Source organism: Streptomyces sp. NPDC086147 (assembly GCF_040702165.1).
Taxonomy (GTDB): Bacteria; Actinomycetota; Actinomycetes; order Streptomycetales; family Streptomycetaceae; genus Streptomyces.
The window spans coordinates 57,240-107,527 of the sequence record NZ_JBFBJO010000020.1; the positions used below are offsets into that span (position 1 = coordinate 57,240).

Sequence of the window (50,288 nt, forward strand, 5' to 3'; positions counted from 1 at the left end):
CACCGCAACGGCGCCGTCATCGCCCTCATCTGGGCCGGCCTCGCCCGCTACATGGCCGAGACCGGCCACAACTGGATCGCCGGCTGCTGCTCGGTCCCGCTCGACGACGGCGGCGCCCTCGCCGCCGCCACCTGGGACACCGTCCGCACCAAGCACCTCGCCCCGGAGGAGTACCGGGTCACCCCGCACCGCCTCTGGAGCCCCGAGGGCGTCGCCCGCCCCGAGGGCCGCACCGAGCTGCCCCCGCTGCTGCGCGGCTACCTCCGGCTCGGCGCCCAGGTCTGCGGCGCCCCCGCGCACGACCCCGACTTCGGCGTCGCCGACCTCTACGTCCTGCTCTCGCTGCGCCGCACCAACCCGCGCTACCTCAACCACTTCCTGTCGCTCGTCCCGGCCCGGTGAACGGACCCGCGACCCTCCCGCCGTGGCTCCCCGCGGCGCCCTGCACCCCGGGTCGCTGCGCCGCCCACCCGGACGGCACCGGCCCCGACCCCGGAGCCGGCCTCCCGCGGGCCCTGGCCCGGCTCGCCGCCGGCACCGTCACCGTCCTCCTCGGCGTCCTCCTCGCCCCGGCCGCCGCCCCACTCCCGCCCGCCGCCCGGCTCGCCCTCGTCCGCCTCTGGACCCGGACGGTGGTCCGCGCCTTCGGCGTCCGCGTCCGCTACGAGGGGACCCCCGCCGCCACCGGCCCCCTCCTCGTCGTCGCCAACCACGTCTCCTGGCTGGACATCCCGCTCCTCGCGGCCGTCCTGCCCGCCCGCACGGTCGCCAAGGCCGAGGTGCGCCACTGGCCGGTCCTCGGCCTCGTCGCCGCCCTCGGCGGCACCCTCTTCATCGACCGGGACCGGCTCAGGGCCCTGCCCGGCACCGTCCGCGCGACGGCCGGGATCCTCGCGGCCGGCGGCCGGGTGGCCGTCTTCCCCGAGGGCTCCACCTGGTGCGGCCGGGAGCGGGGGCGGTTCCGGCCCGCCGTCTTCCAGGCCGCCCTGGACGCCGGCTGCGCCGTGCAGCCCGTACGGATTGACTACCGGCCCGCCGACGCCGCCGCGTACGTCGGGGACGACCCGCTCGCCGCCTCCCTGTGGCGGGTCGTCACCACCCGGCGCCCCACCGCCGAGGTCCGCCTCGCGGACCCCCTGCCGAGCGGCCGGTACCCGGACCGGCGCGCCCTCGCGGCCGCCGCCCAGCGGGCCGTGGCCCTGCGCGGAACCACCCGGCAGGGCCCGGCCCGATGGGTTCCGGCTCAGCGGGCCGTCGCCAGCGACAGCGCGAACCTGTCCCCGTCGTCCGTCCACCAGCGGGCCAGTTCGAGGCCCGCCGCCGCCAGTTCCTTCCGTACGCCCTCCTGACGGAACTTCGCCGACACCTCCGTCCGCAGCTCCTCGCCCGCCGCGAACGGCACCACGAGGTCCAGCTCCGGGATCTTCACGGTGAGCGCGCGGCGGGCGCGCAGCCGCATCTCGATCCACTCCCGCTCGGCGTCCCACACCGCCACGTGCTCGAAGTCCGCCGGATCGGCGTCCGCGCCCAGCTCGCGGTCGATCACGGCCAGCACGTTCTTGTTGAACTCACCGGTCACCCCGGCCGCGTCGTCGTAGGCGGCCACCAGCGTCGCCTCGTCCTTCACCAGGTCCGTGCCGAGCAGCAGGGAGTCGCCCGGCGCGAGCATCGAGCGGACCGAGCGCAGGAAGGTCCGCCGCTCCTCGGGGAGCAGATTGCCGATCGTGCCGCCGAGGAAGGCCACCAGGCGCGGCCCCGGCGTCCCGGGCAGCGCGAGGCCCCGGGTGAAGTCCGCGACCAGGGCGTGCACCCGCAGCTCCGGCCGCTCCGCGAGCAGCGACTCCGCCGCCCCGGTCAGCGCCGACTCGCTCACGTCCACGGGCACGTAGCTGTCCAGACCGGGCAGCAGCGCGTCGATCAGGAACCGGGTCTTCTCGGAGGACCCCGAGCCCAGTTCCACCAGGGTCCGGGCCTTCGTCTCCGCCGCGATCTCCGGCGCCCGCGCGGCCAGGATCTCCCGCTCCGCCCGCGTCGGGTAGTACTCGGGCAGCCGGGTGATCTCCTCGAACAGCTCGCTGCCCCGGGCGTCGTAGAACCACTTGGGCGGCAGCTCCTTGGGGGAGCGGGTCAGACCGTGGACGACGTCGGTGCGCAGATCGGCGCCGGCGGCGTCCGGGTCGAGGGTGCGGGTCAGCTGGTACGGGCTCACGCGGGCGGCTCCTTGAGCGGGGTGAGGGCGACGTCGGTGCGGTCGGCGGTCACGAGCGTCCGCTCGGGCACCTCCCGCCAGTGGGGATCGTCGTCGTACGGTTCGGAGGCCACGACCGCCCGGCCGGGACCCGTCAGGTACCAGAGGCTGTTGCCCCAGGCGGTCGCGGCGATCCGGTCGCCGTCGGTGAGCAGCAGGTTCAGCCGGGACCCGGGGGCCGCCTGCGCGACCTCCCGCACGGTGGCGGCGAGCGCCTCGCCCGGCGCGTCCCCGGCCCGCAGCCGGTGCAGGACGAGCGCCCACACGAGCGCCGAGTCGGTACGGGCCTCCAGCCGCAGCAGCTCCCCGGCGGACAGCGTCGCGGCGAGCGGGGTCAGGGTGTCCGGCCAGCCCGGTACCGCGCCGTTGTGGCTGAACAGCCAGCGCCCGGAGGAGAACGGCGTGGCCGCCGCCTCCCCGTCCGCACCGGGCAGCGTGGCCCCCCGGACCGCCGCGAGCAGCGCCCCGGAGCGCACCACCCGGGCGAGGTCGGCGAAGGAGAGGTCGCCCCAGATCGGCCCGGCGCGCCGGTACCGCGCGGGCACCGGGTCCCCCTCGGCGTACCAGCCGACCCCGAACCCGTCGGCGTTCACCACCCCGCTGGTCTGCGTGCGGGGCTCCCAGGACTGGCGCAGAAGGCCGTGCTCCGGCCGCACGACCAGCTCGCCGAGCGCCACCGGACCGCCCACGTAGGCGATGTGGCGGCACATCAGTCGAGCTCCGCGGAGCGGGCCGTGCGGAAGCCGGAGAAGATCTGGCGCCGCACCGGCAGGTCCCAGTTGCGGAAGGTGCCCCGGCAGGCGACCGCGTCCACCGCGAACGAACCGCCCCGCAGCACCTTGTGCTCCGGACCGAAGAACACCTCCGAGTACTCCTTGTACGGGAAGGCGGTGAAGCCCGGGTACGGCAGGAAGTCGCTCGCCGTCCACTCCCACACGTCCCCGATCAACTGCCGCACGCCCAGCGGCGAGGCGCCCTCCGGATAGCTTCCGGCCGCCGCCGGGCCCAGGTGCCGCTGCCCGAGGTTCGCGTGCTCGGGACCGGGGTCCCCGTCGCCCCACGGATAGCGGCGGGAGCGGCCCGAGGCCGGGTCGTAGCGGGCCGCCTTCTCCCACTCGGCCTCCGTCGGCAGCCGGCGCCCCGCCCAGCGCGCGTAGGCGTCCGCCTCGTACCAGCTCACGTGCAGGACCGGCTCCTCCTCCGGTACGGGCCCGGTCGCCCCGAACCGGCGGCGCAGCCACTGCCCGCCGTCCCGGCGCCAGAACAGCGGTGCCCCGATGCCGTGCTCCCGGATCTGCGCCCACCCGGCGGGATGCCACCAGCGCCGGTCCTCGTAGCCGCCGTCCGCGAGGAAGGCCAGATAGGCGCCGTTGGTGACCGGAGTGGTGTCGATGTGGAAGGCGGGGACCTCCCGCCGGTGCGCCGGGCGCTCGTTGTCGAGGGCCCACGGCTCGTCCGAGGTCCCCATGGTGAACGGGCCGCCGGGGACCAGGACCTCGGCCGGCAGCGGGCCGGTCCGGCGGACCGGCGGCGGGGGAGCGGTCAGGACGGGCGGCCCCTTCCGCAGCTGATGGGTGATCAGCATCGTCTCGTCGTGCTGCTGCTCGTGCTGGGCGACCATGCCGAAGACGAACCCCGCGTCCAGCAGCTGCCGCCCCTCCAGGGGCGCCCGCTCCAGCACGTCGAGGACCCGGAGCCGTACGTCCGCCGCGTAGGCGCGGGCCTCGCCCGGCGGGAGCAGCGGCAGCGACGGGCGCTCGGCGCGCGGGTGCTCGAAGGCGTCGTAGAGCGGGTCGATCTCGGGCCGCAGCGCGTCGCGCCCCGCGACGGCCCGCCACAGCCACTGCTCCTCCTGGTTGCCGATGTGCGCCAGGTCCCAGACGAGCGGCGACATCAAGGGGGAGTGCTGGGCGGTGAGGTCGTCGTCCTCCACGCAGGAGGTGAGGCGCAGGGTGCGGTCCCGGGCCGCGACGAGGGCGTCCAGGGCCCGCGTCCGCAGCGCCTCGGTCCCGGTCTCCGTTCCCGCCGTGTCTCCGGTCATGACGTCACCGCCTCGGGGGTGTCGGCCGGGGAGCTCCCGGGCATCACGTACCGCTCCCGGAAGGCGGCGACCGCCCGCCGCACCTCCTCGCTCGCCCCGATCCGGGGCAGCGCCTCCAGGGCGGCGGAAAAGACCGTCCGCGCGGCGGCGTGCAGGTCCGGATCGGCCAGACCGTCACGGGCCGCCGCCACCCACAGCGGATTGCGCGGCGGGGGATCCTCGCCGGCCCGCTCCGCGAGCGGCTTCACCGCCCGGTAGACGGTCTCCGCCGCCTCCGGGTCGTCGAACACCGCCGTCGTCACGGCCGCCGGCACCATCCAGCCGTCGAGCCCCGGCTGCGCGTCGACCATCCGGAACTCCAGATGGCCGCGCGGCCGCACCGGAGGGAAGAGGGTCGTCATGTGGTAGCGCAGGTCGTCGGCGTCGGCCGGACGGGGGAGCCCCGTGCGCAGCCACTCCCGGAAGGTCAGCCCCTCCGGCACCGCCCACGGCCCCTCCTCGGTCCGCACGCACAGCACCGGGGTGTCGAGGACGTGCGCCGCCCACTCCGCCCGCGGGTCGCCGTCCGACGGGGGCGGGGGCGTCCGCCGCGGCGCGAGCGTCCGCACCGGGTCGAGCTCCGCCCACAGGGCCTGCCGCGTCGAGCGCCAGCCGGTGCGGCGCCCGCCGTGCACCGGGGAGTTGGCGAAGGCGGCCACGAGCACCGCGCCCAGGAGGTGGGCCAGTCGCCACCGCCGCCGGTAGTTCAGCGGGCCCGGCCCGTCGACCCCGGCGTCGAGGCAGATCTGCACCGACGCCGACTCGCACATCATCGCCCGCCCGGCCGGACCCGTCCGGTCGAGGGCGGCCTCCATCGCGTCGTACCGCGGCTCGTGGAGCACCCGGCCGCGCGGCGCCTGCCAGGGATCCACCCCGTAACCGCTGAGGGCGAGGCCGTGGGGCCCGAGCGCGCCCCGCACCGCCCGCAGGTCGGCGGCGAGCGAGTCGAGGCACTCCATGAGGGATCCGGCGGGCCGCGAGCTGAGCTCCAGCTGACCGCCGGGTTCGAACGTCAGGGCCGACACCAGGGGCAGGGCCCGTACGGCGTCGAGGGCCGCGGTGAGCCGTCGCGGCCGTACGGGCACCCGGGGGTCCCGCGACTCGTGCACCAGCCACTCCAGCTCCACCCCCACGGTGCGGGGCGGGCCGGTCTTGAAGCAGATACATCGCAGCAGTTCCTCCGCCTCCGCCTCGGTGAGAGGGGGGCCGCCACGCGGTATGCCGCTCGGCGACATCCGTACACCTCCTGGTCCTCCGGGGGACCGGTCCCGGGACGGTCCGTCCCGTGAGCGCGATCCCGGACGCACCGGAAACAGACTCCGGGAACGGAGCCCCCGGAACGCCACTGGTTCCACCTAAAGCCACGGTCGGGCGGCGTGCAAGAGCGCCCCGAACGGGCCGTACGCGCTCCCCGTGCCCCCGTCCGTCCGGATTTCCCCGTCGTCACGGAAACATTCACCCTCGTCACGGACCGGCGAAAACCCGTTGTCCCGAACGGGAGGAAACGATCATTCTGGCGTCCATGAGTGCACGACTGCGCAGCATCGCGGCCCGGACCGAGGAGATCGTCGCCGCCGGCCACTACCGCGCCCGGGACGGCCGGACCGTCTCCGTCGCCGACGACCTGGCCGCCGCCCTGGCCGGCACCCGGCTCCACGGCCCCGGCCCCGTGGCCGTCACCCCCGACACCGACCGCACGCCCACCCTGGAGGTCACCGGCGAGAGCAGCCTGGCCGCCGCCCGCCGGATGACCGCGGCCGACCCCGCCCGCCCGGTGGCCGTCCTGAACTTCGCCTCCGCCCGCAACCCCGGCGGCGGCTACCTCAACGGCGCCCAGGCCCAGGAGGAGGCGCTCTGCCGGTCCTCCGCCCTCCACGCCACCCTGCTGCGCGTCCCCGAGTACTACGCCCACCACCGCGCCGACCGGGACGTCTTCTACTCCGACCGCGTCATCCACTCGCCCCGGGTGCCGGTCTTCCGCGACGACCGGGGCGACCTGCTCGCCGAGCCCTTCACCGTCGGCTTCCTCACCTCGCCCGCCCCCAACGCGGGCGTCGTCCGCCGCACCGCCCCTGAGCGCGCCGACCGGCTGCCCGCGGCCCTCGCCGCCCGCGCCGAACGCGTCCTGGAGACGGCCGCCGCGGCCGGCTACCGACGGCTCGTCCTCGGCGCCTGGGGCTGTGGGGTCTTCCAGAACGACCCGGAACAGGTCGCCGGCGCGTTCACGGCGCTGCTCACCGGGGACGGCCGGTTCGCCGGCCACTTCGAGGAGGTCGTCTTCGCCGTCCTGGACCGCGCCTCCGGCGCGCCGACGCTCGCCGCCTTCGCCCGGGTCGTCGGCCGTACGGCCTGACGTGCGGCCCCCGCACGCGCGTGCCACGCTGAAGGGATGCGGACCGATGTCCGAAACCCGTCACGGGAGGCACGATCGTGGGCAAGAAACAGACCCGTGTGAACAAGGGGGCCCGCACCGGCGGCCACGAACACCGCACCGACGCGGCGGCTAAGGAGAAGGCCTCCCGGGTCACCGCGCCGGAGACGCCGATCTCGGCGGTGGAGCACGGCCACCGCAAAGAACGCAGGTTCGGCCACAACTGACACGGGTCCGACCGCGACCGTGACCACGCCGACGTCACGGCCGCGGTGGGACCGAAGGGCCCGACGCCACCACGGCGCCGGGCCCCGACTGTGCCCGGGGCGCGGGCACGGCCCGGCTCGTACGGCCCGTATCCGGAGCGTGGACCCGGCCCGTACCCCGTGGGCGCGGACCGGGTCCGCATCCGCAGTGCCGGACCCGGCCCGCCCGTGGAGACGCGGGCCCGGGTCGTCGTCGGGACCTACCCCTCCTCCTCCCGGACCGTGATCTCCACCCTCTCCGACACGCTTTCCGCCGTCCGGGGCGCCGGCGGCACCAGCCCGCCCAGCTGGTCCCGCGCCGCCGGGCTCATCGTGGCGAGGAGCTGCCGGGCCAGGCCGAGGCCGGTGCCGCCCATCGTCAGGGCCTTGGCGAAGACGTCCGCCATGCCGTCGGCGCCGTTCAGGAGCACCATCTGGTCGACGTTCCCGAAGGCGGACGCGCCCGCGGAGACGATCTCCGGCCACTTCTCGGCCAGTTGCTGGGCGACCACCGCCTCCTGGTTCTCCGCGAGCGCCGCCGCCCGCGCCTTGATCGCCTCGGCCTCCGCCAGACCCTTCGCGCGCGTGGCCTCCGCGACCGCGAGGCCCTTCGCGTGCTGGGCCGCCGCCTCCGCCTCGCCCGTGAGCCGGGTCGCCGTGGCCTTGGCCGCGCTCGCCAGCTCGGTCTCCTTCGCCTCGGCCTCGGCGGCCGAGATCCGGGCGTCGCGCTCGGCCTCCGCCAGCGTCCGGGTCTCGTACGCCATCGCGTCGGCCGGCTTGCGGACCTCCGCCTGGAGCTGCTGCTCCTTGCGGTGCCCCTCCAGCTCGGCGACGCGCGTCTCCTGCACGACGACCTCCTGGCGCGAGGCCGCCTCGGCCAGCGGACCGGCCTGCCGGGCCTTGGCCGAGGCCTGGTCCCGCTCGGCCTGGTAGCCCGCCTGGAGGATCTCGCTGTCCCTGGTCGCCTCCGACATGCGGGCCGCGGCCTGCTGCTCCGCCTCGGTCGCCCGCCGGTTCGCCTCCGCCTGTGCGATCCGCGCGTCCCGCTGGACGGCGGCGGCGTGCGGCGCGGCCAGGTTCTTGATGTACCCGGTCGGGTCCTCGATCTCGTGGATCTGGAGCGAGTCGACGATCAGCCCGAGCTTCTCCATCTCCGTGCCACAGGCCGACCGCGCCTGCCCGGTCAGCTTCTCCCGGTCGCGGATCATGTCCTCCACGGTCAACCCGCCGACGATGGCGCGGAGATGACCGGCGAAGACGATGTGCACCCGCTCGCTCATCAGCTTCTGCTGGTCGAGGAAGCGGCGGGCGGCGTTGGCGATCGACACGAAGTCGTCGCCGACCTTGAAGATCACCACGCCGCGCACCTTGAGCGGGATGCCCTGGTGGGTGACGCACTCGACGGACAGCTGCGTCTCGTTGAGGTCGAGCGAGAGCTTGCGCACCGCCTGCACCCCGGGCAGCACGAGGGTGCCGCGCCCGGTGACGATGCGGAACCCCATGCCCTCGCCGAGGCCCTCGTTCTTGTGGTTGGAACCGGAGATGATCAGCGCCTCGTTGGGTTCGGCGACGCGCCACATCATCTTGAAGACAGCGATCAGAACGGCGACGGCGCCGACGGCGGCGCCCGCGATGATCCCGATGCCCATGGGCAAGGTCCCCCTTCACCGGAGCCGAGCGGACCCGGTGAGGGGAGTGTGCGCCCGGGACGGGCGCCGCTCAACGCCTCCGTCAACCCTCGTACGCGGCTGTGACGTAGACGGTGCGCGGAGGGAGATGTTCCATGACGGTGACGACCGTTCCGACCTCGATCCGCTGCTTCGGCACGGCCGGATGGGCGAGGAAGTGCTCGGCGCCGCCCCGGATCCGGACGATCACCTCACCGACGAGCCCCGGCCCGACGGTGCCGGTCACCCGGCCGAGCAGTCCCACCATCGAGGTCTCCATCGACGCGTCGTCCATGACCGAACGGTACGTCAGATCCAGCCGTCGAGGGCGGACATGAACCCGTCGAAGTCGTCCCGGTGGACGGTGTGCCCGGTCCGCGCCACCGTACGGACCTCGAAGCCGCGCTCCGTCAGCATCCGGGCGTCGCCGGGCGCGACCAGCAGGCTCGGGTCGGCGAGGGCGACGAGCGAGGGGACGACGGGCCGGGCCGGCCACAGGTCGGCGCCCACGAACGGCGTCAGGCCGTGGGCCGTCCGCTCGTCCCACACCCGTACCGCCGCCGTCTCGTCCTCGACGTCCTCCTCCGACCAGGCCGGGTTGAGCCCCCGGACCATCTCGCGGGTCAACTCCTTTCCCCGGACGAAGAGTTCGGCCCGGTAGCCGAAGGGCCCCGACCGCAGGTGCCAGGCCGGGTCGGAGTACACCGCACGGGCGGGCTTCAGCCGCTCCACCGCGCGGGAGAGCACGAGCGCCCCCAGCGAGTGGCCGACGGCCAGGTCGACGCCGTCCGGCACGGTCTCCACGAGGTCGTCGGCGTAGTCCTCCGGCCGGTACTCCTCGGGGCCCGCGCCCCGCCCGCTCGCCCCGTGCCCCCGCAGGTCCACGGCGACCACCCGGTAGCCGCGCTCCGCGAGCGCGGGCCCGACCCGGCGCCAGGTGCGGTGGTCGGCCATGATGCCGTGGACCAGCAGGGCCGTCCGGTCCCCGGACCCCCACGTGGTGGTGTGCAGACGCACGGTGCCGCCCCTTCGTCCCTCTCCGCCGTCCGGAGCGCCTTGCCGGCGTCTCCGGTACCGGACACAGTACGGCGGCGGGGAGGGACGGAGGGGCGGTGCGGGGAGGGGCCGGCCGGTCTCGCGGGTCGTCCGGCGCGAGCCCCGCCGAGCGCTTAGCGTCGACGCATGAGCACAGTTCCGAAGCGATTCGAGATCCTGCTGGTGCCCGAGCACGTCGAGGACCGCCACGGCGCCTCCGTCGCGGACAGCGCCGTCCGCTCGGCCGTCGTGGAGGCCACCGGACGGCACGGCGAGACCGGCTACCCGATCTACGAGGGACACGGCATCCGGGCCGACATCGACCCCGAGACGCGTACGGTCGAGGCGCTGCTCGTCGACGGCCGGGAACTCGACTACGCCCTCACGCCCCTGGTCCGTCCCGCTCCCTGACCAGCCCTCCCGCCCGCCGAAGTGCCCCGCATCACCCGCGTACGTCCTGAAACGCTCCGTTGACAGGGCGGGCCGTCGGGCAGAGACTCTGCGCGCCCGGTGGGACGAAAAAGGTTCTACCGGCCGAACAGACGAACAGAGTCGTTCCGAAGGTCACGTGGGAGAGAACCGATGAGCATCCGCGACGTCTACATCGTCGACGCCGTCCGCACCCCGATCGGGAAGTTCGGGGGCGCCCTCGCCCCCGTGCGTCCCGACGACCTCGCGGCCCATGTCGTACGGTCGCTCGTCGACCGCTCGCCCGCGCTCGACCCGGCCCGCGTCGACGACGTCTACTTCGGCGACGCCAACGGCGCGGGCGAGGACAACCGCGACGTGGCGCGGATGGCCGTCCTGCTCGCCGGACTGCCCGTCACCGTCCCCGGCGTCACCCTCAACCGCCTCTGCGGCTCCGGCCTGGAGGCCGTGATCCAGGCGGCCCGCGCCATCGCGCTCGGGGACGCCTCCGTGGTGATCGCCGGCGGCGTCGAGTCGATGTCCCGCGCCCCCTGGGTCCTCCAGAAGCCCGAGCGGGCCTTCCCCGCCGGACACCAGCAGCTCCACTCCACGACGCTCGGCTGGCGCATGACGAACCCGCGGATGCCCGCCGAGTGGACGGTCTCCCTCGGCGAGGGCGCCGAGCTGGTCGCCGACCGGCACGGCATCACCCGCGAGCAGCAGGACGCCTTCGCCCTCGCCAGCCACCGCAAGGCCGCCGAGGCCTGGGCGAAGGGCCTGTACGACGACGAGGTCGTGCCCTACCCCGACGTGGACCTGACCCGCGACGAGTCGATCCGGGACACCACCTCCCCGGAGGCCCTCGCCCGGCTCAAGCCCTCCTTCCGGGCCGAGGGCGGCACCGTCACGGCGGGCAACTCCTCCCCGCTCAACGACGGCGCGGCCGCCCTGCTCCTGGTGGACGAGGAGGGGCTGCGCGAGACCGGCCGCGAACCGCTCGCCCGCATCCGCACCTCCGCCGTCACCGGCATCGAGCCCCAGCTCTTCGGCCTCGGCCCGGTCGAGGCGGTCCGCCGGGCCCTGGACAAGTCGGGACGCTCCTTCGCCGACCTGAGGACCTTCGAGCTCAACGAGGCCTTCGCGGCCCAGGCGCTCGGCTGCCTCGCCGAGTGGCCGGAGCTGGACCCGGAGCTCGTCAACCCGCGCGGCGGGGCCGTCGCGATCGGCCACCCGCTCGGCGCGTCCGGCGCCCGGCTCGCCGGATCCGTGGCGCACCAGCTCGCGGCGGCCGGCTCGGGCACGGGCCTCGCCGCCCTCTGCATCGGCGTCGGCCAGGGCCTGGCGCTGGTCCTGGAGCGCTGAGACCGCGCGGACACGCCGAAGAGGGGTACGGGAAGTCCTCCCGTACCCCTCTCGCGTTCGCTACTGCTGCGCGTTCCCCTGCGCCTGGGCGTTCTCGACGGACTTGCGCACCTCGTCCATGTCCAGCTTCCGCGCCTGGCCGATGAGGTCCTCCAGGGCGACCTCCGGCAGCGCGCCCGGCTGCGCGAACACGGCCACCTTGTCGCGCACGATCATCAGGGTCGGGATCGACTGGATCTCGAAGGCCGCCGCCAGCTCCTGCTGGGCCTCGGTGTCGACCTTGGCGAAGACGAGGTCCTGGTGGCGCTCGGACGCCGCCTCGAAGACCGGGCCGAACTGACGGCAGGGACCGCACCACGAAGCCCAGAAATCGATCAGAACGAACTCGTTGTCGCCCACGATCTCGTCGAAGTTGTCCTTGGTGAGCTCTACGGTGCTCATACCTGCCTGCCTTTCGGGGTCTCCTGGTGGTGTCCTCACGGTCCCCGGGGGACTCGCCGGGCACAACGGCGTATCGAGCCGCACTATTCCAGGCCCCTGCCCGCAGACTGGGATCATGACACATATGGTGGAAGACGAGCAGGTCTACGACGTGGTGGTACTGGGCGCGGGGCCGGTCGGCGAGAACGTCGTCGACCGGGTGCGGGCGGCCGGTCTGAGCGCGGCGATCGTCGAGAGCGAGCTGCTCGGCGGCGAGTGCTCGTACTGGGCCTGCATGCCCAGCAAGGCGCTTCTGCGGCCCGGGATCGCCCGCTCCGACGCCCGCGCGCTCCCCGGTCTGCGCGAGGCGGCCGGCGGCCCCCTGGAGGCGGCGGCGGTCCTCGCCCACCGGAACGAGGTCGTCGGCGACTGGAAGGACGACGGCCAGCTCGACTGGCTGGACTCGATCGGCGTCCGGGTCCTGCGCGGCCACGGCCGCCTCGCCGGACCGCGCAGGGTCGAGGTCGTGAGCCCCGAGGGCGAGCGCCACGTGCTCACCGCCCGGCACGCGGTCGCCGTCTGCACCGGCAGCCGCGCCGTCCTGCCGGAGCTGCCCGGGCTGCCCGGCGCGCGGCCCTGGACCAGCCGCGAGGCGACCTCCTCCCAGGAGGTGCCCGAGCGGCTCGTCGTGGTGGGCGGGGGAGTGGTGGGCGCGGAGATGGCCACCGCCTGGCAGGCCCTCGGCTCGAAGGTGACGATGCTCGTACGGGGCGGGGGCCTGCTCCCGCGCATGGAGCCCTTCGTCGGCGAGCACGTGGCCGAGGCGCTGAGGGAGCGCGGCGCGGACATCCGCGACGGCGCGTCCGTCACGGCGGTGGTGCGGGACGGGGGCACCGGCCCGGTCACCGTGGTCCTGGAGGGCGGCGACCACGTCGAGGCCGACGAGGTGCTCTTCGCGACCGGCCGGGCCCCGCGCACCGAGGACGTCGGCCTGGAGACGGTCGGCCTGGAGCCCGGTTCCTGGCTCGATGTCGACGACAGCCTCCGGGTGCTCGGCACCGACTGGCTCTACGCCGTCGGGGACGTCAACCACCGCGCGCTCCTGACCCACCAGGGCAAGTACCAGGCCCGGATCGCGGGCGCCGCCATCGCCGCCAGGGCGAAGGAGGGGGCCCTCCCGGACTCCGGGAGCTGGGGCGCGTACGCCGCCACGGCCGACCACGCCGCCGTGCCGCAGGTGGTCTTCACCGACCCCGAGGCGGCCGCCGTCGGCCTGTCGCTCGCGGAGGCGGAGCGGGCCGGGCTGCGGGTCAGGGCGGTGGACCTCGACATGACCGGGGTCGCCGGGGCCGGCCTCTACGCGCCGGGCTACCGGGGCCACGCGCGGATGGTCGTGGACCTGGACCGGGAGGTCGTCGTCGGCGCCACGTTCGTCGGCCCGGGGATCGGCGAGCTCCTCCACTCGGCGACGGTCGCGGTCGTCGGCGAGGTCCCGATCGCCCGCCTGTGGCACGCCGTTCCCTCGTACCCGACGCTGAGCGAGGCGTGGCTGCGGCTCCTGGAGGCCTACCGGGGCTGAGGTCCCGCCCGGGACCACCGGGGCCGAGGGCCCGCCCCCGACTCGTCACCGCTCGGCGGGAGCGCCCCGGGGGACCAGGGCCCGCGCCGCCGAGCGGGCCACCTCCAGGGCGCCCTCCGCTCCCTGCCCCAGGACCACCCGGGTGCTCAACCCGTCGAGCAGGGCGAGGAGTTCGGAGGCGCGGGCGCCGGTGTCCAGCGGGGCGAAGCGCCCCCGCGCGACGCCCGCCGCGAGCAGGGCCTCCAGGTCCTCCTGCCAGCCCCGGTCCAGTTCGACCTGGGCCTCGCGCAGCGCGTCGTTCCCGGCCGCGCGGGCCCAGAGCTCGATCCACAGCGTCCAGCGCGGGTCGCGGGGCCCGCGCGGCAGGTAGAGCCGCAGGAAGAGGTCCAGCTTGCGTTCCGCCGCGACCCGCCGGCCGAGCAGCGCCCGGCGCTCCTCGGCCAGCGCCGCCTCGCTCCAGCGGAGGGCGGCGAGCAGCAGCAGGTCCTTGCTGCCGAAGTAGTACAGGATGTGGCCGCCGCTCGTGCCGAGCCGCTCCGCGAGCGCCGACATGGTGAGGGAGGCGAGGCCGTCCTCGGCGATCGCCGCCATGGCCTCCTCCAGCATCCGCTCCTGGGTGACGTGTCCGTCCCGCCGTCGTGCCGTGCCTGCCACCGCCGCCGTCCCCGTCCCGCTCTTCCGTCTGTTCCGCCGTGCGCGGATCCGCCCTGCGAGGGCCCGTCGTGTACGGACCGACCCTAACCGCAACCTCCGAGGGTCTTGACGTGGCCGGAACCTTTCGCACATCTTGAATGCCGTTCTAAAACTTAGAACGGCATTCAAGACAGGAGTGCGGTGTGCTCGGACACGAGACGGCGGCCGTGACCACGGGAACCGCGAGGACCACGGGCCGCGACGAGGTGTTCCAGGTCGAGGAACACGGGATCGACCCCATACCCGACGCCGAACGGCACGGCAGCGCCAAGGACGTCTTCTGGCTCTGGTTCGGCTCCAACCTCACCTTCACCTACGTCATCAACGGCGCCCTCGCCGTCGCCTTCGGGCTCTCCTTCTGGCAGGCCACCGCCGTCGTCGTGATCGGCGGCCTCGCCTTCCTCGCCATCGGCGCGGCCGGCCTCAGCGGCGTGCGCACCGGCACCGCCACCCTCGTCGTCTCCCGCGCAGCCTTCGGCCGCCGGGGCAACTGGCCCGCCGGCCTCCTCAACTGGATCGTCAGCATCGGCTACACCGTCGTGAACACGGTGGTGGGCACCCTCGCCCTCGAAGCCTTCCTCGCCGACCTCGGCTGGAGCGGCGGACACGCCCCCCGCGCCCTGTCCCTCGCCGTCACCCTCGCGCTGACCTTCGCCGTCGCCCTCTGGGGCCACGCCACCGTCCAGTTCGCCGAACGCTGGATGGCGTACGTCCTCGCCGTCGGCTTCGCCGCCCTGGTCGTCCTCGTGCTGCCCGGCGCCGACACCTCCGCCCCCGCCGCCGCGCCCGGCGCCCAGGCCTGGAGCCTCGCCTTCGTCGTCGTGCTCGCGGGCCCCTTCTCGTACCTCCCGATGCCCGCCGACTACACCCGCTACCTGCCCCGCGCGACCTCCCTCAGGGCCGTCACCCGCAGCGCGGCCCTCGGCGGCTTCCTCTCCTCCGTCGCCCTGGGCGTCGCCGGCGCGGCCGCCGCGACCCAGGCCGACATGACCGACGCCGTCGCGGGCGCCGAGGGCCTGCTCCCCGGCTGGTTCCAGCCGCTCTTCCTCGCCCTGGTCCTCGGCGGCTCCGTCACCAACTCGATCATCACGCTCTACTCGTCGAGCCTGAACCTCCAGGTCCTCGGCATCCCCTGGAGCCGGGCCCGGGCCATCGTCATCAGCGCCGCCGTCACCGCCGCCGGATCCCTCGGCGCCCTCTTCCTCACCGACTTCACCACCTCGCTCCTCTCCTTCCTCTCCCTCCTGATCATCGTCTTCGCCCCCTGGGGCGGGGTCTTCCTCGCCGACATGGTGCTGCGCCGCTGCGCCTACGACTCCGCCGGCCTGCACGCGGACACCGGCGGCGCCTACTGGTACCGCTCCGGCTGGCACCCGGCCGGCCTCACCGCCCTCCTCGCGGGCCTCGTCTTCTCCGCGCTCACCTGCGACTCCGAACTGTGGACCGGCCCGCTCGTCGCCCCGCTCGGCGGCGCGGACCTCACCCTGCTCGGCGCGGCCGTCTCGGCCCTGGTGTACGTGCTCCTCGCCCGCGGGCACGTCACCCCGCACCGCCCCTGACAGCCACCGCACCCCCACCCCTCCCGTACGTCATGGAGCCACCCCGCATGAACAGCACCGCCCCCGTCCCCGCCGACCTCGTCCTCACCGGCGCCCGGATCCACACCGTCGACCCGGACCTCCCCGAGGCCCAGGCCCTCGCCGTCCGCGACGGGCGCGTCGTCTGGATCGGCTCCGACGACGGCGCCGCCGCCTGGACCGGGCCCGGCACCCGGGTCCTCGACGCGGACGGACGGCTCGTCCTGCCCGGCTTCGTCGACGCCCACAACCACGTCCGCCTCGGCTCCGACGACGCCTGCGTCCAGCTCGCCGGCGCCCGCACCCTCGACGCGATCCACGAGCGGATCCGCACCTGGCACGCGGCGCACCCGGACGCCGAGTGGATCGAGGCCGAGGCCTTCGACTACTCGGCCGTGCCCGGCGGGCGCATGCCCACCGCCGCCGACCTCGACCCGGCCACCGGCGACACCCCCGCCCTCGTCCTCAGCTACGACGTGCACACCGCCTGGCTGAACACCGCCGCCCTCAAGCGGCTCGGCGTCGACCGCGACCACACCGACCTGCCCTTCGGCCGGGCCGTCACCGATCCGGCCACCGGCGAACCCACCGGATTCGTCAAGGACTTCGCGATCAAGGGCCTCTCCCGCGACGGCCACCGCGCCCTGCGCGACCTCGGCCTGCCCTGGGCCTCGCCCGACCGCCAGTACGGACGGCTCGCCAAGAGCCTGGACGACGCCATCGGCTTCGGCATCACCACCGTCGTCGAACCGCAGAACTCCCTCGACGACCTCGCCCTCTTCGAGCGCGCCCGCCACGAGGGCCGGCTGCGCTCCCGGATCGTCGCCGCGCTCTTCCACCCGCGCGGCACCACCGAGGCGGACCTCGACGCCTTCGCGGCGGCGGCCGACGCGCACGACGACGACCGGCTGCGGGTCGGTCCGCTCAAGCTGTACATCGACGATGTCGTCGAACCCCGCACCGCCGCCCTCCTGGAGCCGTACGCGGGCTGCTCCCACCACCGGGGCGACACCTTCTACCCGCCGGAGGAGTTCGCCGAGCTGCTCACCCGGCTCGACGCGCGCGGCTTCCAGTGCTTCGTGCACGCCACCGGCGACCGGGGCATCCGCACCGTCCTCGACGCCGTCGAACGCGCCCGCGCCGCCAACGGGCCGCGCGACGCGCGCCACCAGGTCGTGCACGTCGAGTGCCTCGACCCGGACGACACCCCGCGCTTCGCGGAGCTCGGCGTGGTCGCCTGCATGCAGCCCCGGCACGCCGCCCCCGACATCGCGGGCCCCGGCCAGGACTGGGCCGAGAACGTCGGTCCCGACCGCTGGCACAAGGCCTGGCCGCTGCGCAGCCTGCACGCGGCCGGCGCGGTCCTCGCCCTCTCCAGCGACTGGAACGTCGCCGAGATGGACCCCATGGTCGGCATCCACGCCGCCGTCACCCGCCGCCCGCCCGGCGGCGGCGAGGCCTGGACGGCCGGCGAGACGATCGACGTCGCCACCGCCGTCGAGGGCTACACGAGGGGCTCGGCGTACGCCAACTTCCTGGAGCACGAGCGCGGATCCCTGACCGTGGGCAAGCTGGCCGACTTCGTCGTCCTCTCCCGCGACATCCTCCGCATCGCCCCCGAGGACATCCCGGGCACCGTCGCGGAGACGGTCGTGGTCGGCGGCGAGGTGGTCGTGGAACGCCGTACGGGGGAGTGACCCGGGCACCGGTCCGGCCGTGGACCGTCCCCGGTCCGGTCCGGCGCGGCCGGACCGGGGACGGCGGAAGGGGGATCAGAGCCGGTCGAGGATCTTCCGCAGCTCGGTGATCTCGGCGGACTGGGTCCGTACGACGTCGTCGGCGAGCTTCCTGGCCGCCGGGTCGAGGCCGTTCCTCCGTTCCTCCTCGGCCATGGTCACCGCACCTTCGTGGTGGGCGATCATCAGCTCGGCGAAGGCGCGGTCGAACTCCTCGCCCCGGGCCCCCGCCAGGTCCTTCATGTCCTGCTCGGACATCATCCCGGCCATGCCGTGACCGGACCCGTGGCCGCCCGCGTGACCGGCGGACTCGGGCCTGTCCCAGCCCTTGAGCCAGGCCCGCATCCTCCGGATCTCCGGGTCCTGGGCCCGCTCGATCGCGGCGACCAGCTTCTTGACGCCGGCGTCCTCGGCCCGGCCGCGTGCCAGCTCCGCCATCTCCAGGGCCTGCTCGTGGTGGGGGATCATCATCTGCGCGAACATGACGTCCGCGTCGTTGAAGGACCCCGGAGCGGGCGCCCGGGAGGCGGCGGCCCCCGGCGCGGCGGCGGTGGCGGACGCCGACGGGGCGGCGTCCTCCGCGCCGCAGGCGGTGAGCAGGAGCCCGGTCGCGGCGACGGCGCCGAGGAGGGCGGACGTCCGGGTGGCGCGGTTCGTGAAGGCGCGCATGCGCATGGGTGACACCTCGTGTGCTGTACGTACGGATCCTCACGGTTCCGTACGGAGGGAAAAGGGCAGGTCGAAGCGGCTCACGGGCGCCGCTATGGAGCACCCGTGGGCGGGATGGCCGCCTATATCCGCAGGACGGACAGCAGGGCGAGGTCGGGGGGACGGCGGGGCGGGGCGTGCGGAGCCCGTACGTGCGCGAGGCGCGCCAGGAAGGGGACGAGCCGTTCGGGGCCGCGTCCCAGCGCGGCCAGGACGAGCCGCGCCAGTAGCCAGACGCCGAGGACGGCCACGCACAGCGTGGTCATGTCCGTCCCCGGGCCGGGATCGTGCCGGGCGCCGGAGCCGTCGTCGTCGTGCGCGGAAGGAGCGGTGGCGGCGGTGGTGTGCGTACCGCCGTCGGAGCCCTCCGGGTGGCCCATGGTGTGCATCAGGAACACGCCGAGCGCGAGCACGACGACGAGCAGGAGGTGCGTGAGGGCACCTCCTGCTCGTCGACGGCGTTCCGCCCGGTGTGTACGCACGGTCAGGACCTCCCGGCCGCCGAATATACCGTGCGGGGGTATCAAGGGCGCGTCAGGACACCGTCTCGCCCGCCATGGCGGCGGCCATCCGCAGATGCGGCGCGGCCTCCGCCGGGCGCCCCTGCCGCTCCAGCACGCGGCCGAGCATCAGCCGGGCGTAGTGCTCGACCGGGTCGCGCTCCAGGACCGCCCGCAGCTCGTCCTCCGCCTGCGAGAGCCGGGCGGAGTGGTAGTACGCCCGGGCGAGGAGGAGCCGCTGGGCCGTCTGGTCCGGGTGCTCGGCGACGAGGCCGCGCAGGATGCGGACGGCGGTCCCGTACTCCTTCGCGTCGAAGAACAGCCGCGCCCGGTCCCAGCGCTCCCCGGCCGTGCCGAACTCGTAGTAGGTCTCGCTCACTCGCTCTTCCTTTCCGGAGCTGAGGATCCGCCGCCCGGTGGGGACGGTCGACCGGTTCAACAAGCCAAGTTGGTTGAACATTCCACTACCATCTTCCGGCGCCCACCCGACTTCTCGCGGTCCCACCGGAGCGTCTCGCCCCGCCGCTCCCGTGCGGGAATAGGTTGGGCGCCATGAGCAATCTCGATCGCCATGCCGTGCCGGCCGTCTGCGGCGGGCGCGGGTTCGTCGTCGCCGAGCCGGTACGGGAACTCCTCAGCCCCCGCCACGTCCGGCTCGGCGAATCGACCGAGGTCCGCCGGCTGCTCCCGAACCTGGGCCGCCGGATGGTCGGCGCATGGGTCTTCGTCGACCACTACGGCCCCGACGACATCGCCGACGAGCCCGGCATGCAGGTCCCGCCCCACCCCCACACGGGGCTCCAGACCGTCAGCTGGCTCCACGAGGGCGAGGTGCTGCACCGCGACTCCACCGGCAGCCTCCGGACCATCCGCCCGCGCGAGCTGGGCCTGATGACCTCCGGCCGTGCGATCTCCCACTCCGAGGAGAGCCCCCGGCCGCACGCCCGCCTCCTGCACGGCGCCCAGCTCTGGGTCGCCCTCCCCGACGCCCACCGCCACGTGGAACCCCGCTTCGAGCACCACGCCGACCTGCCCCGCGCCACCGCCCCCGGCCTCACGGCCACGGTGATCCTGGGCTCCCTCGACGGCGCCGCCTCACCGGGCACCGCGTGGACCCTCACCGTGGCCGAGGGCCGACCGGCGCGGGTCGTCCCCGTCGTCGGACTGGCCGGCTGCCTCGTCCTGGCCTTCGCGCTCCCGGCGTCCTCGGTGATCGGGGGCGCCGCGGTCCCGGCCCTCGGGGCCGCCGTGTACGGGGTCAGGCGCGCGGTGACCGCCCGCACGCGGTGATCCAGCGACGGCCGGGCCGGCACCCGACCGGCGCGACAGTACGGGTTGCGGCCACTCCCGCCCGCGGTGACGACCGCGTGAGCGCGATGCCCGCGCCGTGACGGCCACGCGTGGGGAGCTCATTCGGTCACCCGCACCGCGAGCGCCGGGCGGATGGCCGCCGCGCGCCGTGCCGGGCCGATCGTGGCCAGGAGCGACGCGGCGAAGGTGGTCGCCGCCAGGACGCAGATGCTGCTCCACTCGACCGGGAAGCCTCCTTCGAGGCCTTCGAACGCGGCGCTGTTGGCGTACATCAGCCAGGTCGTGAGCACGCCCAGGAGCGAGCCCAGCACGATCCCCTCCAGGGCGACGAAGCTGCTCTCTCCGAGGAAGGCGCGCTGGACGGTCCGTGCCCGGAAGCCGAGGGCCCGCAGGATGCCTATGGTGCGGCGGCGTTCGCGTACGGCCCGGACCATGACGACGCCGAGGCCGGCGATGCCCACGCCGAGGCCCAGGGCGAGGAAGCCCTGCATGAGCCGGAAGAACGCGGTGCTGGAGTCGAACTGGCGGCGGATGTCCGACTCGACGGGGGTGGCGACCAGGCTGGACGAGAGCTGCTCGCCCTGAAGCCGGGTCGCGAGGGCGTCGGGGGAGGTGCCGGGGTCGGTCCGCACCAGCGCGGAGGCGTTCTGCGCCTGCGCGCCGAAGAGTTCGCGCGTCGCCCGCTCGCCCAGCACCAGGGGGTACGTCGTCGAACTGGCGCCGGTGCCCGGCCGGAAGACCATGCCGTTGCTCAGTACGCCCGCGATGACCTTCTGTTCGGCGCGGCCCGTGCGGGGGTCGGTCAGGGTGAGGGTGTCGCCGGGGTCGTAGTAGTCGCCGGCCGGGCCGCCCGTACTGCCGAAGAAGGCGTCGAGCGCGACGTACCGGGGGTCGGAGGCGAGGGCCCGCCACACCGCGGCGTCGTCCGGCAGGCCGGGCAGCCGTTCGCGGAACGTGATGCCGGTGACCGCCCCGTCGGGCACGCCGACGACGGCGGTCTCCAGGGGCTCGGTGCCGCGGTGTCCCGGATCGGTGGACCGTCCCGTGGCGTTGAGCAGCGGGGTGACGGCGGCGATCCCGGAGGCCGATGGGCCGTCGCGGAGGTCGGAGAGGAGCCGGTCGCCCGCGACCTGGGGGTTGTAGTCCAGGCGCAGGGAGTAACCGGAGGTGGCGTCGGCGACGACCCCGTCGACCCCGGCGCGCAGCACGCCCGAGATCTCGGTCAGAAGGACGAGGACGAAGACGATCAGCGTGTACATCACCAGCGTCGCGCCGGTCCTGAACCGCTTGGCCAGGGGGTACGCGACGGCGAGCCGCGCCGCCAGGCCACCCTCCGTCGGACGGCTCAGGAAGCGCCGTACGGGACGGAGCAGCGTCTTCTGGTTGTCGCTGACGAGCACCACGGCGGAGAAGGCGGCCAGGGCGCCCTGGACGACGTACACGGACATGGAGGGGGTGTCGAAGACGCGGGGACGTACGACGGGGGCCAGGAGCGTCCAGGCGAGGACGGCACCCGCGACCAGGGTGGTGACGGCGTGCCGGGGCAGGACGCGCAGGAGTGCCGGGGCGGCGAAGGCGAGCGAGAGCGCCGGCAGGAGGTACGTCGTGTCGGGCCGGCTGCCGGCCACGGCGGGGACGGCCGCGAGCGCGCACAGCACGGACAGGACGGTGCAGACCACGAGGAGGCGGCGGCGCTGCTTCGCTCCGGGCGTGGCGGGGAGGTCGCGGATCGCGGCGATGATGTTGAACCTGCTGATGCGCACGCTGGTCGCGAGGACGGCGGCGAAGGCGATGAGGAGCCCCATGGCCACGCCGTTGAGGATGCTGGTGGGGGTGACGGCGAACGCGATGCGGATGCCGCTCCCGCCGACCGACCACCCCTGGAAGATCTGCGCGGCCACCACGGAGACGCCCCAGCCGACGGCGACTCCGACGGCCGCGCCCGGCAGCGCCGACAAGAGTGCGTAGGTCGCTCCTTCGAGGGTGAAGGAGCCGACCAGCCGCGAGCGCTTCATCCCCACCGCCCGCACCATGCCCATCTGGGACTTCCGCTCCTCGCCCAGCATCACGAAGATGTTCACCAGGAGCAGGGCGCCCGCGATGATGCTGAAGCTGCCGATCATGAGGAACAGAGCCCCGAGCGAGTCCCCGGCCTGCCGGGCCTCCTCCAGGACCGTGTGCTTCGGGGTCTCGACCGTCGTCCGCCCGGCGAGCGGGCCCAGGGCCTGCCGGATGTCGGCGGTCACCGGGTCGGTCAGGGCCTCGCCGCCCTCGACGCCGCCCCGGTTCGACACGAAGGTGACCGGGCGCGGCTCCGCGCCGGCGGCCCGGGCGGCGGAGTCCAGGGCCCCGGGCGACAGGAACACGTCGCGGTTCAGCCTGCCGCCCAGGCCCACGCCGGCGAGCCCTTCTTCCGGGACCACGCGCTCGACCCGATAGCTCCGCGGCGTCCCGAACAGGTACAGCGTGACCGGATCCCCGGCCCCCACGTCCAGGGAACGGGCCAGCGGTTCGTTGACCACGACCCGGCCGGGGCCGGGGGCCGGACCAACGAGTCCGGAGCCGCCGCCGGGCTCGCCGAAGCGCGACGCCTCGTCGAAGTCCACCTGCCAGGCCAGGACGCGCGGTTCGGCGGCCGTGCGCCCGCCCGCCGAGCTGACGGCCGACGCCTGGGCGGCCCGGGCGTTCAGGACGCCGTCGACGTCGGGATCGTCCGCGAGACCGGCCAGCCGTTCGGCGACGGCGCGCCCGGTCGGTCCGGGCGGTGCGACGATCCGCTCGTCCACCGGCCCCAGGGTCCGGTACGCCTCCTGCCGTACGGAGAAGTTCAGCGTGTCGCCGACGACCAGGGCACCGATGACGATGGCCGTCCCGAGCATCGACCCGCCGATCACCAGAGCGGCCTCGGTGCGCCGGCGGGCGACCTGCCGGAAGGCGAGCCGCCGTGACACCGGCTGCCGTACGACGAGCAGCACCAGTGCCGCGAGGGCGAGCCCGAGAACGGTCAGCAGCGGGACGAGAAGGTTCGGGTACATGATCAGCCCAGGGGGACGTCGGGGACCGCGGCCGACGCGGCGACGACCTGCCGGACGTCGTCGACCAGCCGGCCGTCGCGCATCCGGAGCAGCCGGGGGACACGGGCGCCGATGGCGCTGTCGTGGGTGACCAGGACGATCGTCTGCCCCTCGTCCCGGTTGAGTTCGCACAGCAGGTCCATGACCTGGCCGGCCATCGCGCTGTCGAGGTTGCCCGTCGGTTCGTCCGCCCACACGACGGCCGGACGCCCCGCCAGGGCGCGCGCGATGGTCACCCGCTGCTGCTCACCCCCCGACATCTCGCTCGGCCGGTGCTCGACCCGGTGGCCGAGCCCCACCCTGCCGAGCATGTCCAGCGCCCTGCGGCGCGCCTCGCGCGGGCGCGTGCCCACGAGCAGGAGGGGCAGCTCGACGTTCTCCACCGCGGAGAAGACCGGGATGAGGTTGAACGCCTGGAAGACGAAGCCCATGGTGCGGGCGCGGTGCTCCGTGCGCGCCGCGTCCGACATCGCGAACAGGTCCTCGCCCTCGACCTCCACCTTCCCGGCGTCGATGTCGTCGAGGCCGGAGAGACAGTTCAGGAGGGTGGTCTTCCCGGAACCGGACGGTCCCATGACCCCCACCATCTCGCCGTGGCGCACGACGAGGTCCAGGTCGAGCAGGGCGGTGACCTCCACCGAGCCCGTCCGGTAGGTCTTGCGCACTCCGGTGGCGACGAGGAGTGCCCGGTCGGTGTTCATGCTTCCGTACGACCTTTCGGACGGAGCCGGGAGTCAGTGGTGCGGCACGAGGGCGACCGGGGCACGGCTGTGGTGCAGGACCGCGTGCGCCACGTTGCCGAGGGAGGCGCCCAGGGCGGAGCGGCGGATGCGGCGGCCGACCACCAGGAGGGGCGCGCCCTCGGCGGCCCGGACGAGTTCCCGGCCCGCCGAGCCGAGCACCACGTCGCCGGTGACGGGTACGTCCGGGTACTTCGCGCGCCAGGAGGAGAGGGCCTGTTCGAGCGAGTGCCGTATCTCCGGGGCCACGGCGACGCGGACGTCCGGGACGACGGCCGGGCCGAGGTTGCCGAGGAGCGGAAGCTGCTGGGAGTAGAGGACGTGGAGACCGGTCCGGTGCAGGGACGCCTCGGAGAAGGCGAACTCCAGGATCGAATCGGCCGGTTCGCGCAGGTCCACGCCGGCCACGACGGGACCGTCCGGGTCGGCCCCGGCCCGTGCCCGTACCAGGACGACCGGGCGCTCCACCCGGCCCGCGACCGTCGTGCCGACCGATCCGACGAGGTAGCCCGCCACTTCGCCCAGGGCCCGAGACCCGAGGACCAGCAGTTCGGCCTCCTCCGCCGCGGTCACCAGGCCCGTGACCGGGTCCGGGCGAAGCAGACGGGTGGCGACCGGCAGGTCCGCGTGACGTTCGCGCAGGTCGGCCGCAGTACGGGCGAGCAGGCCCTCGGCCCACGCTTCGACGGGTTCCCGTGACACGAACGGCAGGAGGGCCTCCGGGGATGGCTCGCTCGCGTGCACCAGAAGCACTCCGTTGCCGCGCAGTTCCGCCTCGCGCGCGGCCCACTCCGCGGCGGCGTCCGCCTGCTCCGTGCCGTCCAGGCCGACCACGATGCTCCGCGTCATGACCTCTCGCCTCCTCGATCCGTGCCGTCGGTGTCGTCTGTGTCGTCGGTGTCGGCCGTGTCGCGGGCGAGACGGGTTGCCGGGACCGTGGCCATGCCGTCGACCGTCGTGCACGGCCGGGCGACCTCCTCGTAGGGGGCGCCGCCGGGAACGCTCACCACCTGGCGGATCATCGGTGTCCCGACTCCGCGGTGACGCATCATTCGCTCCTCTTCGGTCGCGAGGGCTCCACGTCGAGCGCGAAGTCGTCGTGCGCGTGGTCGAGGGACTCGTGCAGGGCGACGACCCCGTCGACCCAGCGGCAGAGCCGTACGATCACGGAGACGTCGGCGCGCTCGTCGACCCGGCCGGTCAGGGTCACGACGCCGTTCGTCACGGACACGCGGACCGTGCCGGGGGCGAGCCGCAGAACGCCGGTCAGGACATCACGCTCGATCTCCTCACGGATCACTGCGTCGTCGCGGAGGAAGGGCCGCAGCAGGTCCCTGTGGCTGACGATGCCGACGAGCCGTGCGGCCCCCTCGGTCACGGGAAGCCGCCCCACTCCTTCGCGGCGCATGGTCCGGGCCGTCTCGGAGAGGTTCCAATCGGGGTGCGCCGTCGGAGCCGTCGACGTCATCAGCTCGACCGCCGTCTCGGCTTCGGGCAGCCCGTACTCCTGCGAAAGCAGCCGTACACCCGCCCAACGGCCCTCCAGGGCGGGAAGCTCCGCTGTTCCCCGCAGCAGGTCGGCTTCCGAGACCACACCGAGGAGCCGCCGTTCCCCGTCGACGACCGGCACCGCCGACACCTCGTGTGCGACGAGGAGGCGGACGATCTCCTTGAAGGGGGCGGCGGGAGGGACGGTGACGACGTCCCGCGTCATCACCTCGGAGACGGTGCGGTGCCGCATGGCGCTCCTCCCTGGGGACGTGGTGGTCCGGGTACCTCCACGATGGCCGCGGAGTCCCCGCGGGAGCAGTGCCGAACGGTCCCCTTCCGGGACCGTTGGCCCCTGTGGGGCCGCCCCGGCGATCAGCCGCCCGTGTTCCCGGGGCCGGGCACACGGGCGGGGGACCCGCGAGAGGCGGACATCCCTTCCCCCCGCCGCCCCGGTTCTCCGCGCCTGAAGCACGGTTCCTTCCGGCGGGGCCTGAGCGGGCCGCATCCCGGGGACCGACCGGCCCTATCCGGCCCCCTCCGCCCGGTGCGAGCGTGGCAGCAGGCCACCTCGCGACCCGGAAAGGCGGTGGGCACGATGGAATCGCCCCTGGTGGTAGGAGTCGACGGATCGGACCCCAGCCTCACCGCTCTGGACTGGGCCGTCGACGAAGCCGTACGCCACGGACTCCCCCTGCGCGTCGTCCACGCCTCGCTGTGGGAGTGGTACGAGGGGGTGGCGGTGGCCTGGAGCACGAAGCGGCCCGCGGAGGAACTCCTCGCGGAGGACGTCGTCGCCGTCGCGGCCGAGCGCGCCCGGCGGCGCGCACCGGAGGTGGAGGTCACGACGGAGGTCCTCGCCGAGGACGCCGCGACCGTGCTTCTCCGGGAGGGGACGACGGCCGCGGCGGTCGTCGTCGGCTGCCGGGGGCGCGGGGCGTTCGCCGACCTCCTCCTCGGGTCCGTCGGTCTCGTCGTGGCCGCCCGGTCCCCCGGCCCGGTGGTCGTGGTCCGGGGAGACCGACAGGCACGGGAGGCACGTCACGGTCGCGTACTGCTCGGCCTGGGCGAGCACGACGTGGACTCCCCGGCCGTTCGGTTCGCCTTCCGCGAGGCGGCCGTACGGGACGCGGAACTCGACATCGTCCACACCTGGCGGCGACCGGTCCACGAACCGGGCGGCCATCCGCTCCTGACCGGCGACCCGGGAGGATACGGCGAGCGGCAGGCGGCCGAACTGATCCAGAAGGCCCTCGAACCGGTGGTGCGTGAACACCCCGGGGTGCGGCTCCGGAGGAGCGTGGTCGAAGGCCCCGCCCACAAAGTGCTCACGAGGCGCTCCGCCGCCGCCGACCTGCTGGTCGTCGGGGCACGACGCCGTGAGGCGCTCGTGGGCCTCGAACTCGGCAGGGTCGCCCACCGCGCCCTCCACCACGCCTCGTGCCCGGTCGCCGTCGTGCCCTCACGAGCCCCGAAGCCCGAAGGAGAAGACCTGTGATGCCAGGTACCGGAAACCCGTACGCCACGAGCGACCTCGGCCGCCGCGTCGCGGCCAGGCGTGCCCGGCTCGGCCTGTCCCGGGAGGAGGTCGCCGAACGGGCCGGCTCCACGCCCGGCTACATCGCCTATGTGGAGGAGAGGGTGCCTGCCCCCGGGGCCGAGTTCCTGGTCCGGCTGGCGAGCGCCCTGGAGACGACCGTCCAGGACCTCGCCGGTTACACGGCCGACCTGCCGCAGGGCGGGGCCGCCGCCGGGCGCCGACCGCGAATGGAGGAGATCGACGAGGCGGAGTGCTGGGGGCTGCTCGACAACCACGGCGTCGGCCGCGTCGCGCTCGAAGGCCAGGACGGACCGGCGCTCTTCCCGGTGAACTACCGGGTCGTGGGCCGGGAGATCGTGTTCGTGACCGCGGCCGACTCGGCCCTCGTGCGGGCCTCGGCGAGCGGCACGGAGATCGCCTTCGAGCAGGACCGGCTGGACGAGGCCTTCAGCCAGGGGTGGAGCGTGCTCGTCGTCGGCCCGGCGCGTACGTCGCCGGACGGTGACGAGGTCGTGCGGCAGGCGGCGGCCGCGCGCTTCGGGCCCTGGGCCGGGGGAGGGCGGGAGACCGTCGTGACGCTGTCGCCGCGCCGGGTGACCGGACGGCGCGTCGTGGTGCCGGGCGCACCCGGCACCACGGACTGAGCCGTCGCGGAGCCGCCGTCCCCGCACCGGGGACGGCGGCTCCGCACCCGCGTCACGACAGGGGGACGACGGCGACCGGTGCCGGGCTGTGGTGGATGACCGCGTGGGCGACGTGACCGACGTGGGAACCGAGCGGGACCTTCCGGCCGCGACGGCCCACGACCACGAGGTCCGCCTCCCTCGCCGCCTCCGCCATCTGGTGGGCGGGGGAGCCCACGACCGCCCCGGACGAGACCTCCACGTCCGCGTACCGCCTCCGCCACGGTTCCAGCAGGCCGTCGAGTTCGGCCGCGAGCCGGTCGCCCAGCTCCACGCCCGCACTCGGGTCCACCGCCGCCGCGTAGCCGTACGCGGGAGGCAGCGTCCAGCTGTGCAGGAACCGGAGCGGCAGCCCCCTGCGGGCGGCCTCCGCGAACGAGAAGGCGAGCAGCGGTTCGCACGGGTGGTGGACGTCGACGCCCACCACGATCCCGTCGGACGGTTCCCGGTCTCCCTCGGCCCGTTCCGCCCGCACGAGCACGACCGGCCTCGACGCCGCGCCGACCACGGCGAGGGACACCGAACCGACGAGGAAGCCGGTGAGTCCGCCGAGGCCCCGGGAGCCCAGGACCATGAGGTCCGCCTCGTTCGCGGCGGCTGTCAACTTCTCAGCCGCCCGGCCCTGCACCTGTTCGCCGTGCACCTCCAGACCCGGGTGGTCCTTCCGCGCGCGCTCCGCCGCCTCCCGCAGCAGCCCCTCGATCCGCTCGGCGGCGGCACGGAGGTGCGAGGCCGGTATCTCCGGTGCGGCCGGCCACTCCTCGACGTGCACCAGCCGGAGCGGCACCTCCCGCAGCACGGCCTCCTCCGCCGCCCAGCGCGCGGCGGCGAGACTCTGCTCGGATCCGTCCAGACCGACGGTCACCTGCGCCGTCATGACGCACCTCCTCCTGCCGGAAACGGCTTCCAGGACTCCAGCCTGGACCCCGTCCTTCCCGCCAGAGAGGGGCCGGGCAGGTCTCGATCGGGGCCGAACGGCCCATCCCGGACGGGCGCGCCCCAGTGCGAGCGTGGAGAACACCACCCCCCGGGGGCACACCGCCGAGGAGGAACCATGAGCAGCGAGATCCCCGCCCGGCCGGAGCTCGGCAACCTCGTCGTCGGGGTCGACGGATCCCCCTCGGCCCGTACGGCCGTGCTCTGGGCGGCCACCGAAGCCGACCGCCGGGGCCGCCCCTTGCGCCTCGTCCATGCCGCCGACACCGACCGGCGCGCCCTCTACACCGACGCCGAGACGCTCCAAGAGGTAAGGGAAGCGGGCCGGGAACTGCTCGTCGAAAGCACCCGGGCCGTCCACGACCGCTTCCCTGACCTCGACGTCACCAGGGAACTCAGCCGCCAGGAACCGGTGGCCGCCCTCAGGGCGACGACCGGACGACACGGAACCATCGTGGTGGGCAACAGGGGTCTCGGCGGCTTCGCCACCCTCATGCTCGGTTCCGTCGGCCTGGGCGTGGCGGCCGGCGTCGACGTGCCCGTGGTCGTCGTGCGGGGGGACACCGAGCGTCCCGGGACCGGCTCCGTGACCGCAGCCGTACACGGCGCCGCCGACCTGGACTGGCTTCTGCTCGCCGCCGCCGAGGCCGACGCCCGCAAGGCCGCCCTGCGGCTCGTGAGCGTCTGGAACGTGTTCGCCCACGTCGGCACCGTCACGACCATGCTCGACGACCTCGACGTGATCGCCAGGCAACGCGTGCACGAGGTGAAGGACCTCGCCGACCGCGTCCGCGAGGTCTACCCGGACCTCGTCGTCGGCCACCACGTGGAGACGAGCACCAGCACCCCTGGCACCCTGGTCGCGGCGAGCGACCGCACCGACCTGCTCGTCATGGGACGGGGCCGTACCCCGGTCCTCGGGCCGGCACTGGGCCGCGTCGCGCACGCCCTGATCCACCACGCCCACTGCCCCGTGGAGATCGTCCCGCCCGCCTTCACGACCCGCGACGAGCCGTGAACACCGTACTGGTCGGTGTCGACCCCCAGGAGCTGTCGGTCCCGGCCCTGCTCTGGGCCGCCGACGAAGCCGCGCGCAGAGGGCTGCGGCTGCACATGGTCACCGCCGTGCCGCCGGTCCACGAACGGCTCGCGTACGACGCGTTCCACCACCGCGGCGCCCTGCGCACCCGCGCGGAGTCGGCGCTCGCCAACGCCGAGGACCTCGTACGGGAACTGCACCCGGGCCTCTCGTCCGCGACGGAACTGGCAGACGGGCCGCCGGCCGCCGTCCTGCACGAGCGGGCGGCACGGGCCGCGCTCGCCGTCGTGGGCTCGCGCCACCTGGGAAGAGCCGCCGAGATCTTCAGCGAGGGCTCGGTGGCGCTGCCGCTCACGGCGTGCGCCGACTGCCCCGTTGTCGTGGTCCGCGCCCCCGAGCACACCCTGGTCCACCCCCCGACCCTCGTCGTCGGCGTGGACGGCAGCGCGTCCAGCCGGGCGGCCGTCGCCTTCGCGGCCGAGGAGGCGAGCCTGCGCGGAGCCCGGCTGCGGACGATCTGGGTCCGGCCCCGCCCCGCTCCCACGCACGAGACCGAAGCGCGAGACCTCGCCGCATGTCGGCGGCTGCTCGCCGCGTCGGTGGCGGGCCCGCGCGAACGACACCCCGGCGTGGAGGTCACCGAGGAGGTCGTGAGCGGGCACCCGGTCGAACGACTCGCCCTGGCGGCCCGGTCGGCCCTCGCCCTGGTCGTCGGCCGCAGGGGGAGCGGCGGCTACACGGGCATGCGGGTCGGCTCGACGGTCCACGGTCTGCTCCACCACGCCGAATGCCCCGTGATCACCGTTCCCCTCACCGGGCGAGGGGACACGAGCGACGACTCGGCACAGGCCGAACGGTCCTCCCTCCGCACGGGCCGACCGGCCCCCGTCTGATTGCCCGCCCGGCACTCGGCGCGCCGGATCCACCGGGGGACGGTGGAACGAGAGGACGCTCCGCGAGAGCCACCCCGTCCTTCCGGAAAGGACGCCCCCGCGAGCCGTCTCCGTCCTTCCGGAGGCGAGGACGATGCAGCGCATACGAATCCGTCCCCGGCCCCAGCGGCCCCACGAACCGGCGCCCCCGGACCTGCGCACGCCGTCCGGCCGACCGTTGCCGTACTGACCGACCGCCGAAGGGGGACCTCGACAGCCAGGAAGGACGACGCCATGGGATCCGTGCGACACGTCGTACCGTTCACGGAGCTGGGCCGACGGGACGTCGGCCGGGTGGGAGGCAAGAACGCCTCGCTGGGCGAGCTGACCAACCGGCTCGCCGACGCGGGCGTCCGCGTCCCGCCCGGGTTCGCCACCACGGCGGAGGCGTACGGGGAGCTGCTCGACACCGACGGTCTGCGCGACCTGGTGGAGTGGCAGATCGACCGTCTCCACGAAGGGGCCCGGCTCGACGAGGTCGGCGCGGCCGTCCGCTCGCTCTTCCTCGCGCGACCGCTGCCCGCCCCGGTGCGGGACGCCGTGCTCGCCGCGTACGAGCAACTGGCCGAGGACACCGGCCGTGACGTGCCCGAGGTGGCCGTGCGCAGCAGCGCGACGGCGGAGGACCTGCCCGAGGCGAGCTTCGCCGGACAGCAGGAGACGTACCTGAACGTCCGCGGTCCCGACGCGCTCCTGGAGGCGTGCGCGCGTTGCTACGCCTCCCTGTTCACCGACCGGGCGATCGACTACCGCGAACGGATGGGCTTCGACCACCTGGCCGTCGCCCTCTCCGTCGGCGTCCAGATCATGGTCCGCTCCGACCTCGCCGGCGCCGGGGTCGTCTTCACACTGGACCCGGAGAGCGGATTCCCCGACGTCATCGTGGTGAGCGCCGCCTGGGGCCTGGGTGAGACGGTCGTCAGCGGCCGGGTCGACCCCGACGAGTACACCGTCTTCAAGCCGAGTACGAAGGACCCGGCGCTCGACCCGGTGATCGACGTGAGGACCGGGAGCAAGCGGCTGAAGACGGTGTACGCGGAGGCCGGACTCACCCGCACCGTCGACACCCCCGCCGACGAAAGGGACCGGCGGGTGCTCGACGACACCGAGGTCCGCGCACTCGCCCGCTGGGCCGCCCGCATCGAGGAGCACTACGGCTGCCCCATGGACGTCGAATGGGCCAAGGACGGCCTCACCGGCGAGCTCTGGATCGTCCAGGCCCGTCCCGAGACGGTCCAGTCGCGCCGGCGCGCCACCACCCTGACCCGCCGAGGGCTCACCGTCACCCCGGGCGAACCGCTCGTCGAGGGCATCGCCGTCGGCGAGGCGATCGGCCAGGGGCCGGTCGTCGCGCTCGACGCCCCCGTCGACCTCGACCGCTTCCCACGGGGCGGCGTCCTCGTCACCGGCGTCACCGACCCGGACTGGGAACCCGTCATGAAGCGGGCCGCCGCCATCGTCACCGACCACGGCGGCCGCACCTCCCACGCCGCCATCGTCAGCCGCGAACTGGGCGTCCCCGCCGTCGTCGGCACCGGCGACGGCACCCGGATCCTGCGCGACGGCCGCCCCGTGACGGTCTCCTGCGCCGAGGGCGCGAGCGGACGCGTCTACGAAGGACTGCTCCCCTACGAGGAGACCCTGACCGACCTCGCGGACCTGCCGGCCACCCACACCCGCGTCATGCTGAACCTGGCCGACCCCTCGGCCGCGTTCCGCTGGTGGCGGCTGCCTGCGGACGGCGTGGGCCTCGCCCGCCTGGAGTTCGTCGTCGCCCACCAGGTCAAGGCCCACCCCATGGCACTGCTCCACCCGGAGCGGCTCGACCCCGAGGACCGGTACGTCATCGAGCGGCTCACCGAGGGCCACCTCGACCGCGGCGAGTACTTCGTCGACCGGCTCGCCCACGGCATCGCCCGCATCGCCGCCTCCCGCTGGCCCGCCCCCGTCGTCGTGCGCACCAGCGACTTCAAGACGAACGAGTACGCCAAGCTCCTCGGCGGCCGACCCTTCGAACCGGACGAGGCCAACCCCATGATCGGCTGGCGCGGTGCGAGCCGTTACTACAGCGAGGGCTACCACGAGGGGTTCGCCCTCGAATGCCGGGCCCTGCGCCGGGTCCGCGACACGATGGGCCTGACCAACGTCGTCGTCATGATCCCCTTCTGCCGCACCCTCGACGAGGCCGACCGGGTGCTCGCGGTGATGGCCGAGGAGGGACTCGTACGGGGCGAGAACGGCCTGCGGGTGTACGTCATGGCCGAGATACCGGCCAACGTCGTCCTCGCCGAGGAGTTCGCGGAACGCTTCGACGGCTTCTCCATCGGCAGCAACGACCTTACCCAGCTCACCCTCGGCGTCGACCGCGACTCCGAGGCCCTCGCCCACGTCTTCGACGAGAGCGACCCGGCCGTGGTGCGCAGCATCCGGCTCCTCGCCTCCCGCGCCCACGCGGCCGGCCGACCCGTCGGCCTGTGCGGCCAGCGCCCCAGCGACGACCCGGCGTTCACTGCGACCCTGGTGGAGGCAGGCCTCGACTCGATCTCCGTGGCCCCGGACAGCTTCGCGGCGGTCAAACGGCATGTGGCGCGGGCGGAGGGGGAGCAGAGCGGCGGTTCCGTCGAGAACGGGCCGGACACGTGAGCGAGGGCTCTCCGCCGGCTCGGAGGCGCCGGGAGGGCGCTGCTCCGCATGGGCCGGTCGGCCCTTCCCGGATGCGGACCGGTCGGCCCATGAGGGCGGTCCCGTCGGCACTGCACCGTTCCGGAGCCGGAGCGGAAGAGTGGATTACGGGAGACCCGGACCCGTCACCGCCCACAGGGCACGGCGGGCCCACCGGAACCGAGAACCGGGAGGACACGATGACCGGAGGCAAGGCGGAACGCAGGCACAGCCTCTTCCCCGACTTCGACGACTGGTTCAACAGGGGATTCCCGGGACTGCCCGGATGGCGCCCCGCCACGGCGGCCCACTCCATCCCGGTGGAGGTGACCCGCGACGACGGCGCGTACGTGCTCCGCGCAGAACTGCCCGGGATGGACCCCGACGACATCGGCGTCACCGTCGACGACAACCTCGTCACGGTGACCGCGGAGCACAGTGAGAGCGAGGACGACAAGGAGCACTCGGAGTTCCGCTACGGATCGTTCCGCCGCACCGTCCGCCTCCCGTCGCCGGTCCCGGCCGACGGCGTCGAAGCCTCGTACACGGACGGCATCCTCACCGTCAGGATCCCGATGCCCGACGAGGAGCCGAGGACCGGACGGACCGTTCCGGTGAAGCGGGCCGACGGCGTGCCCGAAGGAGGAGCGTCATGACCACCAAGCGAGTCCTGGTCGCCCACGGCAGCAAGCACGGCGCGACCGAGGGGATCGCCGACGAGATCGGCAGGACCCTCCGCGCCGACGGCATCGACGCGGTCGTCCTGTCGGCCGACGCCGTCACCGAGGTCAGCGGCTACGACGGCGTCGTCCTCGGCGGGGCGCTCTACGCCGGACACTGGAACGCCAAGGCGCGGCGGTGCGCCAGGCGCAACGCCGAGCAGCTCCGTCACAGGCCGCTCTGGCTCTTCAGCAGCGGCCCCGTCGACAGCTCCGCGGAGCAGCACGACATCCCGCCCGTCCCCGGTGTCGCCCGCCGCATGAAGAAGCTCGGCGCACGCGAACACGTCACCTTCGGCGGCGCCATGACAGCCGAGACGCCCGGTTTCATCAGCCGGTCCCTGGTCCGCCAGGGCAAGGGCGGCGACTTCCGCAACCCGGAACGCATCCGGGCCTGGGCCCACCACATCGGAACGGAACTCGGCGCCGAGCACTGAACGACCACGAGCGCGCCGTAAGAACCCTCCCCGAGCGAGGTGCGGCATGACCCACCGCGAACCGCCTGAGAGCAGAGCCGTTCCACCGGCGAGCGGATCCCACCGGCGGGCCTTCCCGATCCTCGTCCTGATGATCGCCCTGATCTGCGGCGCCGTGGTCACGGGAAAGCTGTGGCAGGTCGGCGCCGCGACCGATCGTGACCTCGCCGCCCACCGGCACCGGGTGACGGCGACCACGACCGGCCCGGCCGAGGACCCGCCCGCCACCACCCGGTACGGCACGAAGCCCTACTCCCTCGCGCCGGCGACCTGGGAACAGCCCGCGCACGTCCGTCACTCCGGGACCGTCCACGTCCCGCCCCGGACGCCCCGGGGGCAGGACGTGAGCGTCTGGGTGGACGACGCGGGGTTCCCCGTCCGGCCGCCCGGCGACACCGCGGACCGCGCACTGGCCGCCTTCTCCGGCGGCGTCACGGCCGCGGGCGTCGCCGGGCTGGCGGGCGCCGGCACGCTCGTCCTCGTACGGCGCACGGCCGAAGGACGCCGGTACGCCGCCTGGGAGCGGGAGTGGGAGCGGGTGGAACCCGTGTGGTCCGGCAGGGACCACCGGGGCAGCGGGGCGGGGACGGACCATGACTGACCGCCTCGGGAGCCCCGTCGCCCCGGAACGGACCGACGCTCCCGGGCCTTCCCTGTCCTTCGACCCCAGCGAGCCGCTGCCCCGGCTGCGCCGCGAACTGGCCACCGGCCCGGACGGCCTCTCCACCCGCGAGGCCGCCCGCCGCCTCGTCGTCCACGGACCGAACGAGGTGCGGCGCAAGACGCACTCCTCCTTCGTACGGGAGCTGACCGGGCAACTCGTCCACCCCCTGGCCCTGTTGCTGTGGGCCGCCGCCGCCCTCGCCTTCGTCGCCGACCTCGGGGTCCTCGGCTGGGCGATCCTCGCGGTCATCGCCGTCAACGCGCCCTTCGCCCTCCTCCAGGAACGCCAGGCCGAGCGCGCGGTGGAGACCCTGGCCCGCTACCTCCCCGAGCACGCCCTCGCCGTCAGGGACGGCCGGCCGCTCACCGTGGAGGTCCGCGACCTGGTGCCGGGCGACGTGATCGTCCTGGAGGAGGGCGACAAGGTCCCGGCCGACGCGCGCGTCACCGAGGGAGGGGTGGAGGTCGACCTCTCGATGCTCACGGGGGAGTCCGTCCCGGCCGAACGGATGGCCGCGGAGGGACTCCTCGGCGTCCCGCTCATCGAGGAGCCGAACCTGGTCTTCAGCGGGACGACGTGCGTCGAGGGCCAGGCCAGGGCGATCGTGTTCGCCACCGGTGACCGCACCGAACTCGGCCGCATCGCCGCGCTCAGCCAACGGACCCGGCGCGAGGCGAGCCCGCTGGAACAGCAGGTCAAGAAGGTCGCCTGGCTCATCGCCGGCGTGGCCACCGGCATGGGGATCGTCTTCCTCGTCGTCGGGGTCGCGGTCGGCCTTCCGGTGACCGACTCCCTCATGTTCGCCATCGGCCTCCTCGTCGCCAACGTCCCCGAGGGACTCCTCCCGACCATCACCCTGGCCCTCGCGGTCGGCGTACGCGCCCTGGCCCGCCGGGGGGCCCTGGTCAAACGGCTGAGCGCGGTCGAGACGCTCGGTTCCACGAGCGTCATCTGCACGGACAAGACCGGCACGCTGACCCGCAACCGGATGACCCTGCGGGCACTCTGGACGCCCGCGCACGGAGAGGACCAGGGTCCCTGGACGGAGGAGTTGGCACGGACGGCCGCCCTGTGCACGATCGTCACCCGCGAAACCGACGGCGAACTGCACGGCGACCCCACCGAGACGGCGCTCGTCGTCGGCGCCGCCGAACACGGGGTTCCGGTGGACCCCGGACGGCGCGATGCCGGACGGCGTGCCCTGTTCCGGTTCGACCCCCGGCTGCGACTGATGTCCGTCGTCCAGACCGACCAGACGACGGGCGCCGGGCGGATCGTGGTCAAAGGAGCCCCGGAAGCGGTCTTCGACCGACTCCTCCCGGGCCCCGGCACGGACGCCGTCCGGTCGGCCGCGCAGGAGCTCGCCGGGCGGGGCATGCGCCTCCTCGCCGTCGCCGTACGGGACCTGCCGCCCGGCGCGGAGCCGCCCCCGCACCGCCAGGACGCCGAGTCGGGGCTGACCCTGCTCGGTCTCGTCGCCCTCTACGACCCACCGCGTCCCGAGGTGGCCGCGGCCGTCCGCCGCTGCCACGAGGCCGGGGTGAGGGTGCACGTCGTGACGGGCGACAACGGGGCCACGGCGGCGGCCGTCGCCCGCGAGGCCGGCATCGGAACACCGGAGCTGAAGGTGGTCGCTGCCTCCGAATCCCTCGACGACGACGAACTGGACCGGCTCCTGGCCGACACCGACGCCGAAGTCGTCTTCGCCCGCTCCTCGCCCGAGACCAAGCTCAAGGTGGCCGACGCCCTGCGCGCCCACGGCCGGATCGTCGCCATGACCGGTGACGGGGTCAACGACGCCCCCGCGCTGCACCGCGCCCACATCGGGGTGGCGATGGGGCGCTCCGGCACCGACGTGGCCCGCGAGGCCGCCGCCATGGTGCTCACGGACGACGACTTCGCCACCATCGTGGCCGCGATCGAGTCGGGACGCCGCGTCTACGACAACGTCCGCAAGTTCATCGTCTACATCTTCGCCCACGCCACCCCGGAGATCGTCCCCTTCCTCGTCTTCGCGCTCTCCGCCGGCACCGTCCCGCTGCCGCTCACCGTCCTGCAGATCCTCGCCATCGACCTCGGCACCGAGACGCTGCCCGCCCTGGCCCTGGGCCGGGAACGCTCCGAACCCGGCATCATGCAACGCCCGCCCAGGCCGCGCCGCCAAGGCGTCATCTCCCGCGACATGCTCGTCCGCAGCTGGGGCTACCTGGGCCTGACGTCGGCGGTCCTCGTCATGGCCGGCTACTTCTACGTCCTCTGGCGCGCGGGCTGGCAGCCGGGCGACCCCACGGGGCCCGGGGACCCGCTGCACCACGCGTACGTGACGGCCACCACCGCCACCTTCGCCGGCATCGTCACCTGCCAGATCGGCACCGCCTTCGCCGCCCGCACCGACCACGCCGCACTGCGCGACATCGGGCTCCTCTCCAACCCGCTGCTCCTCGCGGGCATCGCGTTCGAGCTCGCGTTCACCGCCGCCCTCGTCTACGCGCCCCCGCTCCAGCACCTCTTCGGCACGGCGGCCCTTCCCCCGGACGTCGTCCCGCTCGTCGCCGTCTTCCCCCTCCTCGTCTGGGGCACGGACGAACTGCGGCGCGCCCGGCGACGCCGTCACCGCGGGTGAGCGTCTTCCTCTTGACCGGCCGCGGTCGACGGGACTGGGAGTCGAACCCGGCTGTCACCGCTACCGGCGGGTGTGGGTGTGGGGGGCTGTCCATGATCATCACTCCCCCCGGCGGCGCCGTTCTCGTGCCGGAGCCGGTCCACGACTCCCACGAGGCCGTCGACGCTGTTGCAGCGCCGCAGGAGCACCGGCACGCGGGGCCGCGCCGCTGAGGGGCACGCGCCCGTCCTCCACCTCCACCGAAAGGTCCGAGGGGTTCGGCCCAGGGACACGTGTGATCACTTCCTCGACGATCTCTCCTGGATCGACCGACCCCTGCGCGGGCAGTTCATCCCCGTACCCGAGAAGGTGCGGGTCCGTCTGCCGGTCGGCCGTCCCCGCACCAGACCCGGCGCAGTCGTCGGGACAAGCCCTGCTCATCGCGCGGCAATCGTCGCTGCCTGCGAAAACGCACCATCAAAGCAGTCATTCCGGAGAAGAAGGACCAGGCCGCGAACCGTAGGAAGAAGGTCTCATGAGGCGGCCGGTTCGTCAGCCACGACGTCGGCCTCCACAAGGAACGGAGCACCATCGAACGCCTGATCGGCAAGCTGGGGGCCTGGTGAGGCATCGCCACCCGCTGCGACAAGTCACCCGAAATCTACCTCGCCGACCTCCACCTCCGAGCCTCCGTGATCTGGATCGGCGACTTGCTCAGGGGCAGCGCATGATCACAACATCACGCAGGCCCCCATCCTGTGAATCCACGATCGCTCTCGCGTCACTCCTGATGTGGGCGTGACAATTGACGATAGAACCTCCGGGGCATCGTGGAGCAGGTTCCTTGGCAGATGCGCAGGTGCGGTCCCCTCTGCGCGTACGACTGGCGGAGTCAGGCCGACGGTCTGGGCGTGTGGGCGGCCGTCCCGGCCCCCCTGTCTGGCTGACGGCGCGGCGGGTCGGTCCTCCGGGCCGGTGGGCGGCTGGGAGCATGCGTCCATGGCATCCCGGGCAGGCACGGCCGAAAGTGCGGCGTCGGCGAAGTCGCGAGTCGTCCTGGTGACACTCGCGGCCGGTCAGTTCCTGATGGCGCTCGACAGCTCCGTCATGAACGTTTCCATCGCCACGGTGGCCGAGGATGTCGGCACGACCGTGACGGGCATCCAGGGGGCGATCACCGCCTACACCCTCGTGATGGCGATGCTCATGATCCCGGGCGGCAAGGTCGGGGCGTTGATCGGACGTAAGCGCGCGTTCATGATCGGCTGCTGCGTCTACGGTGCTGGCTCTCTCACCACCGCGCTCGCGCCGAACCTGGGCGTGCTGCTGCTGGGCTGGGCGTTGCTGGAGGGAATCGGGGCGTCGCTCATCCTGCCCGCGATCGTCGCGCTCGTCGCTGGCAACTTCGCCGTCGAACGCCGTCCCGCCGCTTACGGACTGGTCGTTGCGGCGGGGGCGGTCGCGATCGCGGTCGGGCCCCTCGTCGGCGGCATCGCGACGACGTATTTCTCCTGGCGGTGGGTCTTCGCCGGAGAGGTCCTGATGGTGCTCGGCATCCTCGTGCTCGCGCGCCGCATCGCGGACGCCCCGCCCGGCGAACGCCGGAGCATCGACTTCGTGGGCGCGGTCCTCTCCGCGCTGGGGCTCGGGGTCTTCGTCTACGGGGTGCTGCGGTCCGACGAATGGGGCTGGTTCCAGCCCAAGCCCGACGCGCCCGCATGGCTGGGGGTGTCGCTGACGACGTGGCTGATGCTGGCGGGCATGGCGCTGTTGTGGATCTTCCTGCGCTGGGAAGCCAAGGTCGCCGCCCGCGGCGGGGACCCCCTGGTCGATCCCGGCATGCTGCATAACAAGCAGCTCACCGGCGGACTGACGATGTTCTTCTTCCAGTATCTCGTGCAGATGGGTGTGTTCTTCGTCGTCCCGCTCTACTTGTCCGTCTCCTTGGGCCTGTCGGCACTGGAGACCGGTGCCCGCCTCCTGCCGCTCTCGGTGAGCCTGCTGGCGGCAGCCGTCCTGATCCCCCGCTTCCTCCCCGACGTCTCACCGCGGCGGGTGGTACGACTGGGGATCCTCGCGCTGCTGGCGGGAGCGGTGGTCCTGATGGCCGCGCTCGACTTGGGCGTCGGCGCAGAGGTCGTCACCGTCCCGCTGCTGCTGATCGGACTCGGCATGGGGGCGCTTGCCTCCCAGCTCGGATCGGTCACCGTCTCCGCGGTGCCGCAGGCGCAGAGCACGGAAGTCGGCGGCGTGCAGAACGCCCTCACCAACCTCGGTGCCTCAATCGGTACGGCACTTGCCGGATCGATCATGATCGCCGCACTCACGACCTCTTTCCTGACCACCATCGAGGCGAACCCGGCGGTCCCCGACAGCGTCACGAGTCAGGCGACCATCCAGCTCCAGAGTGGCGCACCGTTCCTGTCCGACGTCCAGCTCGAGAACGCTCTTGACGAAGCGGGTGTGAACCCCGAACTGTCCCGGGCGGCGCTGGATGCAAATGCCGAGGCCAGGCTCGATGGCCTGCGCGCGGCACTCGCCATCCTGGCCCTGGCCGCGCTCATCGCCCTGTTCTTCACCCATCGGATCCCGTCGGCCCAGCCCCGATCGCCGCAGTCGTAGCCGCCCGCACATGGCCACTCACACGGCTCTGGTGGGCCCCTCCCCGAACCGTTCGCAGAGCCTCCCGCGGGCGGGGGAGACCCTGCAGGCGCATCAGGGCAACCGGTCAGCCCAGGGCGACGCGCGGTGAGTGGGACGGCCGCAGACCGCCGACCACGGCCAGAACACGCCCGACCGGAGCGGACGCCAGCACCCGGTGTTCCGGCCGACCATGCCGTAGCCGGCGCCTGGTGCCACGGGTGAGCAGAGAACAGGGAGGAGATGGTGGGATCGTCCTCCGCAGGCTGCCGAGCCCCCTGCGGCGCAGGGGGTGTCTGACAAAGGATCTTGGATGGATTCGCGGAGCCGGAGGAAGAGTGAGGCAAGGTGGACTCCGGCCTTGTAGCGGGCGGCGAGTTCGTCGAAGCGGCTGGCGATGGCGCGGAACTTCTTGAGCCCGTTGGAACAACGTTCGACCACGTTGCGGGCCTCGTGGGGCTCCCCGTTGAAGCTCGGCGGTCTGCCGCCGGTCTTCCCTCGCCGTAGGCGGTTGGCCTTCTGGTCCGCCCGCTCCGGGATCACTGCCTGGATGCCTCTCCTGCGCAGGACCTGGCGGATCGCCCGGGACGAGTACGCCCTGTCCGCGATCACCGTGTCGGGCCTGCGGCGGAGACACCCGACGCCGGTCCGGGCACCCTCGGCTCGGTCATGACGGTGTCGAAGACGGTCGAGTCGTTGACGTTGCCGGCCGTGACGACGACCAGCGGTAGACCCTGGCCGTCGCAGGCGAGGTGGATCTTTGTGGTCAGCCCGCCACGGGACCGACCGAGTGCCTGACCGGCCGACGGATTTGCCGGATCGTCCAGTTCGCCCCCCACCCCTCTTTTTGCGGGCGCCGACGGCGCGCTGGTGGGCCCGACTGATCGTGGAGTCGACCGACACCGTCCGCTCCACGGCTCCGACGGAGTCGTGGCGGACCTGGACCTGTTCGAGCAGACGGGCCCAGGTTCCGTCCGCTTCCCAGCGGACGAACCGTTCGTAGGCCGTCTGCCACGGTCCGTAGCGTTCCGGCAGACCACGCCGCGGAGAACCGGTCCGCCACCACCACGACACCCCGTTGATCACCTGCCGGTGATCCCGTCACGGCCGCCCATGACCGTCAACACCCGGCAACAACGGCGCTGTCCGACCCCACGCCGCATCCGTCGGCTCAGCGCGACCCACCACAAGATCAATCAGCCAGACAGGACCCAGCCGCGATCCTGCCGACCGACCCGCCTCGCGGAATCGAGGTCGAGGTGGCGCTCCGGGGTGCTTTCGGCGGCGATCCGACAAGCGTCCTGCTCGTGGATGGCACATGCAGGCCCATGGCGGCCCGGGATGCGGACACTGCAGAGCTGTACCGCTGGCATGCGTGCGCAGCGCTCACAGGAGTTGCGGACGGATCTGCGGGGCTCGGATTCCCTGCAGGTAATGCGCTGAACTAATCGAGCGTCTCCCAGGAACTCCACCCATTGGTCGGGTGGCCGGGGGGATGTCGTGGAGGCGATCACCAATGCCCCCCCGTAACCCCGTATGTACGTCAACTGCATCATCGGATCGCAGTCGTCGCATCTCGGTATGTTGTTCACCCGGCTGGATTGGCCCAGGTCGCGTGCTGTGCACCATATGGATCTATTGGTGACCATGAGCGACAGCGGCGACGAGCAGCTCTCGGCCCGGGAGCGCAGCGAGCTGGCCGATCTGCGGCAGCGGATGGACGCCTTGGAGGGCGCCGGGCCGGCACGTCCCCCACGGCATCATCCGTTTCGCTCGCTCAGTTCGGCCCTGCTGATTCTTCTCGCCGCGCTGCTGTCACTGCTGTCTGTCGTGGCGGTGTGGGCCAACAGCATCGTGGAGGACACGGACCGCTACGTCGACACCGTCGGACCGCTGGCGAGCGATCCCGACGTGCAGCAGGCGGTCACCAACCGGGTCACCGACGTGGTGCTGGCGCAGGTCGACGTGGACGCACTGGTCAAGCAGCTGACGGATGCCGCCGCAGAGAAGGGTGCCCCGCCACGGGTGTCCAAGCTGCTGGGCGACCTGGACACCCCGATCGCGAACGGCCTCAAGCAACTGGTGCACAGCACGGTGGAGCAGGTGGTCACCAGCAGCGCCTTCGAGGCGGTCTGGGTGGACGCCAACCGCAGAGCGCACACGGCGTTGGACGAGGCGCTGACGGGGCAGTCCGACAGTGCGGTCGAGCTGCAGAACAACCAGGTCGTCATCGACCTCGGTCCGATCGTCGCCCAGGTGAAGAACCAGCTGGTCGAAGCCGGTTTCGCGCCTGCCGCGAAGATTCCGGCCGTCCACACGGACTTCGTGGTGTTCGCCTCGGAGGACATCGGCAAGATCAAGACCTATGTGAGGGTGCTGGAGATCCTCGGCGGTTGGCTGCCCGTCATCGCGCTGCTGGTCGCGGCCGCCGGGGTGTACGTGGCGTTCAACCGTTGGCACGCGCTCATCGGAGCCGCGCTGGCCGTGTTCGTCGCCATGCTGGTTCTCGGCATCGGCCTCACCGTCGCCCGCGACGTGTATCTCGACCATCTGCCCCCCGAGGCCTCCCCGACCGCGGCGGAAACCGTGTACGACGCGCTGGTGAAGTCCCTGCGGGTCGGCGTGCGGGCACTTGCCGCGGTCGCCCTCTTCACCGCCGCCGGTGCCTTCCTCGCGGGCCCGTCCCAGATCGCCGTCCTCACGCGCACCGGCTGCCGCAGAAGCATCGGTACCCTGCGCGACATGACGACGTCGGCGGGGCTTCGTCTCGGTGCGGCCGGGCGGTTCGTCCATCGTTTCAAGCGCTGGATCGGTGTCACGATCCTGGTGGTCGCCGCGGTCGTGCTGTTCACCTGGAGCTACCCGACGACGGCGGTCGTGGTGTGGACCGCGGTGATCGTCCTGGTGGGCTTCGCGATCCGCGAATTCCTGGACGACCGCGGCTCCGCACCCACGGCTTCGCCCCAGGCCGGTACCACCGTCCGCTGATCCCGCCCGTCCCGAGTGCCCTGCTGAGCCACGTGTCCATCCCTGGAGCCGCTGCCATGACCGAGAACCACCTGAACGGCCGCGAGTTGCGGCACTACACCGCACGGGAGCGGGCCGCGCTGGGTAAGGCGGCGCGGGCCGCCGTACCCCGCTCCAGCCACGCCGAGTTCTCGCCGGGCCCCAAGCGGCCGGATCCGTTGGAGATCATCGAGCGGCAGTCGGCGACGCGGCTGCCCGAGCTCGTGCCGATCCGCTACGGAAGGATGTCCGAGTCGCCGTTCCGGTTCTACCGCGGGGCCGCCGCCATCATGGCGTCGGACCTCGCGAACACACCGAAGACAGGCCTCCGGACCCAGCTGTGCGGAGACGCCCACATGCTGAACTTCCGGTTGCTGGCCTCGCCCGAGCGCCGGCTCATGTTCGACATCAACGACTTCGACGAGACACTGCCGGGCCCCTGGGAGTGGGACGTCAAGCGCCTGGCAGCCAGCCTCGTCATCGCCGGCCGGGCGAACGGCTTCAGCGCCAAGGAGCGCGCCAGGATCGTACGGACCACCGTGCGCTCCTACCGTGAGAGCATGCGGGCCTTCGCCGGCATCGGCAACCTTGCCGTCTGGTACGCCCAGTTCGACGAGGCATGGGTACGAGGTCGGTTCGGGGCGGGCCTGTCCGCGCGCGGTCGTGAACGCTGGGCGCAAGCCGTCACCAAGGCACGTTCGCACGACACCGTTCAGGTCTTCGACAAGCTCACCCGCGTCGTCGACGGCAGGCGTCGGATCACCCCCGATCCGCCGCTCATCACTCCTCTGGAGGACCTGCTGCCGGACGAATCGCGCGGGCGGCTGGAGCACCAGATCACCCGGCTGATCGAGCGTTACGGAAGAACTCTCCAGTCCGACCGGCGGTTCCTGCTGGAGCAGTACCAGGTGGTCGACATGGCACGCAAGGTCGTGGGGGTCGGCAGCGTCGGCACCCGGTGCTGGATCGTGCTCCTGCTGGGCCGGGACGGCGGGGACCCGCTCTTCCTCCAGGCCAAGGAGGCGGACGAGTCCGTACTGGCGCCCCACGCGGGGACCAGTACGTACCTGACGCAGGGCGAGCGGGTGGTCTCCGGGCAGCGGCTGATGCAGGCCACCAGCGACATCTTCCTGGGCTGGGAGCGGGTGGAGGGGATCGACGGCCACCGACGGGACTTCTACGTACGGCAGCTGCGGGACTGGAAGTGGGTGGCGGTGGCCGAGGACATGGTGCCGCGGGGCATGCGCACGTTCGGCGCCCTGTGCGGTGCGACACTGGCCCGCGCCCACGCCAGGTCCGGCGACCGCATCGCCATCGCCGCGTACCTGGGCGGCGGCGACTCGTTCGATCGGGCACTGGTGACGTTCGCGGAGCGGTACGCCGACCAGAACGAACGGGACCATCAGGCGCTCGTCGACGCGGTCAGGGCCGGACGGCTGCCGGCCGAGGCCGCCTGATCCTGAAGAGGCGTTACGTGGTGCCGCGCCGGTTGCTGCGAGCAGTCGACGCGGCGCCGCCTCTCGAGCTCAGTGGAGGATCTTCTCCTTGGCCCGCTGGAACTCTGTGTCGGTGATGTCGCCCTTGGCGCGCATCCCGGAGAGCTTGGCGAGTCGGTCCGCCTCGCTCCCGGGACCGGTGCCCGTGCCGGCGGTCTCGCGGATGTAGTCGTCGAACGCCTGCTGCTGGGCTTGGGTCTGCCGTATCTCGCGCTTGCTCATGCCCTTGCCCCGGGCCAGGACGTAGACGAACACGCCGAGGAAGGGGACCAGGACCACGAAAACGAGCCATCCGGCCTTGCCGCCCCCGCCGAGGGTGTCGTCCCGGAAGATGTCGCCGATGACCCGGAAGAGCAGGACGATCCACAGGACCCACAGGAAGACCCACATGACCGTCCAGAACGCTCCGAGGGCCGGGTAGTCGTAAGCCAGATTCATGTCACCGCTCCTTCTTCCTCGCCTTCGCCGGGCAGCAGGCGCAGCCCGAACGCTTCACCGATGCCATCGGCGGCGGCCACCACGCGGGCGCTGCCGACCACGGGGGCAATGGCCACGAGGGCGCCCCGGAGCTTTTCCAGGGACACGCCCATGTCCTCGGCCGCGCCGACGTTGAGCAGGTACGAGGCGGGGGACGCGCCCATGGCCACCAGAGCCGCGATGCGGGTCAGCAGATACGTCTCGTGGTCCAGGCCGGATCGCTCGAACGCGTCGAGCGTCATCTGGACCAGAGTGTCGAGCACGGGGGTCTCGGACTCGTCGGGAGTGCTTACGACACCTGCCCCTTGCGTTGGTTCCGTCATGTTCCGGCTCCTTCCGTCCGGTTTCGCGTGTGCTGGCGTTGTCCTGTCAGTCGAGCATGAGCCAGCCGCGCGCCGGGGCGTCGTGGCCGACGTGGCGTTCACCGGAGACGTCGACGACGACTCTGTCGATCATGCCGCCGGTGAACGAGAACGGTCCTTGGCGGTCAGGGGTGACCGGCGAGGCGCCGTCGCGCCCCACGCAGAACCCGTCCCTGACGGCGCAGAAGGAGCCGGGCTGGGTGGTGATGTCCTTGCCACCCACCTCTTGGTCGTCCATGTAGAGGGTGAGAGTGCCCACGGCGCAGGGCATGGCGGGATCGGTGCTGCGTCCGTTCGCCGCGAACTCGGCTGTGAGCACATGTTTGCCCGGCGAGATCTCCCGATCCGCGTCCACCACCTGGAGGGTGGCACCGATCCAGTCGTACGCGCAGTACAGGCGATGGCCTTTGACGTAGAGGCTGTGGCCGCCGGCGACACCGCCGTGGGCGCAGGGGACTCCCTCGGCGTCGGACGACTCGACGTCCACGTCTGCGGCTATCGCACACGATCGGCTGTTCGTCACCACGCCGGACTGCTCGGGTACGGCCGCGGAGCCGGGGTAGTTCACGTAACGGTCGCGCTCGGGGCTTCCGTGCGGGCGTTCGGGCAGGACCTGCTCCAGGGCGGCCCGGTCGTCCAGCGGCCGCGCGTCGGGGAGGCGGCCATGCTCTGCGGCCTCGCCCTGAAGTGGCGCCGGCGAAACCGGTGGCGCGCCGAAGGACAGTCGCCGGAACGCCCGAACCTGGTGTGCGGGCCGGTGCGGGTGTGCTGGGAGGAGTTCGCCCGCTACTTCGACGTGGAGTTGTGGCAGCTGTCGATGGAGCCCGGCGCGTGCTTCCGAGGGAAGTCCGTTCAGAAGCGTTCTCGTGGTGGTCACGGTCTCCTCCAGCCCTCTTCCACCAGAGTTCCGCGAGGCGGGCGGCGTTCGAAAGGGCCCTGATGGTCACACTCCGGGGCCGAACGGCCCATCGTTGTGCCGGAGCGGTCTCGGTTCGCCCCTTCCACTGGGGCGACCGCCGTCGACACGACGGAAACGCCGGACGACAGCGGCCCATCCCGGCATCCGCAGGCGGTGCGGAGCCCGTCTGGGAAGCCGCTGTCAGACCCGGCAGGGGCGAGTGATTGTGGGGAGAGAGCCGGACGGTTCCTCGGGAAAGCTCCGGGCGACCGGCCCCAAGAGGTCGGCCAACCGCTGGAAGACGCCGATGCGCAGGTCGTCCACGGCCAGGATGCCGAGCGTCCACCACGGGCAGGCGCCGGACTCCGGACGCACGGAAGACGCGGTAGGCCGTGTGGATGTCGTCGGTGGCATTCACGGTGATCACCGGCGGGGTCATCACCGAGTCCACCGCCACGGCGGGGTCCGCGCCCCCTGCGAGGAAGCCCAGCGAGAGGTCACGGTCGGTGACGATGCCGCGTAGGTTTCCTTCCTCGGTGACCAGGACGGAACCGACGCCGCGCTCGGCCATCACGCGGACGACCTCGCTCAGTTGCATCTCCTCCGAAACAGACACCACAGGGCGGCTCGTCACTTCGGAGATCTTCATCCGCAGACTCCCGTGTTCATGGGACCCACGGCTCCTCGCGTCCCTTCGAGCCGATGCCTCCGGCCATGGCGGCAGGCTCTCCCGGTGGAAGCGGAGGATGCCGGCGTCGTCCGGTCGGAAGGCCGACAGCGCCTTGACGACCGCCGCCTCCAGAGAGTCACTCGTGTCCACCGGCACGGCCCCCAGCCACGTGGGTTCCCATTCGGCCGTGGCGGCCGCCACGGCCGGACCGGCGCCCGACGCGCCGCCGACACGGTGCGTCAGACGTATGCCGCCTCATGTGCCGCGGCCGTCAGTTCGTCCGCTGCCTGGCCGCGCTTCCGTTCGACGAACACTTCCAGATCGGGGTGCTCCCTTCGCACACGGTCCGATTCGTTCCGCAGAAGGACTTCGGTCCGCTCGTCAAGGAACCTTGAGCACGTGAGGGGGACCGCCGGTGTGTCCGGCCACCCTTCGACGTGTACCAGCCGGAGCGGTACCTAACGCGGCACCGTTTCTCCTGTGCCGCCCGGCGGACCGCGGTGAAACTTTCCTCCAAACCGTTCAGACCCACGATGACCCCGGCTGTCATCGCCGCCTCCTCCGCAGAAGTCTTCAGAACCCCGGGCTCTTTCCGCGTCCCGCCCCGGAAGGAGGGCCGGACAGGTCCCGATCGGGGCCGGACGGCCCATCGCGGCGGACCGCGTGGTGATGCCAGCGTGGTGGGCGTCACCGAGGGACGTGTGCGCGGGTTCTCGAAGCGCTCCCCAAGGAGGAACCATGAACAGTGAGGCCCCCGTCCGACCCGAACTCACCGATCTCGTCGTGGGGATCGACGGATCCCCCTGCTCACGGACGGCCGCGCTCTGGGCCGCCGCGGAGGCTTACCGGCGGTCTCGCCCCCTGCACCTCGTCCACGCCGCCGACACCGACCGGCGCGCGTACTGGAGCGACGCCGAGACAATGCAGGCGCTGAGGGAAGCAGGCCGTGACCTGCTGGCCGAGACCGCGAACGCCGTGGGGGAACGCTTTCCGAACCTCATCGTCACCAGGCAGCTCGACCGCCAGGGGCCGGTCGCCGGGCTCCGGGCCGCGGCCGGCGATCGGAAGACGATCGTGGTCGGCAGCCGTGGTGCCGGAGGCTTCTCCGCCCTCATGCTGGGCTCTGTGGGACTGGCCGTGGCAGCCCGTGCCGAGGTGCCCGTGATCGTCGTACGCGGAGAGCCGGAGCGCCCCGGGACAGGCTGCGTGACCGCGGCCGTCCGCGACGCCGACGACCTGGAGTGGCTGCTCCTTGCCGCGGCCGAGGCGAACGTGCGCAAGGTGCCGCTGCACATGGTGAGGGTGTGGAACGTCCTCGCACACATCGGGGTCATGGCGACCATGCTCGACGGTCCCGGACCACCCACCCGCCGGCTCGGGCGGGAGGTGCGAACCCTCGCCGATCATGTGTGCGAGTGGTATCCCGACCTGACGGTCGACGAACAGGTGGAGACCGGTACGTCCACTCCCGGCGTCCTCGTCGAGGCGAGTGCCCGGAGCAACCTGGTCGTGATGGGCCGGAGCCGCCGTCCGCTCGGAGCGGGACCGGCCCTCGGACGGGTCGCCCACGCCCTCGTCCACCACGCCCACTGCCCCGTGGAGATCGTCCCCCGCGGGTTCGGCGACCGTGGTGGAAACCTCTGAGCGCCGGCCGCACGGACCACGCACAGAAGCGGAATCACGGAGGGGCGGCAGCGCCAGGACCGGACAGACCGTCCGTGGGGGACGGCGTGGTTCTGTGATCACGGAAGGAACGACATGAGTCGTCCACGGATTCGCGTCGCCTACGGCAGCAAAGCCGGTACGACCGCCGGAATCGCGGAGGAGATCGGACGAACGCTCAGGGACGACGGCTTCGACGCGGTGCTCCTTCCTGCCGACGCCGTCACCGATGTCAGCGGCTACGACGCCGTCGTCCTCGGCGGAGCCCTCTACGCCGGGCGCTGGAACGGCAAGGCGCGGCGTTGTACCCGGCGTAACGCGGAACAACTCGGGCATCGGCGATTGTGGCTCTTCAGCAGCGGCCTGGTCGATCGTTCCGCGGACGAGCACCACATCCCGCCGGTTAAGGGCGTCGCACGACGCATGGAGCGGCTCGGCGCCCGCGAGCACATCACCTTCGGTGGCGCGGTGACGGCCGAGACGACCGATCCGGTCGCCCGGTCCATGATCCAGCACGGCAAGGGCGGCGGCTTCCGCAATCCGGAGCGCATCCGGGCGTGGGCCCATCGCATCGGAACGGAACTGAACGCCACCGGTTGAACCTTGCCGCGCTCGTGCACCGGAGATGCGCCGGCCCGGAGGAACACCACGATCCGTCACCCGGCGGCGTCACCGCGGGTACCCGCCCTCCCTCTCCCCGCCTCCCTGGTCGAGGCGGAAGGGCGGGTAGGCGTCGGTCATCAGGCTCGCGTAGGCGGCGACGCGCAGGACCCAGCGGTTGAGCCCGACGACCAGGTCGAACAGGTCGCGCGGATAGCGCGAGGTGAACGCGAGGGCGAAGCCGGCGATGACCGCGAGCAGGGTGATCAGGCCGCCGCTCCACCAGTCGACGTGCGCGCCGCCGGTGAAGAAGGCGATCACGAGGTAATGGGGGATGGCGAGGAGCCACCACTTGACCAGGACCAGCGAGCGCGAGAGGCGCTCCGGGTAGGCGATGTCGAGGCGTGCCGGGTAGTCGGGCTCCGGGCCCAGGCTGAAGGGCGGGTAGTGGTCGGTGGCGAGGGCGCCGTAGGAGTAGTAGGACACCCGCCAGGACCAGCGCAGCACCCCGAGGTTGAAGTCGAACAGGGGCCTCGGGAAGCGCTCGGTGAACAGGACGACGAAGAACGCGACCACGGTGACGAGGAGGAAGACGATCCAGAGGAAGAACAGCACGATCCAGTGGGGGATCACCAGGATCCACTTGACCAGCCACAGCCAGCGGGACAGGGGGGAGTCGAGCTCGGCCGTCACCGTCACCGGTGGGTATGAGGTGCGCTGACTGTCCATGTTCGTCACTCCCTTGCCGGGTCCCCCTGCGTGGGGGTGGGTGCCGTGCTCGTTCCGGCGCCACCCGTCCGCGTCTCGATCCGGTGCCGGACGGTGCTGGTCAGAGCGGCCAGTCGGGCCGAGGTCGTCGGCCGGGGAGGCACCGGGTGTTCGATGCGGCGGGCCTCCTCCGGCAGGGCGGCGAGGTCGCGCGCGAAGCGTTCGCGGGCGGCGGCCAAGGTGTCGGGCGGTTCCGTGCGGAGTCCTCCGCGCAT

Annotated in this window: 47 protein-coding genes and 4 pseudogenes (1 of these 51 only partly in view); 26 read left to right on the forward strand and 25 right to left on the reverse strand. The window is 73.0% G+C overall.

The features are described from left to right. Positions 1–402 carry the 3' portion of a GNAT family N-acyltransferase gene (locus AB0398_RS28890; RefSeq protein WP_366378580.1) on the forward strand. The gene continues 399 nt to the left of window position 1, outside the view, so the window shows 402 of its 801 coding nt (coding positions 400–801); the start codon falls outside the window, past its left edge; it ends in the stop codon at positions 400–402. Then, positions 399–1,349: a lysophospholipid acyltransferase family protein gene (locus AB0398_RS28895; RefSeq protein ID WP_366378581.1), complete on the forward strand. Its 951-nt coding sequence runs from the start codon at positions 399–401 to the stop codon at positions 1,347–1,349. Before AB0398_RS28890 ends, AB0398_RS28895 begins: the two co-directional genes overlap by 4 nt. Here the strand turns inward: AB0398_RS28895 and egtD are convergent. Genes egtD through egtA form a run of 4 tightly spaced genes read right to left on the reverse strand, consistent with a single transcriptional unit; the run spans position 1,244 to position 5,563 of the window. Continuing rightward, a complete protein-coding gene (egtD, locus tag AB0398_RS28900) occupies positions 1,244–2,209 on the reverse strand; it encodes an L-histidine N(alpha)-methyltransferase (protein WP_366378582.1) in 966 nt (321 codons plus the stop codon). The two genes, AB0398_RS28895 and egtD, sit on opposite strands and share 106 nt — an antisense overlap. After that, positions 2,206–2,958: an ergothioneine biosynthesis protein EgtC gene (egtC, locus tag AB0398_RS28905; protein WP_366378583.1), complete on the reverse strand. Its 753-nt coding sequence runs from the start codon at positions 2,956–2,958 to the stop codon at positions 2,206–2,208. Before egtC ends, egtD begins: the two co-directional genes overlap by 4 nt. Beyond that, positions 2,958–4,289 (reverse strand): ergothioneine biosynthesis protein EgtB, encoded by a 1,332-nt coding sequence (gene egtB / locus AB0398_RS28910; RefSeq protein ID WP_366378584.1) that lies wholly within the window; start codon positions 4,287–4,289, stop codon positions 2,958–2,960. Before egtB ends, egtC begins: the two co-directional genes overlap by 1 nt. Next, on the reverse strand, positions 4,286–5,563 hold the full coding sequence (gene egtA, locus AB0398_RS28915) for an ergothioneine biosynthesis glutamate--cysteine ligase EgtA (protein ID WP_366378585.1): 1,278 nt from the start codon (positions 5,561–5,563) through the stop codon (positions 4,286–4,288). The genes egtB and egtA overlap by 4 nt, the downstream gene beginning before the upstream one ends. Before the next feature lie 287 nt (positions 5,564–5,850). On the opposite strand from egtA, the gene AB0398_RS28920 reads away from it, so the two are divergent. Beyond that, entirely contained in the window at positions 5,851–6,681 is an 831-nt protein-coding gene (locus tag AB0398_RS28920; RefSeq protein ID WP_366378586.1) for a TIGR02452 family protein, read from the forward strand. Between the two features lie 77 nt (positions 6,682–6,758). Further along, positions 6,759–6,926 carry a hypothetical protein gene (locus AB0398_RS28925; RefSeq protein ID WP_366378587.1) on the forward strand — a complete coding sequence of 56 codons (168 nt, stop codon included), beginning with the start codon at positions 6,759–6,761 and terminating at the stop codon, positions 6,924–6,926. Between the two features lie 239 nt (positions 6,927–7,165). Here the strand turns inward: AB0398_RS28925 and AB0398_RS28930 are convergent, their stop codons facing one another. The 3 genes from AB0398_RS28930 to AB0398_RS28940 form a co-directional block, all read right to left on the reverse strand. Next, positions 7,166–8,593: an SPFH domain-containing protein gene (locus AB0398_RS28930; protein WP_366378588.1), complete on the reverse strand. Its 1,428-nt coding sequence runs from the start codon at positions 8,591–8,593 to the stop codon at positions 7,166–7,168. Positions 8,594–8,675: 82 nt separating this feature from the next. Next, positions 8,676–8,906 (reverse strand): hypothetical protein, encoded by a 231-nt coding sequence (locus AB0398_RS28935; RefSeq protein WP_366378589.1) that lies wholly within the window; start codon positions 8,904–8,906, stop codon positions 8,676–8,678. A 14-nt stretch (positions 8,907–8,920) separates the two neighbouring features. Next, positions 8,921–9,628, reverse strand: coding sequence for an alpha/beta hydrolase (locus tag AB0398_RS28940; protein WP_366378590.1), 708 nt, complete (start codon positions 9,626–9,628; stop codon positions 8,921–8,923). A gap of 165 nt (positions 9,629–9,793) precedes the next feature. On the opposite strand from AB0398_RS28940, the gene AB0398_RS28945 reads away from it, so the two are divergent. Further along, positions 9,794–10,057, forward strand: coding sequence for a hypothetical protein (locus tag AB0398_RS28945; RefSeq protein ID WP_366378591.1), 264 nt, complete (start codon positions 9,794–9,796; stop codon positions 10,055–10,057). A gap of 171 nt (positions 10,058–10,228) precedes the next feature. Beyond that, on the forward strand, positions 10,229–11,416 hold the full coding sequence (locus AB0398_RS28950) for a thiolase family protein (RefSeq protein ID WP_366378592.1): 1,188 nt from the start codon (positions 10,229–10,231) through the stop codon (positions 11,414–11,416). 60 nt (positions 11,417–11,476) lie between these two features. On the opposite strand, the gene trxA is transcribed toward AB0398_RS28950, so the two are convergent. Next, on the reverse strand, positions 11,477–11,857 hold the full coding sequence (gene trxA / locus AB0398_RS28955; RefSeq protein ID WP_366378593.1) for a thioredoxin: 381 nt from the start codon (positions 11,855–11,857) through the stop codon (positions 11,477–11,479). Positions 11,858–11,981: 124 nt separating this feature from the next. Here trxA and AB0398_RS28960 point away from each other — a divergent pair, with 124 nt between their 5' ends. Next, positions 11,982–13,415, forward strand: coding sequence for an NAD(P)/FAD-dependent oxidoreductase (locus tag AB0398_RS28960; protein ID WP_366378594.1), 1,434 nt, complete (start codon positions 11,982–11,984; stop codon positions 13,413–13,415). A gap of 45 nt (positions 13,416–13,460) precedes the next feature. On the opposite strand, the gene AB0398_RS28965 is transcribed toward AB0398_RS28960, so the two are convergent. Next, complete coding sequence (locus tag AB0398_RS28965; protein ID WP_366378595.1) at positions 13,461–14,069, reverse strand: TetR/AcrR family transcriptional regulator; 609 nt, start codon at positions 14,067–14,069, stop codon at positions 13,461–13,463. 182 nt (positions 14,070–14,251) lie between these two features. Between AB0398_RS28965 and AB0398_RS28970 the strand changes: the two genes are divergently transcribed. Together AB0398_RS28970 and AB0398_RS28975 are read left to right on the forward strand one after the other, a co-directional pair. Next, positions 14,252–15,667, forward strand: a complete 1,416-nt coding sequence (locus tag AB0398_RS28970) for a cytosine permease (protein WP_366378596.1) — start codon at positions 14,252–14,254, stop codon at positions 15,665–15,667. A 47-nt stretch (positions 15,668–15,714) separates the two neighbouring features. Next, positions 15,715–17,382: an amidohydrolase gene (locus tag AB0398_RS28975; protein ID WP_366378597.1), complete on the forward strand. Its 1,668-nt coding sequence runs from the start codon at positions 15,715–15,717 to the stop codon at positions 17,380–17,382. Between the two features lie 75 nt (positions 17,383–17,457). Here AB0398_RS28975 and AB0398_RS28980 read toward each other — a convergent pair whose 3' ends face one another. The 3 genes from AB0398_RS28980 to AB0398_RS28990 all read right to left on the reverse strand — a co-directional run bounded on the left by AB0398_RS28980 (position 17,458) and on the right by AB0398_RS28990 (position 19,008). Further along, positions 17,458–18,090: a DUF305 domain-containing protein gene (locus AB0398_RS28980; RefSeq protein ID WP_366378625.1), complete on the reverse strand. Its 633-nt coding sequence runs from the start codon at positions 18,088–18,090 to the stop codon at positions 17,458–17,460. 122 nt (positions 18,091–18,212) lie between these two features. After that, a complete protein-coding gene (locus tag AB0398_RS28985) occupies positions 18,213–18,611 on the reverse strand; it encodes a DUF6153 family protein (protein ID WP_366378598.1) in 399 nt (132 codons plus the stop codon). Positions 18,612–18,663: 52 nt separating this feature from the next. After that, positions 18,664–19,008, reverse strand: a complete 345-nt coding sequence (locus tag AB0398_RS28990) for a tetratricopeptide repeat protein (RefSeq protein ID WP_366378599.1) — start codon at positions 19,006–19,008, stop codon at positions 18,664–18,666. A gap of 173 nt (positions 19,009–19,181) precedes the next feature. On the opposite strand from AB0398_RS28990, the pseudogene AB0398_RS28995 reads away from it, so the two are divergent. Then, positions 19,182–19,745: pseudogene (locus AB0398_RS28995) on the forward strand (pirin family protein); the annotation flags it as partial. Between the two features lie 293 nt (positions 19,746–20,038). On the opposite strand, the gene AB0398_RS29000 reads toward AB0398_RS28995, so the two are convergent. From AB0398_RS29000 to AB0398_RS29020, 5 genes are read right to left on the reverse strand one after another with little or no spacing between them, the layout of a single operon-like run. Continuing rightward, positions 20,039–22,975, reverse strand: a complete 2,937-nt coding sequence (locus AB0398_RS29000; protein ID WP_366378600.1) for an FtsX-like permease family protein — start codon at positions 22,973–22,975, stop codon at positions 20,039–20,041. A gap of 2 nt (positions 22,976–22,977) precedes the next feature. Then, positions 22,978–23,715 (reverse strand): ABC transporter ATP-binding protein, encoded by a 738-nt coding sequence (locus AB0398_RS29005; protein WP_121829213.1) that lies wholly within the window; start codon positions 23,713–23,715, stop codon positions 22,978–22,980. Positions 23,716–23,748: 33 nt separating this feature from the next. After that, entirely contained in the window at positions 23,749–24,603 is an 855-nt protein-coding gene (locus AB0398_RS29010) for a universal stress protein (RefSeq protein WP_366378601.1), read from the reverse strand. Next, complete coding sequence (locus tag AB0398_RS29015) at positions 24,600–24,803, reverse strand: hypothetical protein (protein WP_366378602.1); 204 nt, start codon at positions 24,801–24,803, stop codon at positions 24,600–24,602. Before AB0398_RS29015 ends, AB0398_RS29010 begins: the two co-directional genes overlap by 4 nt. Beyond that, on the reverse strand, positions 24,803–25,495 hold the full coding sequence (locus AB0398_RS29020; RefSeq protein WP_366378603.1) for a CBS domain-containing protein: 693 nt from the start codon (positions 25,493–25,495) through the stop codon (positions 24,803–24,805). The genes AB0398_RS29015 and AB0398_RS29020 overlap by 1 nt, the downstream gene beginning before the upstream one ends. Before the next feature lie 345 nt (positions 25,496–25,840). Here AB0398_RS29020 and AB0398_RS29025 point away from each other — a divergent pair, with 345 nt between their 5' ends. Both AB0398_RS29025 and AB0398_RS29030 read left to right on the forward strand, forming a co-directional pair. Beyond that, positions 25,841–26,740: a universal stress protein gene (locus AB0398_RS29025; RefSeq protein ID WP_366378604.1), complete on the forward strand. Its 900-nt coding sequence runs from the start codon at positions 25,841–25,843 to the stop codon at positions 26,738–26,740. Continuing rightward, a complete protein-coding gene (locus AB0398_RS29030) occupies positions 26,740–27,426 on the forward strand; it encodes a pyridoxamine 5'-phosphate oxidase family protein (protein ID WP_366378605.1) in 687 nt (228 codons plus the stop codon). The genes AB0398_RS29025 and AB0398_RS29030 overlap by 1 nt, the downstream gene beginning before the upstream one ends. A 52-nt stretch (positions 27,427–27,478) precedes the next feature. Here the strand turns inward: AB0398_RS29030 and AB0398_RS29035 are convergent, their stop codons facing one another. After that, positions 27,479–28,342: a universal stress protein gene (locus AB0398_RS29035; protein WP_366378606.1), complete on the reverse strand. Its 864-nt coding sequence runs from the start codon at positions 28,340–28,342 to the stop codon at positions 27,479–27,481. Positions 28,343–28,519: 177 nt separating this feature from the next. Here AB0398_RS29035 and AB0398_RS29040 point away from each other — a divergent pair, with 177 nt between their 5' ends. From AB0398_RS29040 to AB0398_RS29080, 9 genes and pseudogenes are all read left to right on the forward strand, one after another. After that, positions 28,520–29,419, forward strand: coding sequence for a universal stress protein (locus AB0398_RS29040; RefSeq protein ID WP_366378607.1), 900 nt, complete (start codon positions 28,520–28,522; stop codon positions 29,417–29,419). Then, the gene (locus tag AB0398_RS29045; protein WP_366378608.1) at positions 29,416–30,333 is read left to right on the forward strand and encodes a universal stress protein; all 918 of its coding nucleotides are present in this window, start codon (positions 29,416–29,418) and stop codon (positions 30,331–30,333) included. The genes AB0398_RS29040 and AB0398_RS29045 overlap by 4 nt, the downstream gene beginning before the upstream one ends. Before the next feature lie 273 nt (positions 30,334–30,606). Then, a complete protein-coding gene (gene ppsA / locus AB0398_RS29050; RefSeq protein ID WP_366378609.1) occupies positions 30,607–33,015 on the forward strand; it encodes a phosphoenolpyruvate synthase in 2,409 nt (802 codons plus the stop codon). A 218-nt stretch (positions 33,016–33,233) separates the two neighbouring features. Beyond that, complete coding sequence (locus AB0398_RS29055) at positions 33,234–33,689, forward strand: Hsp20/alpha crystallin family protein (RefSeq protein ID WP_366378610.1); 456 nt, start codon at positions 33,234–33,236, stop codon at positions 33,687–33,689. Further along, positions 33,686–34,189 carry a flavodoxin domain-containing protein gene (locus AB0398_RS29060; RefSeq protein ID WP_366378611.1) on the forward strand — a complete coding sequence of 168 codons (504 nt, stop codon included), beginning with the start codon at positions 33,686–33,688 and terminating at the stop codon, positions 34,187–34,189. Before AB0398_RS29055 ends, AB0398_RS29060 begins: the two co-directional genes overlap by 4 nt. A gap of 46 nt (positions 34,190–34,235) precedes the next feature. Next, on the forward strand, positions 34,236–34,829 hold the full coding sequence (locus tag AB0398_RS29065) for a hypothetical protein (protein ID WP_366378612.1): 594 nt from the start codon (positions 34,236–34,238) through the stop codon (positions 34,827–34,829). Further along, complete coding sequence (locus AB0398_RS29070; protein ID WP_366378613.1) at positions 34,822–37,515, forward strand: cation-transporting P-type ATPase; 2,694 nt, start codon at positions 34,822–34,824, stop codon at positions 37,513–37,515. Before AB0398_RS29065 ends, AB0398_RS29070 begins: the two co-directional genes overlap by 8 nt. A gap of 324 nt (positions 37,516–37,839) precedes the next feature. Then, positions 37,840–38,225: pseudogene (locus tag AB0398_RS29075) on the forward strand (IS5/IS1182 family transposase); the annotation flags it as partial. A 268-nt stretch (positions 38,226–38,493) separates the two neighbouring features. Then, positions 38,494–40,116: an MFS transporter gene (locus AB0398_RS29080; RefSeq protein ID WP_366378614.1), complete on the forward strand. Its 1,623-nt coding sequence runs from the start codon at positions 38,494–38,496 to the stop codon at positions 40,114–40,116. Between the two features lie 93 nt (positions 40,117–40,209). Here AB0398_RS29080 and AB0398_RS29085 read toward each other — a convergent pair whose 3' ends face one another. Then, positions 40,210–41,220: an IS5 family transposase gene (locus AB0398_RS29085; protein WP_366378615.1), complete on the reverse strand. Its 1,011-nt coding sequence runs from the start codon at positions 41,218–41,220 to the stop codon at positions 40,210–40,212. Between the two features lie 561 nt (positions 41,221–41,781). Between AB0398_RS29085 and AB0398_RS29090 the strand changes: the two genes are divergently transcribed. Next, on the forward strand, positions 41,782–43,122 hold the full coding sequence (locus AB0398_RS29090) for a hypothetical protein (RefSeq protein WP_366378626.1): 1,341 nt from the start codon (positions 41,782–41,784) through the stop codon (positions 43,120–43,122). A gap of 56 nt (positions 43,123–43,178) precedes the next feature. Beyond that, positions 43,179–44,597 carry a DUF2252 domain-containing protein gene (locus tag AB0398_RS29095; protein ID WP_366378616.1) on the forward strand — a complete coding sequence of 473 codons (1,419 nt, stop codon included), beginning with the start codon at positions 43,179–43,181 and terminating at the stop codon, positions 44,595–44,597. A 69-nt stretch (positions 44,598–44,666) separates the two neighbouring features. On the opposite strand, the gene AB0398_RS29100 is transcribed toward AB0398_RS29095, so the two are convergent. Genes AB0398_RS29100 through AB0398_RS29110 form a run of 3 tightly spaced genes read right to left on the reverse strand, consistent with a single transcriptional unit; the run spans position 44,667 to position 45,962 of the window. After that, entirely contained in the window at positions 44,667–45,074 is a 408-nt protein-coding gene (locus tag AB0398_RS29100; protein WP_366378617.1) for an SHOCT domain-containing protein, read from the reverse strand. After that, on the reverse strand, positions 45,071–45,436 hold the full coding sequence (locus tag AB0398_RS29105; RefSeq protein ID WP_366378618.1) for a carboxymuconolactone decarboxylase family protein: 366 nt from the start codon (positions 45,434–45,436) through the stop codon (positions 45,071–45,073). Before AB0398_RS29105 ends, AB0398_RS29100 begins: the two co-directional genes overlap by 4 nt. A gap of 46 nt (positions 45,437–45,482) precedes the next feature. Next, positions 45,483–45,962, reverse strand: coding sequence for a hypothetical protein (locus AB0398_RS29110; RefSeq protein WP_366378627.1), 480 nt, complete (start codon positions 45,960–45,962; stop codon positions 45,483–45,485). Between AB0398_RS29110 and AB0398_RS29115 the strand changes: the two genes are divergently transcribed. Beyond that, positions 45,876–46,415, forward strand: a complete 540-nt coding sequence (locus tag AB0398_RS29115) for a pyridoxal-dependent decarboxylase (RefSeq protein ID WP_366378619.1) — start codon at positions 45,876–45,878, stop codon at positions 46,413–46,415. The genes AB0398_RS29110 and AB0398_RS29115 overlap by 87 nt on opposite strands. Positions 46,416–46,764: 349 nt before the next feature. On the opposite strand, the pseudogene AB0398_RS29120 reads toward AB0398_RS29115, so the two are convergent. Beyond that, positions 46,765–47,022: pseudogene (locus tag AB0398_RS29120) on the reverse strand (CBS domain-containing protein); the annotation flags it as partial. A gap of 759 nt (positions 47,023–47,781) precedes the next feature. Between AB0398_RS29120 and AB0398_RS29125 the strand changes: the two are divergent. Both AB0398_RS29125 and AB0398_RS29130 read left to right on the forward strand, forming a co-directional pair. Continuing rightward, on the forward strand, positions 47,782–48,687 hold the full coding sequence (locus AB0398_RS29125; RefSeq protein WP_366378620.1) for a universal stress protein: 906 nt from the start codon (positions 47,782–47,784) through the stop codon (positions 48,685–48,687). 114 nt (positions 48,688–48,801) lie between these two features. Then, complete coding sequence (locus AB0398_RS29130; RefSeq protein ID WP_366378621.1) at positions 48,802–49,305, forward strand: flavodoxin domain-containing protein; 504 nt, start codon at positions 48,802–48,804, stop codon at positions 49,303–49,305. A gap of 69 nt (positions 49,306–49,374) precedes the next feature. On the opposite strand, the gene AB0398_RS29135 is transcribed toward AB0398_RS29130, so the two are convergent. Together AB0398_RS29135 and AB0398_RS29140 are read right to left on the reverse strand one after the other, a co-directional pair. Next, complete coding sequence (locus AB0398_RS29135; RefSeq protein WP_366378622.1) at positions 49,375–50,034, reverse strand: DUF4389 domain-containing protein; 660 nt, start codon at positions 50,032–50,034, stop codon at positions 49,375–49,377. 5 nt (positions 50,035–50,039) lie between these two features. Next, positions 50,040–50,288 (reverse strand): annotated as a pseudogene (locus AB0398_RS29140) (nicotinate phosphoribosyltransferase); the annotation flags it as partial.

Bases quoted from the DNA above. Each gene is read 5' to 3' on its own strand.
- AB0398_RS29065 (WP_366378612.1), top strand. From the start codon at position 34,236: ATGACCCACCGCGAACCGCCTGAGAGCAGAGCCGTTCCACCGGCGAGC.
- egtB (WP_366378584.1), bottom strand. From the start codon at position 4,289: ATGACCGGAGACACGGCGGGAACGGAGACCGGGACCGAGGCGCTGCGG.
- AB0398_RS28975 (WP_366378597.1), top strand. From the start codon at position 15,715: ATGAACAGCACCGCCCCCGTCCCCGCCGACCTCGTCCTCACCGGCGCC.
- AB0398_RS29025 (WP_366378604.1), top strand. From the start codon at position 25,841: ATGGAATCGCCCCTGGTGGTAGGAGTCGACGGATCGGACCCCAGCCTC.
- AB0398_RS29015 (WP_366378602.1), bottom strand. From the start codon at position 24,803: ATGCGTCACCGCGGAGTCGGGACACCGATGATCCGCCAGGTGGTGAGC.
- AB0398_RS29000 (WP_366378600.1), bottom strand. From the start codon at position 22,975: ATGTACCCGAACCTTCTCGTCCCGCTGCTGACCGTTCTCGGGCTCGCC.
- AB0398_RS28960 (WP_366378594.1), top strand. From the start codon at position 11,982: ATGGTGGAAGACGAGCAGGTCTACGACGTGGTGGTACTGGGCGCGGGG.
- AB0398_RS29105 (WP_366378618.1), bottom strand. From the start codon at position 45,436: ATGACGGAACCAACGCAAGGGGCAGGTGTCGTAAGCACTCCCGACGAG.
- AB0398_RS28935 (WP_366378589.1), bottom strand. From the start codon at position 8,906: ATGGACGACGCGTCGATGGAGACCTCGATGGTGGGACTGCTCGGCCGG.
- AB0398_RS29055 (WP_366378610.1), top strand. From the start codon at position 33,234: ATGACCGGAGGCAAGGCGGAACGCAGGCACAGCCTCTTCCCCGACTTC.
- AB0398_RS29135 (WP_366378622.1), bottom strand. From the start codon at position 50,034: ATGGACAGTCAGCGCACCTCATACCCACCGGTGACGGTGACGGCCGAG.
- AB0398_RS29030 (WP_366378605.1), top strand. From the start codon at position 26,740: ATGCCAGGTACCGGAAACCCGTACGCCACGAGCGACCTCGGCCGCCGC.
- AB0398_RS29130 (WP_366378621.1), top strand. From the start codon at position 48,802: ATGAGTCGTCCACGGATTCGCGTCGCCTACGGCAGCAAAGCCGGTACG.
- AB0398_RS29100 (WP_366378617.1), bottom strand. From the start codon at position 45,074: ATGAATCTGGCTTACGACTACCCGGCCCTCGGAGCGTTCTGGACGGTC.
- AB0398_RS29035 (WP_366378606.1), bottom strand. From the start codon at position 28,342: ATGACGGCGCAGGTGACCGTCGGTCTGGACGGATCCGAGCAGAGTCTC.
- AB0398_RS28945 (WP_366378591.1), top strand. From the start codon at position 9,794: ATGAGCACAGTTCCGAAGCGATTCGAGATCCTGCTGGTGCCCGAGCAC.
- AB0398_RS29005 (WP_121829213.1), bottom strand. From the start codon at position 23,715: ATGAACACCGACCGGGCACTCCTCGTCGCCACCGGAGTGCGCAAGACC.
- AB0398_RS28920 (WP_366378586.1), top strand. From the start codon at position 5,851: ATGAGTGCACGACTGCGCAGCATCGCGGCCCGGACCGAGGAGATCGTC.
- AB0398_RS29095 (WP_366378616.1), top strand. From the start codon at position 43,179: ATGACCGAGAACCACCTGAACGGCCGCGAGTTGCGGCACTACACCGCA.
- AB0398_RS29125 (WP_366378620.1), top strand. From the start codon at position 47,782: ATGAACAGTGAGGCCCCCGTCCGACCCGAACTCACCGATCTCGTCGTG.
- AB0398_RS29070 (WP_366378613.1), top strand. From the start codon at position 34,822: ATGACTGACCGCCTCGGGAGCCCCGTCGCCCCGGAACGGACCGACGCT.
- AB0398_RS29090 (WP_366378626.1), top strand. From the start codon at position 41,782: ATGAGCGACAGCGGCGACGAGCAGCTCTCGGCCCGGGAGCGCAGCGAG.
- ppsA (WP_366378609.1), top strand. From the start codon at position 30,607: ATGGGATCCGTGCGACACGTCGTACCGTTCACGGAGCTGGGCCGACGG.
- AB0398_RS28950 (WP_366378592.1), top strand. From the start codon at position 10,229: ATGAGCATCCGCGACGTCTACATCGTCGACGCCGTCCGCACCCCGATC.
- egtA (WP_366378585.1), bottom strand. From the start codon at position 5,563: ATGTCGCCGAGCGGCATACCGCGTGGCGGCCCCCCTCTCACCGAGGCG.
- trxA (WP_366378593.1), bottom strand. From the start codon at position 11,857: ATGAGCACCGTAGAGCTCACCAAGGACAACTTCGACGAGATCGTGGGC.
- AB0398_RS29060 (WP_366378611.1), top strand. From the start codon at position 33,686: ATGACCACCAAGCGAGTCCTGGTCGCCCACGGCAGCAAGCACGGCGCG.
- egtC (WP_366378583.1), bottom strand. From the start codon at position 2,958: ATGTGCCGCCACATCGCCTACGTGGGCGGTCCGGTGGCGCTCGGCGAG.
- AB0398_RS29115 (WP_366378619.1), top strand. From the start codon at position 45,876: ATGGCCTTTGACGTAGAGGCTGTGGCCGCCGGCGACACCGCCGTGGGC.
- AB0398_RS28930 (WP_366378588.1), bottom strand. From the start codon at position 8,593: ATGGGCATCGGGATCATCGCGGGCGCCGCCGTCGGCGCCGTCGCCGTT.
- AB0398_RS29040 (WP_366378607.1), top strand. From the start codon at position 28,520: ATGAGCAGCGAGATCCCCGCCCGGCCGGAGCTCGGCAACCTCGTCGTC.
- AB0398_RS29080 (WP_366378614.1), top strand. From the start codon at position 38,494: ATGGCATCCCGGGCAGGCACGGCCGAAAGTGCGGCGTCGGCGAAGTCG.
- AB0398_RS29020 (WP_366378603.1), bottom strand. From the start codon at position 25,495: ATGCGGCACCGCACCGTCTCCGAGGTGATGACGCGGGACGTCGTCACC.
- AB0398_RS29010 (WP_366378601.1), bottom strand. From the start codon at position 24,603: ATGACGCGGAGCATCGTGGTCGGCCTGGACGGCACGGAGCAGGCGGAC.
- AB0398_RS28980 (WP_366378625.1), bottom strand. From the start codon at position 18,090: ATGCGCGCCTTCACGAACCGCGCCACCCGGACGTCCGCCCTCCTCGGC.